The following is a 57671-nucleotide window of genomic DNA, read 5'->3' on the forward strand; positions in this document are numbered from 1 at the left end:
TTGTCAAAACGAGAACGGTTTTCAGCTTTATCAATTGCATCCGCTGTTGCACCGATCATTTCAACATTGAATTCTTCTAATACGCCATATTTTTCAAGATCTAACGCACAGTTAAGTGCGGTTTGACCACCCATGGTTGGTAGTACCGCATCAGGGCGCTCTTTAGCAATGATATTACGTACCACTTCCCAGTGAATTGGCTCTATGTAAGTTGCATCAGCCATTTCAGGATCAGTCATGATAGTCGCAGGGTTAGAGTTTACCAGAATAACGCGGTAACCCTCTTCACGAAGTGCTTTACAAGCTTGTGCACCAGAGTAATCGAACTCACAGGCCTGACCGATAACGATCGGTCCAGCACCTAGAATTAGTACACTTTTTATATCAGTACGTTTTGGCATTTCTTACTACTCCCGGCTTAGGCGCTGTGTTTCTTAATTAATTCGATAAAGTGATCAAATAATGGTGCTGCATCATGTGGACCAGGGCTCGCTTCTGGGTGGCCTTGGAAACTGAATGCAGGCTTGTCGGTACGATGAATACCTTGTAGCGAGCCATCAAACAGGGATTTGTGTGTCGCACGTAAATTTTCAGGTAACGTTGCTTCGTCAGCAGCAAAACCGTGGTTCTGGCTGGTGATCATCACAACATCACGATCTAAATCTTTAACAGGGTGGTTAGCACCATGGTGGCCAAACTTCATTTTTACTGTTTTTGCACCACTTGCTAAGGCAAGAATTTGGTGACCTAAACAAATACCAAAGATTGGAATATTTTTATCGAGGAATGTTTTGGTTGCTTCAATCGCGTAAGTACATGGCTCTGGGTCACCAGGACCATTTGATAAGAATACGCCATCTGGATTTAACGCAAGCACGTCTTCTGCTGACGTTTGTGCAGGCACAACTGTTAAGCGACAACCACGGTCAACCAACATACGTAAAATATTACGTTTAGCACCAAAATCATAAGCGACTACATGGTAAGGCAGTTCTTTATCTTCTTGTGCTTCTGGTAAACCATTCTCTAATGTCCAAGAACCTTGCTTCCAGCTGTAAGTTTCGCTTGTTGTCACTTCTTTCGCTAAATCCATGCCTTTCAGACCAGGAAACGCTTTCGCTTGTTCAAGTGCAAAACCTTCATCGATATTGTTACCTGCAACGATACAACCGTTCTGCGCACCTTTTTCACGAAGAATACGGGTTAGCTTGCGAGTATCGATATCAGCGATACCAACGATGTTTTGTGATTTTAGATAGTCAGAAAGAGATTGTTCAGAGCGGAAGTTTGAAGCGATAAGAGGAAGATCACGAATAACCAAACCTTGTGCATGAATTGCCGTGGATTCTTCGTCTTCGGTATTAGTACCGGTATTGCCAATGTGGGGATAAGTAAGGGTAACGATCTGTTGTGAGTAGGAAGGGTCAGTGAGAATTTCCTGATACCCCGTCATCGAAGTATTAAAAACGACTTCACCAACGGCCGAACCATCTGCTCCAATGGACACGCCGCGGAACACAGTCCCATCTTCAAGGACTAATAGCGCAGATTTGCTCAAGACAACCTCCAATTAAATAAAAATGCAATTAAAACAGATAAACTTGCAATTACCCATTCCTTTTCATATCAAAAACCACGTCTTACTGATTTTTGACAAATTGCGCAAATTCTATTGATCTGTTAGCAATCTGTCAACATAAGAGCAGAAATAAATTCAACAAATAACTATCTCAACACAATTAAGTATCCAAAATGCTAAAATAACATGTTTAGTCGTATTTTTTAGTATCAACATCAAATCAAATGAGAACGCAACCGTTTGCAATCAAAACCAAACCATTAACAAATACAAACACCCATCAAAAAAGCCAAAAATGACAACTAAGCAAACACAAATAACCATCTAACAAAAAAAACACGACCAACTATCTATTTTATACAGTAAATAAACCCAGCTCAGTGCGATATTTAACCACCTCAAAAATATACTGATATAACACGAATAAATTCATCTCTATTTGTATTTACAATATTTATTCTCACTTTATTCAGATATAAAAAAACCTGCTTATTAGCAGGTTTTTGTCTCGATTATAATGAATCAAGCCCTAAGACATCTTCCATAGTATAAAAACCAGGCGATTTATCATTGAGCCATACCGCCGCTCTCACCGCACCATTGGCAAATGTCATTCTGTCTGTTGCTTTATGAGTGATCTCCACACGCTCACCGATATCTGCAAACATGGCGGTGTGTTCACCTACTATGTCACCAGCACGAATCGTAGCAAAACCAATCTCATCACGAGTACGCTCACCCGTGATCCCCTCTCGAGCATAAACTGCAACATCACTTAATTTATTGCCCATCGCGCCCGCAATCGCTTCTCCCATCCCAATTGCTGTTCCTGATGGTGCATCCACTTTATGACGATGGTGCGCTTCGATAATTTCAATATCGCAGTAATCGCCCATCACTTTGGCAGCTTTTTCTAACAATTTGAAAACCAGATTAACCCCTACACTATAATTAGGCGCCATCACGATAGAAATATCATGAGCAGCAAGATCAATTAACTCTCGCTCTTGCTCTGTAAAACCGGTTGTACCAATTACAATTTTTTTATTATGTTGCTGACAAAACTCAATATTCGCCAATGTTGCGACAGGTGCAGTAAAGTCAATTAACACATCAAAATCATCAAGAGCCTGGTTAAGATCATCAACAATGATCACATTGGCAACACCCGTTCCTGCTAACTCACCAGCATCAGCACCTACTAATGTAGAACCTGCACGCTCAGTCGCGGCACCTAATTCTGCTTTTTCTGATAGTTGTGTTGCTTTTAATAGCTGACGCCCCATTCGGCCAGCAGCTCCGGCTATCGCAATTCTTACCATTGCGTGCTTCTCCCTTGATGAATATATAATTATCTCAATACTGTAGCGGTTTTACAGACGATAAAAAAGCCCCAGCTTTCACTGAGGCTTATTCTGTACAAATCAATATGCTATTAGATATTCTTTACTTGTAACTCTTTAGGTACTTCAAAGAACATGTTTTCTTCACGACCTGAAAGCTCTTCCACTTCAGAGCCTGTTAACTTTTTGATCTGCTCGATAATTTGATTAACGAGTTCTTCTGGCGCTGAAGCCCCCGCAGTCACTCCAACCTTGGTTTTATTTTCAAACCAGCTAGCTTGTATATCTTCAACACAGTCGGTTAAATACCCCGGTGTTCCAAGCTTTTCAGCTAACTCACGTAAACGGTTAGAATTGGAAGAATTTTTTGAGCCAACCACAATCATTACATCAACCGTTTCAGCCATTTCACGCACAGCATCTTGGCGGTTCTGAGTCGCGTAACAAATATCATCTTTACGTGGCCCTTGGATTTTTGGAAACACTTGGCGCAAGCGATCAATGACATCTGCCGTTTCATCCACAGATAATGTCGTCTGGCTAACATAGTGAAGATTAGTTGGATCTTTAACGATGGTGGTCAGCTTATCGACATCCTCCGGTTTTTCAACAAGGTACATACCACCATCTTGATTAGCATATTGCCCCATTGTACCTTCAACTTCGGGATGTCCTGCGTGTCCAATCAGCACCACTTCCATCGCTTTTCGACTAGCACGAGCCACTTCCATATGTACCTTTGTCACCAATGGACACGTTGCATCAAACACGGTTAATTGACGTTGCTTAGATTCATTACGCACCGCTTGAGAGACACCGTGAGCTGAAAATATAACGATATTGTCATCAGGCACTTCGCTAAGCTCTTCAACAAAAATCGCCCCTCGCTGCTTTAGCCCTTCAACAACAAAACGGTTATGTACGACTTCGTGGCGAACATAAATAGGCGGTTGGTACATTTCTAACGCACGCTCGACAATGCTGATCGCACGATCAACACCAGCACAAAAACCTCGTGGGTTTGCGAGTAAGATTTTCATCAACAATTGCTCTTAACTTTCAATGGAGACAACCTCCACCTCAAAGGTGACAGCTTGCCCTGCAAGTGGATGATTGAAATCAACAGTAACAGAGTCACCCACAACGGCTGTAATTATTCCGGGAATATCATGTCCATCGGGACCTGCAAAGGCGATAATGTTGCCCACTTCAGCAGGAGCATCAGCACCAAATTTAGCTAAATCAAGATGGTGGATATTATCGGGGTTAGGTAAACCAAATGCATCTTCTGGCGATAGTTCAAATGTACCTTTTTCACCAATAGTTAACCCTAATAAACACTTTTCAAAATTGTCAGTTAAACTGCCATCTCCCATCCGAAACATTGCAGGTTTACCTGCGGCATAAGTAGATTCAGCAACCGATCCATCATCAAGTTTAATGGCAAAATGCATCAGCACTTCGCTGTTATCTTTAATCACCGACATAGCACATCCTTTTGTATGATCGCTTATTGATCTAACAACAAGTCGCTCATTTTATTTTAATGTTCCCATTTAACAATAAACCATCGTGCGTATCAACGGACAGGCACTAAGGTTTTACATTTGTACCACTTGATTTGTTAAATCAAGAATAAGACGTCAATATGCACAGATAAAAAAACGCAGCTCATAAAATGAACTGCGTTTAATATTGACGTGTTATTAATACCAGTTAAAGGTAACTAATTACGACTTAGCTTGCTTGTCTGATTTAAAACCATCAAGTATCAACAAAGCCGCACCGACACATATTGCACTATCAGCAATATTAAATGCAGGCCAATGGTAGCTACCATAGTAAAGGTCTAGAAAATCAACCACAAAACCATGATAGATACGATCAAATAAGTTACCTAATGCGCCACCAATAATTAATGCATAAGCAATATTAGCGATTTTATTTGTCGCAGGTGTACGACGCATCCAGTACATTAATAAGCCACAAACACCAAAGGCAATAGCTGCAAATAACCAACGCTGCCAACCACTTGCGTCACTTAAAAAACTAAACGCTGCACCGGTATTGTGCACATAAAGTAAATTAAAAAACGGCAGTACTTCGATCCGGTTTGGCCAGCCATAGCCCATCGTGTCCATCACTAACAGTTTGGTACCATTATCGATGATAAATACCAGAACCGCTAACCATAGCCAACGGATGCCAGATTGTTTAACTGTTAGCGATTGCTTCAGTGCTGTACTTGTCATTATGCAAACTTTCTCTTTTCGCCTTCGCCATCGATGTTAGTTGCACAGCGACCACAAATTTCTTCATGACCTGCAATTGTGCCAACATCAGCAACATGGTGCCAACAACGCTCACACTTCGCTGCTTCAGATGCTTTAACCGTTACGAATAAACCTTCAATATCGGTTTCTTGCGCATTTTCAGGCTTACTATCAGCAACAACAACTTGAGCTTTAGATGTTAATAGAACAAAACGTAGTTCGTCTTCTAACTTATTCAGCTTCTCAGCCAATTTAGCATTAGCAGAAAGAATAACCTCAGCCTGTAGTGAGCCACCGATCACTTTTTCACTACGCGCCGTTTCAAGTAACTTGTTCACCGCGCCACGAACTTGTTGGATTTCAGCCCAGAATTCATTGCTTAGCTCTTCGTTATCAGCAAGACCAAATAGACCATCGAACCACTCACCAGTAAACACGAACTTGTCACGCTGACCTGGCATTTCGTTCCAAATTTCATCTGCTGTGAATGACATGATAGGTGCCATCCAACGAACTAATGCCTCTACAATGTAGTAAAGCGCAGTCTGACAGCTACGTTGAGCATGGCTTCCACGTTTTGCTGTGTATTGACGATCTTTGATTACATCTAAGTAGAATGAACCCATCTCAATAGAACAGAACTGCATTAAGCGTTGTGTTACTGCGTGTAGGTTGTAATCTTCGTAATCTTTGATAATTTCTTCTTGAGCTGCCATTGCACGACCAACAGCCCAACGATCAAGAGCTACCATTTCTTCAGCTGGAACACAGTCAGTTTCAGGGTTGAAACCGCTTAAATTAGCTAAGAAGAAACGTGCCGTGTTACGAATACGACGGTAAGCATCGGCAGAGCGCTTTAAGATCTCATCAGATACAGCCACTTCGCCAGTGTAATCAGTCGAAGCAACCCATAGACGTAAAATATCAGCACCAAGCTTATTCGTGACATCTTTTGGTGCAACGACATTACCGATAGATTTAGACATCTTACGGCCTTGACCATCAACCACGAAGCCGTGAGTTAACACTTGCTTGTACGGTGCTTTATCTTTCATCGCTACCGATGAAATCAATGAAGACTGGAACCAACCGCGGTGTTGGTCTGAACCTTCAAGGTAAAGATCCGCTGAATGACCGTTAAATTCTGGACGGCTATCAACCACTGAGAAATGCGTAACACCTGAGTCAAACCATACGTCTAGTGTATCGAGTACTTTTTCGTAATTTGCGGCATCTTCTGCGCTCATTACATCAGTCAATTCTAGATCCCACCAAGCTTGAATGCCTTTTTGCTCAACAAGCTGTGCTACTTTTTCAATTAGCTCAGAGGTTTGAGGGTGAAGTTCTTGCGTTTCTTTATGGATAAATAGTGCAATTGGCACGCCCCACGTACGCTGACGCGAGATACACCACTCAGGACGACCTTCGATCATACCTTCAATACGGCTTTGACCCCACTCAGGCATCCATTGAACATTTTTGATTTCGCCCAATGCTTTCGTACGTAGACCTGCTTTGTCCATAGAAATGAACCATTGCGGCGTAGCACGGAAGATAATAGGCGTTTTATGACGCCAGCAGTGTGGGTAGCTGTGTGTGATTTTTGAGAAATTCAATAGTGAGCCGTGCTCACGTAGTACTTCAACAACAGCTTCATTTGCTTTAAATACGTGTTGACCAGCAAAGATCTCAGTATCTGGTAGGTAAACACCATTACTGCCCACAGGGTTTGCAATTTCAAGATTGTATTTTTGACCTACCACGAAGTCTTCTTGGCCGTGACCAGGGGCGGTATGTACACAACCTGTACCTGATTCAGTCGTTACGTGATCACCTAAAATTACTGGCACATCAAAGCTGTAGAATGGGTGGTTAAAGCGAAGTAGCTCAAGCTCTTCACCTTTACAGAAACCCAGGATTTCTGATTCTTCAAAACCAACACGACCCATTACATCTTTTACAAGCTCTGCCGCTACGATTAAACGTTGCGGCTGAGGATGTGCTTCTGTAACTGGTGTTTGTACTAATGCGTAATCAAGATCAGCACTTACAGCTACTGCACGGTTAGCAGGCATTGTCCAAGGCGTTGTTGTCCAAATAACAATCGATACATCGCCTTGACCTTGATCAGCCACACAACCAAATTTAGCTAATACAGCCGCTTCATCTACCGCTTTAAATTTCACATCGATAGATAGAGATACTTTATCTTGGTATTCAACTTCAGCTTCAGCCAGTGCTGAACCACAGTCAGTACACCAGTGAACAGGTTTAAACCCCTTCAACAAGTGATCGTTATCTGCAATTTTACCTAATGCACGAATAATGTTGGCTTCGGTATCGAAGTCCATTGTGCGGTAAGGCTTGTCCCATTCACCTAGTACACCTAAACGAATGAAACTTTCTTTTTGACCATTAACTTGACCTGCAGCATATTCACGACACTTTTCACGGAATTCAGCTGCTGTCACTTTTTGACCCGGCTTACCCACTTTTTTCTCTACCATCAATTCGATAGGTAGACCGTGACAGTCCCAACCAGGGATATACGGTGAGTCAAAACCAGACAGAGTCTTTGACTTAATAATAATGTCTTTAAGAATCTTGTTTAGTGCGTGACCAATGTGAATATCACCGTTAGCGTATGGAGGGCCATCGTGTAATACGAAAGATTTTTTACCTTTCTTTGCTTTACGGATTTCACCGTAAAGATCTTCATCATACCAACGCTTAAGCATTGCAGGCTCACGCTGAGCTAGGTTGCCTCGCATCGGAAACCCTGTTTCAGGCAGGTTCAGGGTATCTTTATAGTCGCTCATTGATTCTAGATTCCGTTACTTGGGCGAAGTTGGACATTATTACGCTCAGACAGCCACACCCGTGCTGTTTGAGCATCTCGCTCGATTTGGCGTTTAAGCGCATCGAAGGATTCAAATTTCTTTTCGTCACGCAATTTATGGCGTAACACGACTTCTAGCTGATGTCCGTAGAGATCAGCATTAAAATCAAATAAGTGTACTTCAAGTTGTTGGCGTACACCTTTTACGGTTGGTCGATGACCAACATTAGCCACCCCCATCACAGGGCGACTATCTGCACCATACACTTCAACAGCATAAACACCAGCTACCGGCGCTACACGTCGCTTTAAAGGTATATTGGCGGTAGGGAAATTAATAGTTCGACCGAGCTTGCGTCCGTGTGAGACACGTCCGCGAATACTGTAAGGCCGACCAAGCATCATCTCCGCTTGTTCAAGTTCGTTATTTGCCAGTGCTTGACGAATGGCAGTGCTGCTTACACGCTGCTCCGAAACACAAAAGCTTTGGGTACTTACCACCTCAAAGCCATGTTTTAGACCAGCGGCAACTAACATATCAAAACTGCCACTACGACCTTGTCCAAAGCGAAAATCATCGCCAATAACAAGAAACTTAACACCCAATTGCTTAACCAACAAGCACTCAACGAAATCTTCAGCACTCATGGTAGCAAAATGATGATTAAAATTTACGCACAATAAACGATCGATACCGACCTTTTTTAGCTGTAAATATTTATCTCTAAAACGGGTTAAGCGTGCTGGCGCTTTATCTCCTGCGAACAATTCTAACGGCTGAGGCTCAAATGTCATTACCGTTGCGGAAAGTTGCATCGCATGGGCTTTAGCTACCACTTGACGTAGCAATGCTTGATGCCCTAAATGAACACCATCAAAGTTGCCGATAGTCAACACACAGCCATGATGCTGGGGTTGAATATTATGTATACCTCGAATTAATTCCATGTGCTCTGTTACTTACCACTCATCAATGTTTACACGCAAAAAGATGCAACCAATTAAAATCCGCCTTTAAGCTAATAACTCCGCCGCTATTGCTGCGAAAAATGTTCTCTTTCTACAATAAAGCTGGCGGATTATATACTACTCAACGCTTTCAATCAGCTATCTGTACGCAGATGTCGTGGGCGAATGCCTAAAATCATCGCAATTATTAGATAAACACCAATGCCTATTGCAATTAAACCAAACAACCAGCCGACACGTTCGAGCAAATGAAAACCCAACCACTGTTCAATTGTAGGGCTTAACCATAACAAGCTTGCCACCATTAAAACACCAGCCACAGCAAGTCGCAGAACAAAAAATAACGTTTGACGGCTAATGCGATAAATATTGCCAACATGCAGCCCACGGTATAGTAATGCAGCATTTAAAAATGCCGATAATACACTAGCGATAGATAAACCAACATAACCATAAAATGGTGCAAATATACCGTTAAACACCATATTGCTCACCATCGCAATAATGCCAATTTTCACCGGTGTTTTTGTATCTTGTCGTGCGTAATAACCTGGCGCGAAGATTTTTATTAGCATGTAATTTAATAAACCGGCAGATACAACCCATAGCGATGCTGCGGTTTGGTTTACATCATAAACGCTAAATTCCCCACGCATAAACATTACCATCAACATTGGTTTAGCCAGTGTGACCATCCCCAGCATGGCTGGAATACCAAGCAGTAGCACCATTCTTACGCCCCAGTCCATTGTCTGAGCAAATTGTTCTGGCGATTTATCAACGTGTTTACGTGAAAGCGCGGGTAATATTACCGTCGCTATTGCAATACCAAATAAACCCAGAGGAAATTCTAATAAACGATCAGAGTAATACAACCAACTGATTGAGCCCGTCATTAAGAAACTAGCAATGAAGGTATCAAGCAATAAGTTAATTTGGGTAACAGAAACACCAAACAGCGCTGGCAACATCAGTTTGCGAATTTTTGTCACACCCGGATCATTCCAACCCCATTTAGGGCGAACTAAATATCCTTCGCGATACAAAAATGGCAATTGGAAGCTAAACTGCACTAAGCCACCAACGAAAACACCGATAGCTAAACCAATCTCTGGTTGAGCCAGATGTGGAGAAACAAACCACGCACAACCAATAATAGAGATGTTTAAAAAAACAGGGGTAAATGACGATATCGCAAATTTACCTAACGTATTTAATATCGCGCCAGATAATGCAACAAAAGTAATAAACCACAAATACGGGAAAGTAATTTTTAGCAGTAAACTCGCTAGTTCAAATTTTTCCGCATCAGCCCCGCCATGTAGCCAATCCCAGAACCAACCAAATCCGAATAACGCCGTCACAGCGCCGGAGCCTAACACCCCAAACAATGTCACTATCGTTACAATGCCGCCTAGCGTTCCTGCCGCTTTTGCAATCAACTCTCGTGTTCGATCAACATCGCCTGCCGCATGATATTCAGTCAATACAGGTACAAATGCTTGCGAAAAAGCCCCTTCGGCAAAAAGGCGACGTAAAAAGTTGGGAATTTTATTTGCAAAGAAAAAAACATCGGCCGCAGCCCCTGCTCCCATAAGGTTAGCAACCACCACATCTCGGACTAAACCGAGTACGCGAGAGACCAAAGTCATGGCGCTAACTATCATTCCAGAGCGTAAAAGACGCTTACTCACAAAAAAACCTCATAAAAGATGACTCAGAAAGGTGACTTCTGATTCCAAATACTGGTAAAATCTGCCGCCATATTAACCGTGTTAATCCGCAAGTGCCAACTTGATTGGTCTGGCGGTTATTCGCACAAATCATTTGACAATTACAAAGAACCAAGGCATAGTCCTCGGCCTTAAATTGTCACCGTACCAAGATTTGGGAGTTACACCCTTGGCAAATATCAAATCTGCTAAGAAACGTGCACTAACTTCAGAAAAACGTCGCCAGCACAACGCTAGCCGTCGTTCTATGATGCGCACTTTCTTCAAGAAAGTAATTATCGCTATTGAAGCTGGTAATAAAGAAGCTGCAACACAAGCTTTCGCTGAAATGCAACCTGTTATGGATCGCATGGCTACTAAAGGCCTGATCCACAAAAACAAAGCTGCACGTCATAAAGCTCGTCTAGCTGCTAAAATCAAAGCTCTTTAATTTTTAATTTTTGAGTTTAGATTTAAAAAAACCGACCTCGAGTCGGTTTTTTTATACCTGAAATTTATATTCCTCTGACTCTCAGCTGCTATTTTTGTGGCACACTGTCTTCTCATTCTTATCTTCATTAAGAGCAAAACATGAAAAAAACGTTGTTACGAGGTTTGCTCAACGTCCTACCTTTAGTCTTGAGCATATGGCTATTTTGGTCATTATTTGAGTCATTAGACAAAGTCGGTAACTTTTTATTTGGTTTATTCCATATAACTGAGTTATTCAAAGGCGCAGGATTTTTATTGATCCTGACTTTATTATTTATTGCTGGTCTTCTTTTCTCTGTTAGCCCTATTGCTTGGCTGTATGATTTCATTATTCGACAATTAATGCGTTTTCCGTTCTTTAAAACGGTATACAGCAGCATCAATGACATTGCCTCACTCATCAGCAGCGATAATAAAAATAAAGGGCAGCAGACGGTTTTAGTGCATCAAGCCAATGATAGTTATGTAATCGGCTTTATTATGTCTGACGACATGCCAGAACCGCTCGCTAATGCGCTCCCTGAGGGGGATTGGGTTCCTGTATTATTCCCACTAAGCTATCAAATTGCTGGAGTGACAACCTTGGTTAAGCGTGAAGACTTGACACTTGTTGATTGGTCCTTCGAAGAAGCGATGCGCTACAATCTAACAGCAGGGATCTCTACACCCAAAGGAAAAAATGATAAAAACACCAAAGAAGAAACAGACACGCTTTCTGATAGCTGATAAATAAGCCCCTCATAAGCGCGCTATCCATCAGCCTGCAACTTTAGTAGCCTCATAAATGGGTATGAGGCTACTTAAACAAATAACCGACTAAAATCCGCCTCACAGATACGCGTGACCGATGGATGCATAATCATCCGTTCCGCAAAAATCACATAATACTCTTCTGAAATATCACTCACTCGTTTAACCTCATGCACTTGGCACGATTCCTTTAACTCATCAGCATAATTAGAGGGAGCAATAAACATAGATTGTTGATAAGATGAAAACGCTTTCATCAGAGCTGAATCATCAAATTCACCTAAAATATTAGGTGTGATCCCTTGTTGATCAAACCATTGGTGCAGTTTTCTCCCCATCGCAGAGCGGCGGCTTGGCACTAACAATTTATAATCTTCAATACATGCGGGAAACGTCGATTCTGATAGTTTATCTGAGCAGAAAAAGCTCATTCCAGACTCCCCTAATTTCTTGCTGTATAAACCAGGGCTTTGGGTTGAATCTACGGGGCAATCAGAAAGGATCATATCGAGCTTATGCTGGGATAATTGTTCTAACAACATCTCATGGGTTGATTCAAAACAGCTAAAATGAATTCGCTGATCATCAGGCATGCCTTCTAATAACACTTGGCTAACTAACCGTTTAGACAACGCATCAGCAACCCCTACTTCAAAAAGCTGATTATCTCGCTGGGTATAGTTGATCCGATCTAGCATTTGATAACTTAAATCAAACATTTTATCGGCATACTTAAACACCATTTGTCCTAATTCAGTTGGCTCAATCTGACGCCCTACGCGCTTAGTTAATCGCCCTTTTAAACGATCTTCTAAAGCACGGATCTGCCCAGTAACTGTCTGTGGTGCCAAAAATAAAGCATCCGCTGCTTTGGTCACAGATCCTTGTTTACACACCATCCAAAAATAATATAAGTGATTATAGTTTAAGTGAGACATACCCTTACCAACCCATAAAAAAACCCCAACGACAAAGCTTACGCAGTGCCACTGGGGTCTTCAATCTTTATCTTATTATTTCTAATAAGCGCGTAATAGAAACCTATTAACTCGCAGGTTGACGATTAAATCGTTCAAGATTGCGATATAGCTCACCGCTTCGCTGCTCAAGTGCTCGATCTTGGAAAGATGATTTAGAGGTGATTACTTTTTTTACCTCTTCTTTCCCATCATTTAAACCTTGCAAATAAGCCTGACAAACCTCAGTTCTATCAGCCGTTGTACATTGTTGATAGTTCATAGCTGCAACACTTGAGGTTGCGAAAGTTGAAAACAGTATAGCTAATAGGTATTTATACATATTACGCCTCTACTTTTTGTGCTTCCTTTGGAAGAGAGCGACTCAGTAACACGTAACCCACAACTGCCGCTACTGTTGAGCCTAACAATATTCCTAATCGTGAGTAAGTTGCAAAACTTTCACCTGCCCCAACAAATGCTAATGATGAGATGAAAATCGACATCGTAAAGCCGATACCACACAGTACCGATACCGCAAAAATATGCTTAAAGTTAATATCATCAGGTAATTTCGCAAAACCACATTTCACAGCGATAATACATGCAGTAAAGATACCTAATGGTTTACCAATAAACAGACCTGCTGCGATACCTGCAGGTAACATTGCTGACAAACTTTCTAAAGACACGCCATCTAATGAGATCCCTGCATTAGCGAAAGCAAAGATAGGCAGAATCAAGAAAGCAACATACGGGTGTAGTACATGCTCTAAATGCTTCAATGGTGAGTGTTTATCTGAACGACCATCTTTGCCCGTTAGTGGAATAGTAAAACCAAGGATAACACCAGCTAACGTAGCGTGAACGCCTGATTGCAATACACTGAACCACAAAATAGCACCGACAATTAAGTACCAAGAAAGCTTAGTAACATTCTTCGCATTCATGATGAACAAGGTCGCAGTAGCAACAAAAGCAACCGCAAGAGCAACCGTTGATAGATCAGAGCTATAGAACAGCGCGATAATGATAATCACACCTAAATCATCAATAATCGCAAGTGCAAGCAAGAATACTTTCAAGCTTACCGGTACACGATTACCCAGTAGTGCCATCACACCTAATGCAAATGCGATATCTGTCGCAGCAGGGATTGCCCAACCTTTAATAGCCATTGGATCATTATAGTTAAACGCAACATAAATTAATGCAGGTGCAACCATACCGCCCACTGCCGCAATAGCAGGGAAAATCGCTTTCTCTTTAGTATTTAGTGCTCCTTCAATTAGCTCACGCTTTACTTCTAAGCCAATAAGCAAAAAGAAAACAGCCATTAAACCATCATTGATCCAATGAGAAACAGATAAGCCAGCAACATAACTGTGCAATGTATCGGTATACACTGATGCTAGCGGTGAATTAGCAATGATCATCGCAATAAGCGCAGCAATAATCAGCACAATTCCACCAGCTGATTCTAATTTAAGAAACTTACGAATAGCATCGGTCATCGACCGTCACTCCTATAAAACAATATGAATTAATCAATTAAATGCAGTGTAAACGTCATTATCAGCACTTGTGAAATCGTTTGTTTAGATACAATAACTCGGAAATACCGAATAATTAGAGCTATAACAATATAATAACCGTGCTGTATTAACGAACCTTTGACATTAGCGCGCATTTCCCTGTCATGTGCTTCCCTATTAAATATAGGCAAACTGTCATAATTGACCGATTTTTACGACTTATCGTAAAAAAAGACAACCTTTCGATATACCATATAAAAAAAAAACTTAAATTTCCTTTTTCACCAAAAGCCTCTTAATAATCTATATATAACAGATAGTTAATCATATAAAAACAAAAATAAAATAGTGCCAGTTAATCGCTTGCCATCACAAAAAAGCGACAAATTATGTTTGTGACAATCAGTGTAATATTTCTGAAATAAAAGCCATCTACTATCCACACAGATTTCAACCAAATGACACCAAAACGACATACTATTGTCATGGAGAAATGATTATGACAACCCAAGCCACTACTGCTGTATCTAAGTTCAGCTCTATGCGTTGGGTCCGCTGGGCCAACCTAGCGTTCATGCTTTATCTTTTACTTGTTGCTGTATCCATGATCAGCAGCGGTTTTAAATGGTCTGTTGGCGAACAAGCTAAAACCTTATTCGAATTTGCCTCTCACCCTGTAGCAGGACTCATGATTGGCTTAATCGCAACAGCATTAATTCAGTCATCAAGTACGGTAACGTCAATCATTGTTGGTCTTGTTGCCGGTGGTTTGCCTGTTGAAACAGCAATCCCAATGGTAATGGGTGCAAATATTGGTACTACACTAACTAATACGTTAGTGAGCTTAGGACATGCGCGTTGTAAGGATGAATTCCGTCGTGCTTTTGCCAGTGCAACCGTCCATGATTTCTTCAACCTACTAGCTGTAGCAATTTTCTTGCCACTAGAGATGATGTTTGGTCTGCTAGATAAAATGTCTAGTTGGTTAGTGTCTCCATTCTTAAATGCTGGCGATATGAGCATGAAGGGAATGGACTTTATGAAGCCATTAACTAAACCTGCAGTAGAGCTAGTAAAAGGTCCTCTAGAAGCATTTGGTTCTATGGGTGGTGTCGCGCTTAGCTTCATTGGTATCGCATTAATCTTCTTCGCGATTACGGTTATGGGTAAGCTAATGCGTAGCCTAATGGTTGGTCGTGCTCGTGATATTCTAAAAAGTGCAATTGGTCGAGGCCCACTGCATGGTATTGCGTCAGGTACAGCAGTAACGATTTTAGTGCAATCGTCATCAACAACAACAAGTTTGATGGTACCGCTAGTAGGTACAGGTGTACTAAAAGTACGTGATGTATACCCATTCACACTTGGTGCAAACATCGGTACATGTATTACTGCGCTATTAGCAGCAACAGCAGTATCAGGTGATAACGCAGTATTTGCATTACAGATTGCACTGGTACACTTATGTTTCAATGTAATGGCAACAGTACTGATTTACGGTGTTCCATTCTTACGTGAAATTCCGTTAAAGTGCGCATTCTTCTTAAGTGACTTAGCAACTAAAAACAAAGTAGCTGTCGCAGGTTACCTTGTCTTAATATTCATTGCTATCCCAGGTACAATTTTAGCATTAACTGCTTAATTAATACTGCGCAACAAAAAAGCCCAGCTTATGCTGGGCTTTTTATTTATTTCTTATCACTTTGATTATATTTACTTTTTCATATATGTTTTTATGAGTTCAAACAGAGAATGGGTATTGAATCGGATCGTGATGCTCATAACCCACCACGTCAAAATCATCTAGCGTTACCCATGTTTCTAAATCTTCTAATGATTTGATCTTCGGGTTGATTTTAAGTTGTGGTGAAGAAAATGGAGTACGCTTTAATTGCACATCACGCATAAGCTCTAGTTGATCTTCGTAGATATGTGCGTTGATAATTTTATGGTAAGCCTGACCCGCTTTATTACCTGTTATTTGCGCCATTAACGCTAGCAAGGTAAACACTTGTACTTGGTTGAAGTTTAACCCTAGCGGTACATCACATGAGCGTTGATAGCTCGTTAAATATAACGTATCACCCAGTAGTGAAAATGTATGTGTATGCATACAAGGACGCAGACACCCCATATCAAACTCACCTGGGTTATAAAACGTTAATATTTCACCGCGATTATCAATACCTTTGGTTAAATCATCGACAATCATCTTTAATTGATCAATTGGCGTACCGTCTGATTTTTGCCAACGACGACCTTGAACACCATAAACACGCCCCATGTCATCTTCACCTTTACGATAAGGATTGTTCAGCCATGCTTGGTTATCATTGGCATTAGCATTCCAAGTGTTACAACCAATCGCACGAAATTGCGCGGCATTATCATAGCCACGTAAGTAGCCGAGAAGCTCTGCAATTGCTGCTTTCCAGAAACTTTTACGAGTAGTGATCAACGGAAACTGATTATTAGCAACATCATAAGTCAGATCAGCATTGATAACCGTTAAACAACGCTTACCTGTACGTTCATTTTCAATCCATACACCGTCATCAACAATGCGTTGGCATAAGGCTAAATATTGTTTCATAGTCCTACTCGTAAATTGAATACGCCCAGCAAAAGCTAGGCGCGAAAATTAGTAATCGTTATTCTATCAGAAGCCTGTTGGCCTTACTGTTAACTTAAAAACATTTTTATACTGATCAATAACAATAACACCGCAAATAGCTTTTTCAGTGTCGGGGTCGGTAGTCGACTCACTAACGCCGCGCCGTAACGAGTTGCGATCATCGATGTTGCAGCAATACCGAATAAAGCTGGTAGATATACATAACCTGCACTAAACGCTGGTAACGCTTCACTGCCAACACCTGCGTAAATAAAGCCAATCATTCCAGAAACAGCAATTAAGAAACCAACGAGCGAAGAGGTACCGATGGCACGTCGCATCTCAATACCATAATAACTTAAATACGGTACTGTTAATGATCCTCCACCAATGCCAGCAAGACTTGAGATCAAACCAATGATGCCACCACTTGCTATACATGCGAGTGAGTTTGGCAGAGGCTTCTTGTTTATCACTTTCATTGAGAGCAACATCTGAATTGCTAAGCATAATACGATGACAGCAAAAATTTTAGGTAAGTAATGTGAAGGGATGATCTCAGCAACAACACTCCCTCCCAATCCACCAACAATGATCCCTGGCGCTAATATTTTCACCACTGAAAAATCAATATTTCCAAGCTTAAAGTGATTACGGGCTGAGGCCATTGACGTCATAACAATACTGGCAAGTGAGGTCGCTAACGCAATATGCATCACAAGATGCGATGCAATGCCGGCTTTCGGTAATAACCAAACTAGAGCAGGTACAACCAATAAGCCTCCGCCAATGCCTAATAAACCAGCCAATAATCCGACGACAGATCCCAATAGCAAACACATGCTAAATAGCCAAAGTGTTGTTTCATACATAATACGTAACCAATATAAAAAAGTGTTCTACTTACCCGCGCGGATAAACCCACCTAAACCATGCTGCTCGACAAATAACGTTGTTCTCTCTCTTACTTCACAAGATAAATGTACCGCGAGAACATCATCCGCCAATTGCGTCATATCAAGTGCTGACACATGACGTAATATATATTTTATTTTGGCTACATTACGGGTATTCATACTCAATGATCGATACCCCATTCCGACTAATAAAATTGCACCTATCGGATCTCCTGCTAATTCACCACAAACGCAAACTGGAATTTGGTACCGCTCTGCACTATCGATAATATGTTTTAACGCATTTAAAACAGCAGGATGAAGCGCATCATAAACACTGGCGACCCGAGAGTTATTACGATCCACGGCAAGCAAATATTGAGTTAAATCATTACTACCCACTGAAATAAAATCAACTTTATCGGCTAACGCATGGAGCTGATAAAGCATTGACGGTACTTCAATCATGATACCTAAGCGAGGTTTTCTTAATTCACCATCATATTGAGCTGACACTTCCTGATAGGCGCGCTCAATTAATATTTTGGCTTCATCAAGCTCAGCTATCCCTGAGATCATAGGGAGCAAGATGTCCATATTATTCAAGCCAATACTGGCACGTAACATCGCTCTGACTTGAATTAAAAAAATTTCGGGATGATCTAAGGTAAAACGGATCCCACGCCAACCCAAAAAAGGATTGTCTTCTTCTATCGTTAAATACGGTAACGGCTTATCGCCTCCAATATCGAGCGTTCGCATCACAACGGTTTGCTCGGGATAGGTCTGCAAAATAGAACGATATTGGTTAATTTGTTCATCTTCTGAAGGGAAGCTACGTTGCAGTAAAAAAGGCACTTCAGTGCGATATAAGCCGACCCCGTCGACCCCTTTATTAATCGCAATACTGGTATCGGCACTTAAACCCGCATTTAAGTGCACCATGATCCGTTGATTATCTTTGGTATAGGCTTCTTTATCCTGATCACCTTCAACGGTTTTGGCTAGTTCATGCTCTTCCCGCAATAAACGACGATACTCAATTAATACATGACGATTAGGGTTAACAAGAAAGTCACCACGATAACCATCAACAATAACTAAATTGTTATGTACCATATGAGGAACAAAGTCGACCCCCATAATAGCAGGGATACCGAGTGCTCTAGACAAAATAGCAGCATGTGAGTTAGCGGCACCTTCTTGAGCAACAACCGCAGCTAACTTTCCTAAAGGGACTGTTGCAAGCATTGCTGCAGTTAACTCTCGAGTTAATAGCACCACAGGTTCATCCCACTGCAACTCATCGACTTCTTCATCACGTAAAAAGAACAATAAGCGCTGGCCTAACTCGCGAATATCTTGTGCACGCTCTTTAAGGTATTGATCTTTCATATTCGCAAAACGAGCGGAATAAGATTCGACCACTTGACGCACTGCCCATTCAGCCTGATCACCACAAGCAACCCGGGCTTTCAGATCTTTGCGCAGCATAGGATCATTGAGTAAATGACTGAATAAATCAAAAATGGCGAGGGTTTCTTTTTGCAGTTCACTATCAAAACGTTTGCGTAAACGTCGAAACTCTGTACTGGCCGCTTCTATCGCAATAGCTAAACGTTCTTGCTCAAAATTCACATCAAGGCAAGACGTGGGAGCAACATGCTCTAATAGCGGTTGGGTATCGTCCCACCATGCTTTAGCAACAGCAACACCAGCAGAAGCCGCAGATCCAGTAAGGTGTAATTTATTCCCTTGCTCAAACCACATTCCTTGTGCTTTCGCGTGAGCCAAAATACCTGATAATTGAGCGGCAAGGGTAACTAAGAAAGATTCTTCACTTTCATTAAATTCCCGCTTTTCTCGTTGCTGTATAACAAGAACACCAAGAACTTGGCGCTGATGAATGATAGGAGTCCCAAAAAAAGATCGAAAGGATTCTTCTCCGATCCCCGGGAGATGTTTGAAATGGGGGTGTACACGAGCATCAGCAACATTAACAAGCTCAGCACTACGCCCTACAAGGCCAACTAGACCTTGATTAAAGCGTAAACTTACACGCCGCTGCGATTTATGCAGCCCTTGCGTTGCCATCAATGTATAAAGCTGACGCTCATGATTAGCAATATAGACCGAACAACAGTCTGTTTTCATGACCTGACAAGTGCTCATCACTAATTGATCTAGCGCTTCAATCAAGGTCTGGGCGCTGACAACCTTGTCAACTATATCTCTAAGCTGTGTCAGCATAACGAGCCTTATTATCCTTCTATATTGCCAATAACCTCTATATTACTGTATTACCTTATTTACTTTTTATTATTACGCTTGAATTTTCGCTCTTTCCATTCTTTAAAAGGCATGGCTACAGGTGCAAATTCTTTCAGTGCGCGACGGTAAACATCACGCTTAAACGAAACGACCTGTCGGACTGGATACCAATAACTTACCCATCGCCACCCATCAAATTCAGGAGTAGCACCTCGCTGCATATTGACCTTGGACTCATCGCACTCCAAGCTCAACAAAAACCATTTCTGTTTCTGCCCGATACAAACAGGTTTCGAATCCCACCGCACTAAACGTTTAGGTAATTTATAACGTAGCCAATGACGGCTTGACGCAATTATCCTGACATCTTTTTTGGTTAATCCTACTTCTTCGTACAATTCACGGAACATGGCTTGCTCTGGTGTTTCACCATCATCAATACCACCTTGCGGAAACTGCCAAGAATGTTGTCCATATCGTCGAGCCCAAAATACCTGGCCATGGCTATTGCAGATAACGATCCCTACATTAGGGCGGTATCCATCGCCATCAATCACTGGACGACCTCAAGTATAAATATCTATTAATAGTGATTTTTTCATAGTAGACGTGATCGGTAAACAAAGATTCGATCAGATCGTGATATTTTCCTAACTAAACCTCAAATTAGGGATAACTCCTCTCTCTACTAGAGGTTATAAACATCTAAATGAGACATTCCCCACATTTATTCACTCTTTCTGTGGATAGATTTGTGCAGAAGATAAAAAAACCTCGGTTTTATATGTAATTATCATTTGATAAATAGCAATGAAACGTCAAAAGATAAAACGAAAAACACATAAAAATCAAAATATTAAAATCAATAAAGATACATAATAAATTTTAAAAAATAGAATATTCACATCTCAAAAAAACGATCGGTTAAAGATCAATCAATTCTGACTTTATCCACACCATACAATAAAAATGATCGAACACAAGATAATCAAGATGAATAAAACACCAACTCAAGCCTGTCTATTTAAACAGTTAGCATCAAAATAAATATTTAATAAAAATAATCTGTGGATATCTTTTAAAATGATCCTTTTCTCTAGATTTATCCATTCAAACAGGAAAAAGCTATGTTATGATCTTGACTCTTCTTATTTTAGATCATGATCATCGCGTAGCACTATGCCAAAGCCTGAGCAACCATCCCCCCCTCTCACTGAACACGAACTCCTCTATCGAGCCCAACAACTAGCAGGGTTAACGCTTGGAGAACTAGCCGATCTTGCTGGCATTATTCCACCTGCAGATCTAAAAAGAGATAAAGGATGGGTTGGGCAGCTGTTGGAGTGGCATTTAGGTGCAACAGCGGGAAGTAAGCCCGTTCCTGACTTTATCGATCTTGGGATTGAACTTAAAACGATCCCTATTGGCTATAATGGCAAACCATTAGAAACCACATTTGTCTGTGTCGCCCCTTTAATTGGAGTACAAGGATTACGATGGGAAACCAGTCATATTCGTCATAAGCTCTCACGGGTATTATGGATCCCTGTCGAAGGTGAACGTGATATTCCCTTAGCAGAACGCCATGTTGGATCACCGTTAATATGGAGTCCATCGATAGACGAAGATGCGCAGTTAAAACAAGACTGGGAAGAGTTAATGGATATGATCGTACTCGGCCAAGTCGAACACATCACAGCACGCCATGGCGAGGTACTGCAATTACGACCCAAAGCGGCAAATAGCAAAGTACTCACAGAAGCTTACGGCGCAAATGGACAGCCTATCAAAACCTTACCTCGTGGTTTTTATTTAAAAACACACTTCACGGCAGAAATTTTAGCTCGATACTTTATTTAAGCTATGTGCTGCGTTAAACCGCGGGACTAAAAATGCAACACCATATCTTCTTCACAAGCAGTCGTGAGCCCTTCCGGTAAGAATTCATCATAGGGATCAGTTAAACGTAACGTCATATTACTGATCCCAATAGATTTCAATAATACCTGCGCCTGCTCAATCGTCTTAAAATGCAGTAAGTTATCTTGCTCATCTTTAAGTGGCTGTAACTGATGCTTATATTCAATTTCCATCAGATAATCAGAATATCCCGCATAACAGGTTAATACACAATGTGGGATCTTATTCGGTGATGCTTTAAGCCACGGCTTTAATTGAGATAGCTTCATTGTTTATCTACACTAAAAAAATAAAAGATCTAACATTAACTATGTGTCAGTTTTCTCCTCCTATCAAGTTCGTAATATAATATTCATTTCATATTTAATGCACTTCTCAGTCCAAACGCTTCAAGCTATAGTCAAATAAAAGACATTAATGGCAAGGACAGCGAATGAAATACCATACGATCCCGCATTCTAGTTTAGAGATCAGTAAGATCTGCCTCGGTACCATGACCTTTGGTGAACAAAATAATCAGGATGAAGCCCATAGCCAATTAGATTTCGCCTTTGAGCATGGCGTCAACTTCATTGATACTGCGGAAATGTATCCCGTCCCGCCGAATGCTAATACCCAAGGTTTAACAGAAAGTTATATTGGTAATTGGCTAGAAAAAACACAATTACGAGATAGAGTTGTGATTGCAACAAAAGTGGCAGGCCCCCGTAATGTGCCTTATATTCGTGACAATATGTCGCTTAATCGACGTCATATTCATGATGCGGTGAATGATAGTTTAATACGCTTAAAAACCGATTATATCGATCTCTACCAGCTGCACTGGCCTCAACGGCAAACCAATTGTTTTGGTAAGTTAAACTACCATTATGAAGAAGATCATTGTGGTGTTACGTTAATTGAAACACTAGAGGCATTAAGTGAGTTAGTCACAGCAGGAAAAATCAGATATATCGGCGTCTCCAATGAAACCCCTTGGGGAGTCATGTCTTATCTGCAGCTCGCAGAAAAACACAATTTACCAAGAATCGTATCCATTCAAAATCCCTACAATTTACTTAACCGTAGTTTTGAAGTAGGACTTTCTGAAATTAGCCATCATGAAGGTGTAGAGCTACTCGCCTATTCCCCGTTAGCTTTTGGCGCATTAAGCGGTAAATATTTAAATAATGCCAAGCCTAAAGGGGCGCGATGCACTGAGTTTCCTCGCTTTTCACGCTATTTTAATCAGCAAGGAATTCAAGCCACACAAGCTTATATTGATGTCGCTAATAAGCACGGACTTGATCCCGTCCAAATGGCACTCGCGTTTGTTAACCAACGTCCTTTTGTTGCGGCAAATATCATCGGTGCCACTACACTAGAGCAGTTAGAAAACAATATAAACAGTATTGATCTCATGCTTTCTGAAGAAGTTATGACAGATTTAGAGCGAGTTGGTATTCAATACTCAAACCCTTGCCCTTAGTGTTTGAGTATTACGTAACGGTTGGCCAGCAAGTAAAAATACTTGCTGGCCTTACTCCTTACGTGTTGTGTCTAAATCTTAATGTTCGTCTGAGATGACGAACTTTACGCTCGGCATGAACAAGATGACTCAATGCAATACGTCCATCACTTTCAACCCCCACATCGCGCATTAAGTGAGGGGAAAGAACAGGTAAATAGACACTGACTCGGCGTTGCTGATGTCGCCATAACGCCTCTTCTCGTTTCACATCTTGTTGGATTAAAAAAATAGCAAATCGGATATACACAGACTGGCGCATAATGACATTCTCCTTGGCTTTAAATTAAGATTCACACTCTAACCATGTCGCTGTTCTTTGCTAAAGGATCGGACATTTTCAAATTGGAAAGATATGCTTAAAACCAATACTAACGAATCATTAACATATAACAAGTAAATTTATGCCATCAATGTAACTGCATGTTTTTATGCTATAAGACTCTACTTTTATTCGCTATAGACTAATTTAAAACCAATATTTTCATGAAATATCAGCAGAAACATTTATGTAGTATTGGTAGAGAGAATGATATTTAGATCTAAAAAAACAGCCACCTTGCAGTCGCTGTTGTATTAATCAATCAACGTTAAATGATATTAACCTTGGCGGAAACAACGAGGAGGTGGGATCAAATCATGTTTATTCAGCAATCGATACATAGTGGCGCGAGATACACCTAATTCTCTCGCTGCTGCAGAGATTTGACCTTTGTTATTTTCTAATACTGTTAATAATGCCGTTCGTTCCGATTCTTCACGAATTTTCTTTAAACTTTGCTTATCTTCAGTCACTCGGGGAATGTCTAAATGCTCCGCTTCTATACACTTAGTTTCAACCAGTAATACAGAACGCTTGATTTGACTAATTAATTCACGGACATTGCCAGGCCATTGATATTGAAGCAACATCGCTTTGGCTTGTTCAGAAAACGTCTTAACAACACTATTATATTGCCTAGCATATTTTAAGAGTAAAAACTCTGCTAGTAATACAATATCCCCGCCTCTTTCACGTAAAGCAGGTACCGTTAGTGACACCACATTTAATCTAAAATACAGATCACGGGTTAATGTATCTAACTCTGATAGATCTTCAAAATTGTGACTACTGGTGGCTATAAAACGGATATCTAACGTTAAAATACTGCCATCAGGATGATAATAGACACCATCACTGAGTATTTTCAGTACTTCTTTTTTTCGATCATCTGCAAGTAAAGTAAACTCATTAAGTACTAACACACCGTTATTGGCATAATCGAGATAAGAATTTTGTCCAACCTCATTTATCCACCCGGCTTGTAAATTTTCACAATTAACACGTACTAGCGGCTTTTTGGCTCGAACCGAAGCTTGATGTAAGGCTTCTGCTACTACTAATTTTCCAGTACCAATTTCACCACTGATTAAAACAGGTACATCACTTAATGCAACACGCTTAACTTGATCACGAAGTTTCTTCATCACTGGCGTATTGCCTTGCAAGCCTTGTTGCCCAAACTGGCCTAACTGAGGCCAAACTTGACGTTCTAATGCTAGCATTCCACTTTGGTGACCAATGGTTTGCTTTAGTCGCTCACAAGGAACAGGAGTAGAAAAATAATCTAAGCAAAAATTCACAATTAATTGACTTATTGCTTCATTATTTAATTGTTCATCACGCACAATCGCTATCCAGCGTACTTGCTTATTACGATTCACAAGTGCGGCTAAGCTATGTAAACTGAAATCATCATTACTTAGATCTACAACACCTACACAGGGGCCCATTTCTAACAATAAAGATTCTGCTGCGCGTAAATCATAACAACGGTGACATGACCACCCAGCCGCCTCCATTGATGGAAGCCACTTTTGATTTACTCCGCCAAAGACAACAATTGAATTCGCTGCCCCGATCTTATTTCGTTTATCCATCCCTAATCGCCCTTGATAACGTTATTACGTAGCACGACTGTTGTTTTAATGTGTATTAATAGTAACCGCACCAAATACTTAACAATACTATATGTACGCCACACCAGTGAGCAACATGTTTACTATTAAATTCAAAGTATGCATCTATTTTTTATCTTAAAAGTTACATTTTATCGAAATACATCACAATCTTAATGAATTATTCTAAAAATCACATTCATTTTTAATGCAACAAATTAAAAAATAGCACCATTAAATATAAGGAAATGGTTATTCAGTTTTGTTTTTAGCAAAAAAAACCACCGCTTAGCGGTGGTTTTTTATATCAGAGCTTAGAACTAGTTGCTTTGAGGACGCATTGCTGGGAATAGGATCACGTCACGGATTGTGTGTGTATTGGTAAATAACATCACTAGGCGATCGATACCAATACCTTGACCCGCTGTCGGTGGTAAGCCGTGCTCTAGCGCAGTAATGTAATCTGCATCGTAGTACATTGCTTCATCATCACCCGCATCTTTAGCATCAACCTGCGCTTTGAAGCGTTGATCTTGATCTTGTGCATCGTTAAGCTCAGAGAAACCATTCGCTACTTCACGACCACCGATAAAGAATTCAAAACGATCTGTAATGAATGGATTTTCATCGTTACGACGAGCAAGTGGAGAAATATCTGCTGGGTACTCAGTAATGAAGGTCGGTTGCATCAGTTGAGGTTCAGCGGTTTCACCGAAGATCTCTTCTAGCAACTGACCACAAGTCCAGAAATCTTCAACATCAACGTGTACAGACTTAGCAATCTTCACCATTAGCTCACGATCAGCAACGCCTTCGTAAGTTAATGCTTGGATCTCTGCGTGCTCTGGGTTGTACTGCTTGATAGCATCTAGCATGCTCATACGTGTGTATGGACCTGCAAATTCAACTTCAAACTCACCGTATGGCATTTTAGAAGAACCAAGAACGTCAATCGCAATGCTGCTTAGCATTTCTTCTGTCAGATCCATCAGATCGTTGTAATCTGCGTACGCCATGTAGAATTCCATCATGGTGAATTCAGGGTTATGACGAGGAGATAGACCTTCGTTACGGAAGTTACGGTTGATTTCGAATACACGCTCAAAACCACCAACCACTAGACGCTTAAGGTAAAGCTCTGGTGCAACGCGTAAGTACATATCGATATCGAGTGCGTTATGGTGTGTGATAAATGGGCGTGCTGTTGCACCACCTGGGATCACATGCATCATTGGTGTTTCAACTTCCATGAAGCCTTTCGTTACCATGAAGCTACGGATCGCAGATACCACTTTTGAACGAACCACAAAAGCATGACGTGAATCATCGTTAACGATAAGATCAACGTAACGCTGACGGTAACGCATTTCTTGGTCAGTTAAGCCATGGAATTTTTCAGGTAAAGGACGCAGTGCTTTTGTTAGCAGCTCGTACTCATCCATATTCACGTAAAGATCACCTTTACCTGACTTATGAAGAGCACCTTTAATACCGATAATGTCACCGATATCTAAGCCTGAATACTTCTCTTTTAGCTCTTTCTGCACATCTTTTGATGCGTAAGCTTGAATACGACCAGATACATCTTGAATAGCTAAGAAAGGACCACGCTTAGCCATAATACGACCCGCGATTGCAAATACATGACCCGCTTCTTCAAGCTCTTCTTTGGTCATTTCACCGTATTTTGCATTGAGATCTGCCGCTAAGCTATCGCGACGGAAATCATTGGGGTGGCCATTTGCTTTGCAGTTTTCGCGGATCATATCTAATTTAGCGCGACGCTCAGCAATCAGCTTATTCTCATCTTGTAATTGATCAGTCATGGGGTAACCCTTAAATTTTTACCGGAATTCGGTTAAAGACCTGATTTCAGGCTTGCTTCTATAAAACGGTCTAAATCACCGTCCAGTACTGCTTGGGTGTTACGATTTTCCACCCCAGTACGTAAATCTTTAATGCGGGAGTCATCTAATACGTATGAACGAATTTGACTACCCCAACCAATGTCGGATTTGGTATCTTCACTGGCTTGCTTTTCAGCATTTTGCTTCTGCATTTCATATTCAAACAATTTCGCTTTTAACTGCTTCATTGCCTGATCTTTGTTTTTATGCTGAGAGCGATCGTTCTGACACTGCACCACAATGTTAGTTGGAAGGTGGGTAATACGTACCGCAGATTCCGTGGTGTTAACGTGCTGACCACCCGCGCCTGATGCACGGTATACGTCAATACGTAGATCTGATGGGTTAATATCAATCACGATATTGTCATCAATTTCAGGATAAACGAATGCTGAAGCAAAAGAAGTATGACGACGACCACCTGAATCAAACGGTGACTTACGCACTAAACGGTGAACACCTGTTTCAGTACGTAACCAGCCATAAGCATACTCGCCACTGATTCGAACGGTAACCGATTTCAGACCGGCAACATCACCATCAGAGATTTCAATGATTTCGGTTTTAAAACCTTTGGCATCAGCCCAACGCAAATACATGCGTAGCATCATTGAAGTCCAATCTTGTGCTTCTGTACCACCTGAACCTGCTTGAAGGTCAAGGTAACAATCAGACGCATCGTGATCGCCTGCAAACATACGACGAAATTCCAACTTAGCTAACTTAGCTTCAAGCTCAGCTAACTCAGGTTCAATCTCATCAAATGTTTCTTGATCGTTTTCTTCCACCGCCAGCTCTAATAAACCTTCAACGTCTTCAACGCCTTGATCTAGTAAGTCAATGGTTTCAACTACCGCTTCCAGTGATGCACGCTCTTTACCTAACGCTTGTGCGCGATCAGGTTCATTCCATACATCTGGTTGCTCTAATTCTGCGTTTACCTCTTCTAGACGCTCTTTCTTAGCATCGTAGTCAAAGGTACCCCCTAAGGGTATCAGTACGTGCTGACACATCCTCAAGTCGGTTTTTAATAGGATTAATCTCGAACATTGCCACTCTTCATTGTCGAAATGGACATAACCGAAAGATTCTATCGAATTGTAGATAGAATATACAGAGGGAGAGAAAGGTTATAAGAAAATTAATAATAAAATGGCGAGATTCTAGGCTTAATCAGCCTTGAAAACCTCGCCACTAAGATATTCGTTATCAAAAAATGAAAATAATACTTATTTCGCGTTCAAATGTTCAATCATCAATTGCACACTGCGATTGCCTCGGTATTCATTAACATCTAAACGGTAAACCAATTCAACTTGTTGAACCGATGCATCAGGCCAACGTTTCACATCAACATTAAAAGCAATCGCATCAATTACGCTACCGCCACTTAGCGGCTCTACCATCATCTTAAGGTGTTTCCCGCCCACTAACTTTTGATGCAATAATCGGAAAGTACCATCAAAGGCTGGCTCAGGAAATTGTTGTCCCCAAGGACCACCAGCACGAAGAATTTCAGCCACATCTAGGTTTAATTCATGACTGCCTAACTCACCATCTGTCATCAATACCCCTTTTAGCGCTTCTTCATCAAGTACATTACGAACCACCGCATCAAAAGCTTTACTAAAAGTATCTAATTTATCTTCAGGGATAGTAAGTCCTGCCGCCATCGCGTGACCACCAAATTTCAAAATCATCCCAGGATTTTGGGTATCGACCAGATCTAGCGCATCACGCATATGTAATCCAGGAATTGAGCGACATGAGCCTTTAATTTCACCGTTCCCCGCATCGGCAAAAGCAATCACAGGACGATGATATTTATCTTTAATACGTGAGGCTAAAATACCAATCACACCTTGGTGCCAATCGCGCTGGAAGAGCACTAAACCATAAGGCATATCTTGCTGATTAAACTTCAAACGCTCACAAATCGCTAAGGCCTCATCTTTCATGCCCAGCTCTATTTCTTTTCGAGTCTGATTTAAGCCATCTAGCTCTGATGCCATACGACGCGCTGATTGAATGTTGTCACACAACAGGAGTTCAACCCCAAACGACATATCATCTAATCGTCCTGCGGCATTAATGCGAGGCCCTAAGGCAAACCCTAAATCACTGGTCACTAAACGCGCCGGATCGCGATTGGCAACCTCAATGAGCGCTTGAATACCAGGTCGACACTTACCCGCACGAATACGTTGTAAGCCTTGATGCACTAAAATACGATTATTGCCATCAAGTGCAACGACATCAGCAACAGTTCCCAGTGCGACTAAATCGAGTAATTCAGCCAGATTAGGCATGGCGATACCTTGCTGTTCAAACCAACCTCTCTGACGTAATTCAGCGCGCAGTGCCAGCATGAGGTAGAAAGCTACCCCGACACCACACAGCGCTTTAGATGGAAACCCACACTCATTAAGATTTGGGTTAACAATCGCATCAGCGATCGGTAAACAATCGCCTGGCAAATGGTGATCGGTAACTAATACGGTCAAGCCTTTTTCTTTCGCTACCGCAACGCCAGCAATCGAAGAAACTCCGTTATCCACGGTCATAATCAGCTCTGCGCCACGTTCAATGGCTTGTTCAACCACTTCAGGGCTCAGGCCATATCCATCGTCGAAACGGTTAGGTACTAAATAATCAACATTTTTACAGCCGAGCATACGAAGCGCTAGCACAGATAATGCTGAACTTGTTGCGCCATCAGCATCAAAATCACCAACAATGATAATTCGTGTGTTTTGCAAAAGCGCATCCACTAACAACTGAACTGCGCTAGTCATACCATGAAGCTGATTGTAATTAAGTAGCCCCTTGGCACTACGCTCTAACTCAGCATCATTTTTGATCCCACGGCTAGCATAAATACGTTGTAAGATCGGAGGGATTTGATCTGAGAACCCCTCAGTATCTGCTAAAGGGCGACGTTTAATTTCAATCATAATCAGGCTTCTTATCAGTATTATTATCTTTTCATAGTAACGAAATAGCCTATAACAAAAAAGCCTGAACATAATGCTCAGGCTTTCTATTATTCCATCATCTACGACGCTAAATTAGCTTTTTGGTTGGCTATCAAGTAGCTGACGTAATGCTGCAGGCGGCTGATAACCAGGGATCATCGTACCATCAGCGAGAATAATAGCAGGCGTACCGTTCACACCCATTGCAACACCAAGCTCGTATTGTGCACGCACTAAATCTGGACGAGGTGTGATCTTACTTGTATCAAAATTGCCACTCTTCGCATCATCCATCGCTTTTGCACGATCTTTAGCACCCCAGATCGCACTCATTTGATTAAAGTTGCCAGAACGCTCACCACCACGAGGGAAGGCTAAATAACGAACAGTAATGCCTTCATCATTATAACCTTTGATATCATTATGTAATTTACGACAATAGCCACAGCTTGTATCGGTGAACACGGTAACGACATATTTTTCGTTCTTTGCAGGATAGACAATCATGTCTTTTTCCATCGCTGCAATTTTATCCTTGTTCATTTTTGCCATTTTTTGCTCTGTTAAGTTAACAGGCTGCGCACCATTATTTTCGTATAAGTGACCAACGACAAAATACTTACCATCATCAGAAGCATAAACAATGCCACGCTCTGTCATAATTTCATTTAATCCTGAAATCGGAGACGCTTCAATCGATGAAGGGGTTAAGCCGACTTTCGCAAGTTGCTGACTAATCGCCGCTTCATCTGGCTTCGCTGCCGCTGAAAAAGCCGTTAAAGCAACCGCTGTTGCCACAATTGTTCGGCTGATAAAGTGCATTTAATTTATCCTTAATTAATGATGATACTCTCAATCTTTATGAGACCTAATTCATCGTAAAATAGTTTCAAACTTTCTACTCTCATTTGCTAGGCAAGAATAAGTCAACTCTAACGGAACGCAAATAGTATTCACGAATTTACCTAACACTCTCTCACAATTATGCGCGAGGATGGTGAGTTTGGTGTAATTGTTTTAACCTTTCCGTTGCAACATGGGTATAAATTTGTGTGGTTGATAGGTCACTATGTCCAAGCAACATTTGTACCACACGAAGATCAGCACCGTAATTTAATAAGTGCGTTGCAAAGGCGTGACGCATCACGTGAGGTGATAATGTTTCTGCATCAATTCCCGCTAAAACAGCATAGTGTTTAATCCGATGCCAAAACGTTTGACGGGTCATTTGTCTTGCTCGACGACTCGGAAATAACACATCAGAGCTTTTTTCTCCCAGCAGTTGCGGACGCCCCGTATCAATAAATTGTTCAATCCAATCGACAGCATTTTCTCCCATCGGGACTAATCGCTCTTTATCACCTTTACCAGTAATGCGAACGACACCTTGGCGCAAGCTAATATTTTCCATAGTTAATGTCACAAGCTCGGTTACACGCAAGCCTGTTGCATACAACAATTCAAGCATCGCTTTATCGCGCAGTTCAATCGGATCATTAACATCGGGTGCTTCTAATAACGCATCCACTTGTGCTTCACTTAAATCTTTGGGTAAGCGTTTGGGTAATTTAGGTGTCACTAGCATCGCACTCGGATCGTCATCACGCATCTTTTCACGATGTAAATATTGAAATAAACGGCGAATAGCAGAAACCATACGTGCACGTGAGGTTTGCTTATAATCTTTATCAAATAACCATTGTTGATAACGCTGTAAATCATCAACTGAAACACTGATGACATTACGTGATTCTTGTTTTAACCAGCGTAATAGCTTGGTTAAATCATTGCGGTAAGACGACAAGGTATTTTCAGATAATCCTCGCTCCATCCACATCGCATCCAGAAAACGTTCGATAATAACGTCATCGTTTTCCATTTTTCACTCCAAAATCTGTGTTAGCAAAGCTTCAACACATGGATAAAAACACAGTACTTTCATTCATCATAGGATATTTTAAAGCAAAAGTAACGAGGCTTATTACAACAGACAATAAGTGAAAAAATATCGGATGCTTTTATTCACTTTATTGAGCTTGTAAGGTCATTACAGGTACACTCAAACAATAAATAAAAATACTAGGATACTCAGCATGAAAATCGGTTTGTTTTATGGCTCAACCACCTGCTATACCGAAATGGCAGCAGAAAAGATCCGTGATTGTATTGGTCCCGAGCTGATTGAACTGCGTAATATTAAAGAAGCAGACATCAATGAGATGAACCAGTTTGATATGCTTATTTTAGGTATTTCAACCTGGGACTTTGGTGAACTGCAAGAAGATTGGGAAGCCGTGTGGCAGCAGCTTGATGGATTACGTTTAACCAATAAAACCATTGCATTGTTTGGCTTAGGCGATCAAGAAGGTTACACCGAGTGGTTCCTTGATGCGATGGGAATGCTGCATGACAAGCTATTAGAAGCAGGCGTTCAATTTATTGGCTACTGGCCCAATGATGATAGCTACCAATTTGAAGCATCAAAAGCCCTTACTGACGATAAACAATTCTTTGTCGGTCTTGCGCTGGATGAAGACTCACAATACGAACATTCCGATCAACGTATCACCCAGTGGTGTGAGCAAATTATGCTTGAGTACGCCGAAACCTTGTGAGCAATCACATTGCATATATCAACAAAAAGGGATGCACATGGCATCCCTTTTCTATGTCTATCTCAACAGTGAATTTACGCTAACTTATCTTGTGGCCCCATCGCTTTGCCACCGACAAAGCGCGTGATCGCAAGCGCAATCAAAGTCGGTAATACCCAAGCCATACCATAGTTAAATAGTGGTAAATCACTGAACATTGATACATCAAACTTCAAGTATTTCGCCACATCAATCATGCTAAAGATAAAAGAAACCAACAACACAACACGGTATGCTAAACGTGGATTCGGTAACCATTTACGTACTAAGGTTAATGCGACCAGTGCAATCGCAACTGGATACAAAGCAAATAACACAGGTACAGATAACGCGATCAACTGGTTCAAACCCACATTGGCTACCACCGCACAAATTACCGCCAAAATCACCGCCCACTTTTTGTAAGACAGTGACGTTAAAGAGCTGAAGTAATCTGCACATGCACTGATCAAACCGATCGCTGTCGTTAAACAGGCAAGTAAAACAATTGCAGATAGGATCACCTGACCCGGCGCACCAAATAACGCCATCACATAACCAGTTAAGATAACGCCACCATTAGCCGCATTAGGTGCAATCGCTGTACTGGTCGCGCCTAAGTAAAATAATGAGATATATACAAAGGCTAAGCCTGCTGCAGCAATAAGACCGGCGTAGATCAGGTAGGTACAGGTTGTTTTTTCATCACTAACACCTTTACTGCGGATCACATCAACAATCAGCATACCAAACATCAAGGCCGCGAAAGTATCCATGGTGTTATAGCCTTCAAGGAAACCTTTCGTAAACGCCTGTGTTACATACTCACCTTGCGCTGCAACAATCGAACCTTGTGGATTTACAAATACTGCAATAGCCAGTATAGCCAATACGATAAACAGTGCAGGTGTTAAGAACTTACCAATCATGTCGATCAGCTGGCCACGAGACCAAGCAAAAAAGAGGGCGACTGCAAAAAAGATCACAGAAAAAGTCGTTAAGCTTGCTTGACCAGCATCTGCCGCCATAAATGGTTTTACTGCCATTTCATAAGCGACTAAACCTGTTCGCGGCGCAGCAAAAGCAGGACCAATAATAATAAAAATCAGCACCGCCATTAACGTTGCTATTTTTGAGGGTAAATCACGGGTTAACCCCTGCCAGCCACCACCTGCCATTGCAACGGCAATAATGCCAATTAAAGGTAGACCAACGGCTGTAACTAAAAAGCCAAACATGGCCGAAAGCATATTTTCACCGGCAAGTTGACCTGCTAATGGTGGAAAAATAATATTCCCAGCACCAAGAAAGAAAGCGAAAGTCATAAAACCTAACGCTATAATGTCTGTTACTTTGAGTGTCTTTTTCAAACTGCACCTTCCACTCTTCTTATGGGTTACGTGTTGTGTTTTTATAATTATCCACGTTGATTACAAAATTAAACATATATAACCAACGAAAACATAATGGATAAAAACAGCATTCTTGGCAATAGTGTAGAAATAAACACCACATAATACATAAACAAAGCATTAAAACCAAAACATACAACCAACAAAGACAATAAAAATAGAATATAAAACCAACTAAACACAAAAGATTAAAATATAAACAAAAATCAAACATAGTAGTTAACTATGTCAAAACAATAAAAGCGCAATAACCAAGCCGTTGTGATGATTAGTGTTATAACCATTACGGTTAATCGTTTATTCCATATTTAGCTCAAACTACTTAGCTCAAAACACAAGAAAAGGGAAAATAGCCATGTCACGCGGCTTTAGCTTTAAACAATTTCACGTCAATGATTTAGGCTGCGGAATGCCTATCAGCACCGATGGTGTATTGCTAGGAGCATGGGCAGCTATGCCTCGACAAGGTAGAGTGGTGGATATTGGTACAGGCAGTGGTTTATTAGCACTCATGGCTGCACAGCGGACAAGCACGTTAGCTTTACCTATTACTATCGAAGCTATCGAAATCGATCCACAAGCCGCAGCGGCAGCACGCCAAAATTTCACAAATTCACCTTGGCATCCACGCTTACAGTGTATTGAACAAGATGTCACTGAATGGCGACATACACAGCCCCCTAATAGTATTAATGCGATTGTGTGTAACCCCCCTTATTTCAATTTTGGTCAGCAAGCAGAGCAATCACACCGTGCTACTGCTCGACATACCGATACATTTAGCCATCAACAGCTACTTAAAACGCTTCAATGGCTTCTTACAGAAGAAGGGATCGCCAGTATTATCTTGCCAAGTTACGAAGGACAGCGTTTAATTGAAGCCGCTGCTGAATATCATTTACATTGTATTGAACGTTGTGATGTCCAAAGCACCGAGAAAAAAGCACCGATTCGATTACTTCTACAATTGAGTAAAAAGAAACAAACCTGTTATTCATCTCACCTTTGCATTCATAACAATGGTGATTATTCAATTGAATTCAAAGCATTAACGAAAGATTTCTATCTGAAAATGTAACCGAATACGACATTTATATCCCCTGTAAACGTTGTAATAATCATCAATGATTAAAGTTTTTATGTTTTAATCGGTGTCACTTACGCCAAGAGTGGCTATAATGCCGCCCCTTAAATATTAATACCCTTGTTGTTATTCTTTGTAATTGGCATACGATAATGACACATAGCATTTGTCTTGGGAGAGATAACTGGTGAGAGACTTTTCCGAATTAGAGTTAGATAGCGAGCTGTTACGAGCGATTGAAGAAATCGGCTATAGCCGCCCAACAGTGGTTCAAGCGCAGGCTATCCCTCATGCCCTTGACGGTAAAGATGTAATGGCTTCTGCGCCAACAGGGACCGGAAAAACAGCAGCCTTTCTTCTACCGATGATCCAACACTTGCAAGATTTCCCACGCAAAAGACCGGGACCTGCACGTATTCTGATCTTAACGCCAACGCGTGAACTTGCCATTCAAGTTGCCGATCAAGCAAGAGCATTAGCAAAATATACAACACTAAAAGTATTTACCATCACAGGTGGTATCTCATATGACGAACATGCCGAAATGCTGGGTAAAACTCAGGATATCGTGGTAGCAACACCAGGTCGTCTTATGGAGTACATTGAAGCTGAGAAATTTGACTGTCGTGCTATCGAGTGTTTGATCCTTGATGAAGCCGATCGCATGTTAGACATGGGCTTTGGTAAAATTGTTGAGCGTCTTAACCATGAGTGTCGCTGGCGTCGTCAAAGCTTATTGTTCTCCGCTACCTTAGAAGGTAAAGGTGTACGTGAGTTTTCAGAAACAATTTTGAATGAGCCTGTTGAAGTAAATGCAGATCCTTCTCGCCGCGAACGTAAAAAGATCCACCAAATGTACCTTCGTTGTGACAATATGGATCACAAGCTTGCTCTGTTAGAAAACATCATTAAAGAGCAAGCTGAACGCACGATCATCTTTGTCAAAACACGTGAGCGCCTAGCTGTACTTCGTGGTCAACTAGAAGCCATGGGCATCCCTTGTAACTGGATCCAAGGTGAAATGGCACAGGCTGCACGTACAAACATGATCACTCGTTTTCGTGATGGTGTTGTGAACGTATTAATTGCGACAGACGTTGCTGCACGTGGTATTGATTTACCTGATGTTAGCCATGTGATCAACTTTGATCTACCTCGTACAGCTGAAGTTTATGTACACCGTATTGGTCGTACTGCACGAGCGGGTAAGAAAGGAACGGCAATCTCCTTGGTTGAAGCACATGATCAAAGCATGATCGAACGTATCAGCCGCTACATGAAAGAAGAAGTGCCAGAACGCTTTATTCATGGCCTACGTCCACAGACCAAAAAAGCAAGCACTGCCAAGAAAAAGAAAAAAGTGAGTAAAAAAGTAAAAGAAGCGAAAGCGAAAAAGAAAATCAAACAAGCGGCAAAAAAAGGCCAAGCTAAATCGTAATTTCTCTTTTACCACATAGATAAAACAACAAGGCCAACTTTCACGAGTTGGCCTTTTTCATTTAAAAACAATTACTTATCACTATTGTTCTTCACGCTTAAATACGAATTCTTTCGCTGTTGATTCTGCTTCAACAAAATAATAACCCGCGGTATCAAATTCTTTTAAAGCTTCAATCGATGTGATTTGATTATCAAGAATGTAACGCGCCATCATGCCACGGGCTTTTTTGGCGTAAAAGCTGATCACTTTATAATTACCGTTCTTACAATCTTTAAAAACTGGTGTGATAAGTTGAGCATTCAACTTCTTCGGTTTCACCGATTTAAAATATTCGTTAGATGCAAGGTTGATCAGAATATCATCGCCCTGCTCTACTAATGCTTGGTTCAATTTATCGGTAATGATATCACCCCAAAATTGATACAGATTAGTACCGCGAGGGTTCGCTAATTTCGTCCCCATCTCTAAGCGGTAAGGTTGCATCAAATCTAATGGACGCAATAAACCATATAAACCCGAAAGCATACGTAAATGCTGTTGAGCATAAGCAAACTGTTGTTCCGTCATGGTTTCAGCCGCAAGACCAGTATAAACATCACCTTTAAAAGCCAATATTGCCTGACGAGCATTGTCTTGCGTAAATTGTGGCTGCCACTCAGCAAAACGAGCTGCATTCAAACCTGCAATTTTATCGCTCACTTTCATTAAGCTCGCAATATCCATTGGCGTTAACTCACGACATACATCAATCAGTTCAGCAGAGTGATCCGTTAGCTCTGGCAAAGTATAGGTTGATGTTACCAATGGCGATTCATAATCAAGGGTTTTAGCGGGGGAAACCACAATTAACATAAGGCTTTTTCCTTTAAAGTCTGACTTGAAAAGATTATCACTAAACAACAAAAAAGCCACTTAGAAACTAAGTGGCTTTGGTTATTTCAGTAATAGGCGTTCACTATGATTTACTCTTATCCCAAATGCCTTCTTCTAACTGGGCATGAAGCTCTGGGTAATCATTACTATCAAACGTCGGCACCTTACCCAGCGATAACTGTTTATTGTAATCAGTAGCCAACTTCACCACAGTGCCTGACAGTAAAACAATCGCGACTAAGTTAATCAGTGCCATCATTCCCATTGAGACATCGGCCATTGCCCATACCGTTGGCAGATCAGCTAACGCCCCAAACATCACCATAAAGAGCACCACAACACGAAAAATATTCAAGCCAATTTTATGGTTATGCTCAAGAAAAATAAGGTTGGTTTCAGCATAGGAATAATTAGCAACGAGCGATGTAAACGCAAAGAAGAAAATTGCAACGGCAATAAACACAGAGCCCCAATCGCCGACTTGCGAGCTCAAGGCACGCTGAGTTAACTCAATCCCTGTCACTTCACTATGGGGAACATATTCGCCAGACATCAAAATAATCGCGACAGTGGATGAACAGATCACCATTGTATCCATAAATACCCCCAGCATTTGCACATATCCCTGCGAGGCAGGATGGGGCGGATAAGGTGTTGCAGAGGCTGCCGCATTCGGTGCCGATCCCATGCCGGCTTCATTTGAAAATAAGCCACGCTTTAACCCATTAATCATTCCTTGCGCGATGGTATATCCCAGTGCTCCCGATGCCGCTTCTTCTAGACCGAAAGCACTGCGAAAAATCATCATGATAATATCAGGCAGTTTTTCTATGTTGATCGCCATAATATAAAGGGCAAGCACCAGATAACATAATGCCATTGCAGGAACTAAAATTTCCGCGGTTCTTGCAATCGTACGCAAACCACCAAAGATGATCACTCCAGTCATGATCACAAGCCCAATACCAACATATATCGGTGACCAGCCAAAAGCGACATGAGCCGCCTGACTTATCGAGTTAGCTTGAACCGAGTTAAACACTAAGCCAAAAGCAATGATCAAAAAGACCGAGAACATAACGCCCATCCAGCGCATGCCTAATCCTTTTTCCATATAATACGCAGGACCACCACGATAATTACCATCATTATCGCGGGTTTTATAAAGCTGAGCTAATGCACTTTCTGCAAAAGCAGTCGCCATACCAAGCATAGCAATCAGCCACATCCAAAAAATCGCGCCGGGGCCACCCAAAGTTAAGGCCACGGCGACTCCCGCCATATTACCTGTGCCGACTCTAGCCGCTAAGCTCGTACATAATGCTTGGAAGGAAGAAATTCCGGCACTGTCTGATTTGCGACTGTTTTTCATCACCTTAAACATATGTCCAAAATGACGGAACTGGATAAAGCTCAAACGGTAGGTAAAGTAAATACCGACTCCTATCAGTAAATAAATTAATACCGAGCCCCAGAGTAAGTCATTTAAAAAGGTAATTTGGCTAGACAAGTGGGTTCCTTCTACAACACCGTACGTATCGAATAAATAATGGCAATGGATGTGGTATCCACCCAAGCTGCGCAAACTAAATCATTACAATTTAGTAACCAAACAGAGTGATTACACATGGATATTCCCTCTCTTATTTTTGTAAGTCTATTATGAGGGGATATATCAAAAAAATTTCATTCATTATCACATGAAATACACTAAGGGTATATTTTTTAAGTAAATATCTAAAAACTCCCCACTAAATCCAAACATAAATAAAGCCTAATCGCGAGTTGTTTTCTTACATTTTCGGTCATAAAAAGGATATATTTGACTTTTAGTACATAAAAATTTCATCTTTAAGCAACAAATGAGAAACAGTTCAATTTTACTCTACCCCATAGTGTGATAATTAATGACCTTGTAGCTTATATTTAGCTAGATCATAGGAAGAGGTGCTTTATGGATAGCTTTGCATTTGATGATATGTTCACCACAGAAACCGTCTCTCGTCGCTCTCGAGCAAAACCTGAAAAACGTAAATGGCGTGAAATCGAAGCCTTAAAAGATCGTCAACGACTTCGTCGTGAACTTCAAGATATGGATATGTGCGGTAGTTACAATGCCGATGAATTCGACTTTTAACAGACAGTTCCAGACTAAAAAAACAAAACGCCAGCATTTTGCTGGCGTTTTGTTTTTAGAAATAAATTCACTTATAGCTGCCAATTAATCACTGATTTCCCCATTTCAGCGAGTAACTGATTGGTTTTAGAAAAATGCTGACAACCAAAGAACCCCCGGTATGCAGATAACGGTGAAGGATGCGCTGAATGTAAAACATGATGACGCTCGGTATCTATCTTTTTACCTTTTTTCTGAGCATGGGCGCCCCACAGTAAAAAGATCACTCCCTCTGTATTATCATTAATGTACTCAATCGCACGATCGGTAAATGTTTCCCAACCAATCTTAGCGTGAGAATGCGCGCTCCCTTGCTCTACTGTTAGGACGGTATTAAGCAATAAAACACCTTGCTCTGCCCACGGCTGTAAATAACCATGTTCAGGTACTACAAAGCCTTCAATGTCAGTGGCTAATTCTTTATACATATTCGCCAATGACGGTGGCGTTTTAACCCCTGGAAGTACAGAGAAACTTAATCCATGAGCTTGCTTTGGCCCATGGTAAGGATCTTGTCCTAAAATCACGACCTTGGTGTTCTCTAATGGCGTAGAAGTGAATGCATTAAAGATATCTTGTTGAGGAGGAAATACCACTTTTCCTGATGCACGAGCAGCGTCAACCGCCTGTTCAATCCCAGAAAAATACGCTTGTGCTCGTTGTTGCTCGATAAATGTAGACCAGCTAGCGGTCATAAATACTTCCTCATCAATAGAATTTACTCAGTAAGAATATCAAAATCAGATCACAAGCGAGATAAATAATCGACGCCTTCATTTATAGCCACTTATTTTTGAGCGGCAAAATCTCGCAATGTCGCAATCTCTTGATGCCAAATATCAGGATTAATCGTTTCTAAAATAAGAGGCATATGATTAAAACGATCATCTTGCATGATATAACGAAAACAATCCCAACCGATCGCTCCTTCACCTAGACTATGGTGGCGATCTAAATGACTCCCTAAATCACCTTTGGAATCATTTAAGTGCATCCCTCGGAGATATTGCATTCCAACAACGTCATCAAATTCAGCAAAAGTTCGATCAGTTGCAGTTTCAGTGCGTAAATCATATCCCGCCGCAAAGGTATGACAGGTATCAATACAGACACCTACCCGTGTTTTATCTTCAACTTGATCAATAATTTCTGCCAAATGTTCAAACCGCCAACCTAAATTTGAACCTTGTCCCGCGGTATTTTCGATCACTGCAACCACATCACTGACTTCTTTATGCGCAAGATTTATGGACTCAGCAATCAATTTTAAACACTCTTTTTCAGAAATTTTTTTTAAATGACTCCCCGGATGGAAGTTCAAAAGGTGCAATCCAAGCTGTTTACAACGCGACATTTCATCAATAAAAGCAGCACGCGATTTTTCCAACTTTTCAGCCTCTGGTGCACCTAAATTAATCAAATAAGAGTCATGTGGCAAAATAGCATTGGCATTAAATTCTAATTGAGAACAACGCGCTTTAAATGCCGCTATCACATCGGCCTCTAACGGCTTAGCCACCCACTGACGCTGGTTTTTAGTAAACAGGGCAAAAGCATTCGCACCAATTTTGTCAGCATTTACTGGCGCATTAAATACACCACCAGCAGCAGAAACATGAGCACCAATCAGTTTCATAACAATTTTCACCTTATTCATGTCATTTGGCATTTCAAGCCAAAGAGAAACATTTAACAAACATTATAATTACAATTACACTTCAATAATGTTGTAAAAATACAACATTATTGAACTAAACTATTTTTTATCGCTTAAAATTTGTTGTTGATTAACCCTTAAAATGGCGTTAGATTGACTTAGCTCAATAAAACAGCCCTACTTTATTTAAGGTTTTTTGTTGTAATTTGATCTAGATCAATACACAAGTAGCCGTGCTGAGTTATAGCGTTAAAGACTCAGCAAAAAGATTAAATTAACACCACTTTCTCGGAGATAAGTTATGATTACTGGTATTCAAATTACTAAAGCTGCAAACGACGATCTACTAAACACTATTTGGATCCTAGACAGCGAAACAAACGAAGCTCGTTGTGTATGTGCACTATCTGGTTTTGAAGCTGACCAAGTTATTGCTCAATCAGATCTAGGTGACATCGAATACCGTGAGCTAGCTATCGAAGCACCAGCAAAAATCGAAGGCGGTCAGCACCTAAACGTAAACGTTCTTAAGCGTGAAACATTAGAAGATGCTGCTAAGCACCCAGAAAAATACCCACAGCTAACAATCCGTGTTTCTGGTTACGCTGTACGTTTCAACTCACTAACTCGTGAACAGCAACAAGACGTTATCGCACGTACTTTCACTAGCAGCCTATAATTTCCTGCTAGCTTGCCTTATTAAGTACGTAACAATAAAAAAACGGCACGATCAATGTGCCGTTTTTTATTATCTGTAATAACAGAGTAATAAAAAAAGGAGCCTCGGCTCCTTTTTAGCGCTAAATACTATTCGTTATTACTGTACTGAACGTAATACCGCCTTCACGGCTTCAAAATCATTATCACGTTCTAAAGATAATAATTCCATCGCATTATGCTTCGCTAAAGGTGCAGGTAATGGAATATCTTTATCTAAGATCTCATCCACGACTTCTTTAAATTTCGCTGGATGCGCAGTACAAAGGAACAAACCTGTTTCTCCATCATTTAATTGCTCGTTAAGAATACGATAAGCAATCGCGCCATGAGGCTCACATAAATAGCCTTCTTCATTCATTTGCTTTAAGGTTTCAGCTGTTTGCTCATCCGTAACAGCACCATAACCTAATTCATTTAAGCCCCAACCTTTTAGCTGACAAAGCTCTTCAATACGTGGCCAGTTATTCGGTTGGCTAACATCCATCGCATTTGAAATAGTTGGAACAGTGACTTTTGGAGACCACTCACCCGTTTGTAAATAACGTGGAACAGTGTCATTTTCATTCGTTGCTGCAATAAAGCGTTTAACAGGTAAACCTAACGATTTAGCTAATAAGCCTGCCGTTAAATTACCAAAATTACCACTTGGTACTGAAATAACTAATTGCTCACGTTCCGCTTTAGGCAGTTGAGCAACAGCTTCAAAGTAGTAACAGATCTGCGCCATTAATCGGCTAATATTGATGGAATTAGCAGAGTTTAAACCCACTTCTTTGCGCAACTCAGCGTCATCAAATGCTTGTTTCACTAATGCTTGGCAATCATCAAATGTGCCATTTACCGCAACTGTTGTTATGTTCTTACCTAATGTACAAAACATTTTTTCTTGTAGTGGGCTGATCTTGCCTTTCGGGTACAAAATAACAACCTTGATGTTATCCATACCATAGAAAGCATGAGCAACAGCGGCACCTGTATCGCCTGATGTCGCGGTTAAAATCGTGATATCACTTTCACTATCAGCCGTTACTGCTGCGAGTGATTGCGCCATAAAGCGACCACCAAAATCTTTGAATGCTAATGTTGGGCCATGGAACAACTCTAGCGCATACACGCCGTCTTTTACTTTATTAATAGGTGCTGGGAACTGAAATGCACTATCAACCATTTGGCTAACAGTTTCTTCACTTAGCTCATCACCGATAAACGCGGAAAGGATCTTGCTACTACGCGTGACAAAATCCATCTCTAGCAATGCATCAATATCGCTAAATTGAGGGAGTTCTGATGGAAAAAATAGACCTTGGTTACGTCCTAATCCTTGACGTACAGCCTGACCAAATGAAACCTGCTCTTGATGTTCTTTTAGATTATACAATTTCATTGTTATAGCTCACTTCCTGTTACTTTCGCGCCCAAGCTGTCTAATCGACAAACATGAACAAATCCTTCATCATTTTGAACATAATGTTCTTCGAGCCAACGTGCAAGTCGTTTAGCGACCTCTAAATCTGTGCAAACACTAAACATAGTGGGTCCAGAGCCTGAAATACCACTCGCAATCGCCCCTGCATCTAACGCATATTGACGTGCTTGCGCAAAGCCCGGTAACAGCTTTTCACGGTAAGGTTCAGCCACGACATCTTTGATCATCTTCGCAGCTAACAGCGGTTGATTTGAATGACAGGCATGAATAAAACCACCTAAGTGACGACCATGAGTGATCACATCTTGGCGACGATACTGTGCAGGTAAAATCGCACGCGCTTCAGCCGTTGGTACTTTTATTCCAGGGTAAGCCATCACCCAATACCAATCATCAAAACAAGGGACTTTCTGGCTTATGATCCCAAGCTCTTCCACCATGAACTGCAATCCACCAAGAAAGCACGGTGCAACGTTATCATAGTGAAGGCTACCTGAGATCTCACCTTCCATTTCCCCCATGAGCGCTAATAGCTCTGTTTCATTAAGCGGTTGATCATGGAAACGGTTAAGTGCATCTAATGCAGCAACAATCGAACAAGCACTTGAACCTAAGCCAGATCCAATCGGCATGTTTTTTTCTAATGTCACATCAACAGGGAGTAACGTGACCCCTTTTTTATCCAACTCTCGTGCAAATACTTGCCAGCAACGGTAGACAATATTCTCTTCAGCCTGCTGCGGCAGTTTATCAACAAACGCACCAACGCATTGCAAACTAAAAGATGTTTGCCCCGCCGCCACTTTTACTCGATCGCCCAATAAGGTGCCATCAATTGGCGATACTGCCGCGCCTAAAACATCAAAACCAACGCTCACATTACCAATCGATGCCGGAGCATAAACAACAACACTCATCTTATACCCCTCGCTTCCAGCCTAATGTACGCATTAAATCGGCAAAGACACCCGCGGCAGTTACTTCCGTACCCGCACCGTAACCACGTAATACCAGTGGGATCGGTTGGTAGTAACGGCTGTAGAAAGCTAAGGCATTCTCACCATCTTTAATTTTAAACATTGGATCATCAGGGTTCACCGCAACAATTTTCACCGAGCAATGGCCGTTATCGATTTCACCAACATAACGCAGTACTTTGTCCTCTTTTGCCGCTTCTTGAGCTAATTGAGTAAAATATGCATCCGCTTGTGATAAACGCGCCATGAAATCATCTACAGAGCCAGAAGCATCAAAACCTGGTGGTAGTGCTTGTTCAACATCCACGTCTGAAAGCTCTAGCTCCAAACCAGACTCACGAGCAAGGATCAACAGCTTACGTGCCACATCCATACCTGATAAATCATCACGAGGATCGGGCTCAGTAAAGCCATTATTACGCGCAACGGTTGTTGCTTCGCTAAAGCTCATGCCTTCATCCAATTTACCGAAGATATATGACATTGAGCCAGATAAAATGCCAGAGAAGCGCTGTAGTTCATCACCTGCGGCTAATAGGTTCTGCAAGTTTTCAATAACAGGTAAACCTGCACCCACCGTAGTGTCATACATAAACTTACGACGGCTTAAACGTGCCGCTTGGCGTAATTGTTGGTAATAAGCCATGCTAGCCGTGTTTGCTTTCTTATTCGGTGTAATAACATGGAAGCCAGCAGCAAGGTAATCAGTATATTGCTCAGCAATGGTTTGATCTGACGTACAATCAATGATCACAGGGTTGATAATGTGATTACGCTGAACTAGCTGGATCATACGAGCAAGATTGAGTGGCTCATTCACCGCTCCCATTTGATCACGCCAGTTATCTAGGTCAAAGCCATCACGGCTCAGGAGTAACCCTTTGCTGTTCGCCATTCCGCAGACGCGAATCACGATACCGTCATCGGCAAGTTTACTTTGTTGACGCTGGATCTGATCGATCAACTCACCACCAACACCGCCAACACCAATCACAAAAACATCTAGGAAATGCTGGCTATTAAACAAGTTCTCATGACACGCTTTAACAGCTTCTGGGACTTTATTTTGTGGAATAACCGCTGAAATAGCACGCTCAGATGATCCTTGCGCAATCGCAACAATATTGACATCCACTTCCGCTAAAGAAGTAAAGAAACGCGATGCGACGCCGTGAGATGTACGCATACCATCGCCAACTAAAGTTACGATCGATACGTTATCTGAAAATTCAACGGGCTCAAGCAGACCTTCTTTTAATTCCAGTTCAAAGCTTTCGTTTAACGCTTTTTCAGCTTGAACATGATCTGCCGTTTCAATACAGAAACTAATACTGTATTCAGATGATGATTGAGTGATCAATACAATCGATACGCCAGCAGATGACATCGCACCAAATACGCGAGCAGCCATACCGACCATCCCTTTCATACCCGGGCCAGACACGTTCACCATCGTAAGATCTTTTAGAGTTGTGATCCCTTTTATGGCTAATTGATCTTCACCAGTATCTTGACCAATTAGTGTCCCTGGCGCTTGTGGGCTAAAGCTATTTTTAATCAAGCATGGAATTTGAAATTGGGCGATAGGGGCGATAGTTTTAGGGTGAAGAACAGAAGCACCGAAATAAGATAATTCCATCGCTTCTTGATAACTTAAAGATTTCAGTAGGCGTGCATCAGGGACTAAACGAGGATCACAGCTATAGACACCATCAACATCTGTCCAAATTTCACAACAATCCGCACGTAGACATGCAGCAAGCACTGCAGCAGAATAATCAGAACCATTACGACCCAGTGTTACTAGCTCACCTTTGCTGTTACCTGCGGTAAAGCCAGGCATAATACAAACATGCCCGGCAGGTAATGGATCACGACGGAAATTCTGCGTTGAAATTTCAATATCGACATGCGCCTCAAGGTAATCACCTTCAGCATAGAGATATTTAACCGGATCGATAAGGCTTGCAGGCTGACCTTTCGCTTCAAGTAAAGCTTTCATCGCTGCAATAGAAAGACGTTCACCTTTACTGATGATCGTCGCATACACATTATCAGGACATAAACCTAATAGTTTAATACCATGAACATACTCTTTTAGTTGTCCTAGAGAGCTCGCCAGTTTTGCATCTAAAGCGGCTTTATCAAACTGAGGCTCTAAGGCTTTTAAGCCACTGAACAATTCAGTAAATACCTGTTCGAGATCGGCCAACTGTAGCGATGATTCACCCGTTTTCACGGTGTTATCAATCACTGAAACTAATTTATTTGTTACCTTCCCTGGTGCTGATAGCACAACAGAAACGTCACCTTGCTGAGCATTACTCGCAATAATATCTGCTGCTCTTAAAAATCGCTCTGCATCGGCTAATGATGAACCGCCAAATTTAAATACTCGCATTCCCTACTCCCGAGTGACTATCCTGATCTATCTAGTTATCGCATCTAGATATACTCAAATATGTGAATTTAAAATCGTTAAAAAAAAACCCGCAGCTCAATATGAGTTGCGGGCTTATTGTTAATCCTTGCGTATATCAGCCCGCACCAACACCGAAGATGTTAATGGTAATAATAATGCGTGTAATGGCGTGAGAGCTGAATACATTCTTCATTGGTCTACAAATTCTTTTTTGCTAATAGCTTACGTTTACAGCAATCATACATTAGAGTCAATAATATCTTTACAATTGCACAACACAATAGACAGCAAAATGAATCAATTATCAGCCATTTTAATTAACAAAAGCGACTATTCTATTTGCAGTCATGCGGACTACGTTGCATAGTTAGGCGTGAATATATTGCATCGGGAGGAGTACCAAATGAGCGCTGCCATGGAATCATTAATTGCCCATACCATCTTACAAGGCTTTGATGCCATGTACGGCCGCTTTCTCGATGTAACAGCTGAAGCACAAGAACGTTTTGAAAAACAGCATTGGGGACTTGTTCATAATGCTTTAAAGAAGCGCATCAGCTTTTATGATCATCATGTTGAATTAGTCACAAACCAAATTCAAATTATGCTAGGTGAACGTTACGCCAATCATGATTTTTTAATGGCTGTGAAAATGGCCTACCAAGATTTACTCTTAGACTATCCTCGTTACGATATTGCTGAGAGCTTCTTCAATTCGGTATATTGCCGTATATTCAAACACCGAAATATTAATCGCGATAAATTGTTTGTTCATACTTCACAAGAAGATCGTGTTCCCCCTTACCCAACATCACTAACGCGCCACTATCGTGTTAAAACAACACTGAGTGCGATGTTTGAAAGAATACTTGATGACACGCCCTTTACGTTAACTTGGCAAGATAAATCGAGAGATATCCAACTATTACTTAAACACTTACAACGGGATCTGGGTAATAAGTTCGATCAAGATACAACGCTTGAGCTTATTCGTGAGCCTTTTTATCGAAATAAAGCCGCCTATTTAATCGGAAAACTCACATTCTCTAATGGCGATTTCTGTCCCTTTGTCGTTCCGATTTTAAACGACAGTAGTCATGAAATTTATCTTGATGCGTGTATTTGTGACGCTAACGATGTCAGTATTATTTTTGGTTTTGCACGCTCATATTTTATGGTTTATGCCCCTGCGCCAGCTGCATTAGTTCGTTTCCTTTCACAGTTAATTCCCAATAAAACCCTTGCTGAACTTTATACTGCGATTGGCTGCCAAAAACATGGAAAAACAGAGCTTTACCGTGAATTCTTAGCCCATTTGGCGACAACTGATGACAAATTTGTCGTAGCGCCCGGCATAAAAGGCATGGTGATGTCGGTATTTACTCTGCCATCTTATGATTTTGTCTTTAAGATCATTAAAGACAAATTTGCACCTCAAAAAGATATAAGCCACAACACTGTCAAAGAAAAGTATCAGCTAGTAAAAGGACATGATCGTGTTGGTCGAATGGCGGATACCCAGGAGTATCGTAATTTCTGTTTTCCTCGAGAGCGTTTTAGCGAAGCATTAATCCAAGAGCTACAGTCTATCGCTCCCTCTATCATTACGCTAACTGATGATACGATTATGATTGAACATTTATATATGGAGCGACGCATGGTGCCGTTTAACCTCTATATAGAAAAAGCAGACGATGGTGATCTACGCTTTGCTATTAATGAATACGGCAACGCTATAAAGCAGTTAGCCGCAGCCAACATTTTTCCAGGTGATATGCTATTTAAAAACTTTGGTGTGACTCGACATAAGCGTGTAGTGTTTTACGATTATGACGAAATCACCTACATGACAGAGATGAATTTTCGTAAAATTCCACCACCTCGATACCCAGAAGATGAACTGGCGGCAGAGCCTTGGTATAGCGTAGGAATCAATGATGTCTTTCCTGAAGAGTTTCGTACCTTTTTATTAATAAACCCCAAAGTACGCGCATTATTTGACGAGCTACATAGTGATTTGTTTGAAGCGAGCTATTGGCAAAAGCTACAACAGAATATTACGGAGGAAAATTATCCCGATGTGTTCCCTTATCCATCTGAATATCGATTTCATCAGCATTAACAATCAACAAAAAACATCATCACATTGTAATAATTAAAACACTAGTTACATAAAATAAGCGTACTGGCTCATATAATGTAAAACAGGGTGTCTATTTCTTAAATCTGAAATGCATTTTATCTACCAATACCCTAAAGTTAGTAACATAAAATAATAATTAGAGATAATGGTATGACGAGATTATTATTAGGGATGATTGTATTATTAGGGATTCAGCCTGTATTTGCCTCTGAATTCGATGACTTCGAACCCACTTATAATCGCAATAAAGAACAATCATCAGGGTGGTTTCTCTCGTCACAATCACGTCATCAACAAGCATTTGATGTTTGGCAAATTGACAGCGGATACGCTTATACCATTACCAAAAATACTCAACTTTATTTAAGTACCCAATTAACATCAGGTACAGTAACCCAGCGAGGGTCTAGAGGTATTGCATCAGGTGTTAAATATAATCTCACGCCCAAAGTCAGCCTACAAAGTGAAATAAATACGGCAACGACTAAAGAGAATACAAAGTTAGGGATAGAGGTCAGTAGTCAATATGATGTATCAGATCAACTAAACCTTAGAGCGACTGTTGATTATGAAGAACTCGAACAAGTCATTGAGTTTGGATTAGGATTTAGCTTCTAAGTAAAAGTTAGCTATTAGTCACTTAAGACAGATAAATCCAACGCGTGCTTAGACAAGATAATTCCATTTAAATCGGCATAAATATAATCACCAGGGTAAACTAGGTTTTCACTGAGATTTAATGTCACATTGAGCTCTCCCATTTGACGCTTCACTGTCTTAATCGGACATCCCCCTAATGCTTTTACACCTAAATTTAATGTCGCTAATGTTGCTATATCACGAACCGCACCATTAACAATGATCCCTTGCCAATGATTCTTAATCGCCAACAATGCTAATTGATCACCAAGTAACGCTCGTCGACAACTACCATGACCGTCAATAAATAACACTTTACCAGTGCCGTCTTGAGATAATATGTCACGTACTAAGCTATTATCTTCAAAACATCGGAGCGTGACACATTGGCCGTAAAAAATGTTTTTCCCACCATAATCATGACATCCTATTGGCAAAAAATGGATATCTTGTTCATAGTGATCGCATAAATCCGGTAGTAAATCTTTCATCATTCACTCTTCTTAGTATCAGTTAACGTCATCAATACTCATCTTGTCTAACATCAAAAAGTAAATTAACAATGTTACCTACCCCTTAATGGTTAAACGCAGAAATCAACACGACTTGAAACAAGGTAATGTTATAAACAAAATAGCTATGTAGAAGACGTATTAACAACTTTTAGCGTCAATCTAATATCGAATCAGGTTTAGATTCATCACATATAAAACATGCAACATAACGACGTCAATGTTACAATTAAAAACATAACGTAAATAACATGTTGTAGTTAATGTAAGTTATAGCCTGAAAAACACACAATCGGTATGTTTTTCATGAATATTTAACTTGGAAGTAATCAACCCACTATAGCTTCGACGATATTGTTAAAACTAAGAGTGAATAATCTATCTTTGCTCATTCTGTTTGATATAAATCAACAAACATATAAATAGCTATACTAAACAAACGCACAACATTGTTAGAGAGCTGTTAAGTGAATACAATCGCTGCATCAATTAGGGAGAGTGTAGCCAACACCTCAATATATGAGGTATTCCGATAGTTTTAATTATCGGGAAAAGGATGGTGTACCAACATAGGCAGCGATTTCGTAACAAATAAGTATTCTTGTTAATACTTTGCCTATATGTGAATTTTTTTTATAGAATTTAACTTACTCTGTTCATGCAGATTTGTTTTTTGATATTAGGTACTGCCAATGCAAACCCCTCACATTCTTATCGTAGAAGACGAGCACGTAACACGTAACACCCTAAAAAGTATTTTTGAAGCGGAAGGTTACACAGTTTTTGAAGCTAACGATGGCGCAGAAATGCACCAAATGCTTTCTGACAATCCTGTTCACCTAGTGATCATGGATATTAATCTACCAGGTAAAAATGGTCTTCTACTTGCTCGTGAACTTCGTGAGCAAGGCGATATGGCACTAATGTTCTTAACAGGTCGTGACAACGAAGTTGATAAGATCCTAGGTCTTGAAATTGGTGCTGATGATTACATCACTAAACCTTTCAACCCTCGTGAACTTACTATCCGTGCACGTAACTTATTGACTCGTGCTATGAACCAAGGTCTTCCTACTGAAGATAAGAAATTGGTTGAGCGTTACGAGTTCAACGGTTGGTCTCTTGAAATCAACAGTCGCTCACTAGTAAGCCCAAGCGGTGATCAATTCAAGCTTCCACGTTCTGAATTCCGCGCCCTACTTCACTTCTGTGAAAACCCAGGCAAGATCCAAACTCGTGCAGATCTTCTTAAGAAGATGACAGGTCGTGAGCTTAAGCCACATGACCGTACCGTCGATGTAACTATTCGTCGTATCCGTAAACACTTCGAATCTGTTGCTGATACACCAGAGATCATTGCAACAATTCACGGTGAAGGTTACCGTTTCTGTGGTGATCTTGGCGAAGAGTAATTCGTGAAGTTCAGACCATAATAAAAAGGCTCCTAAGGAGCCTTTTTTATTTTAAATGCAATACCATCACTCTATTTCTCGTACTGTTTTAACCATGTTTTCAGCACATCAATATCGTTTTGGTAACCATTTTTAATTTCATCAACCCAGTCATTAATGTTTTCCCACCAAGCAGGAAGTTCAGGAGACTGTGCTTTTTGTGCGACTTGCTGAATGTGTTTTAAACCGATAGAACCTGCTGCACCTTTAATTTTATGCGCTTCAAACTTAATCCCATCTTGATCTTTCGCGACCATATTCGAATCTAAAATCGCAATGTAATCTGGCATCATTTTTTCAAACATTTCGATGCTCGCATAAACAGGTTTAGTCCCTACAATATCAACGTAAGAGGTCAACATCTCCAAGTCGAGCAACTTGTCGATCATTTTATCGCTAGGCCCTGTTCCATCACTGTTAGTATCGGTTAAATCGTTAATTTCATCTTCCTCATAACTACAACTTAGAACGAGGTTTTCAATCACGCTAGTGATAGCTTTCACGCTTAATGGCTTACTAATCGCTTCATCCATCCCTTTTTCAAGGTATTCGCTTTTATCACTGATAACATTAGCCGTTAGAGCAACCAATGCTGGCAAATCCTGGTATTTTTCTCGTAGTTTCTGCGCAATATCAAAGCCTGTCATGTCTGGTAATTGAATATCTAACAAGACCAAATCATAATCTTCTGGTTTAAACATCGCTAAGGCTTCATCACCTCGCATTGCAACAGTGACTTCATGACCTAAACTTTCAAGCAAGGATTTAGCGACCGTGATATTTAACTCAATATCTTCCACCATGAAGATACTTAAACCAGTAAGCTCTGGTTTTACTTCAGTCACGATATCTTCTTCAATAACATCTTCTACTAGCGGAACGCGAATTTTTACCGTAAAGGTACTACCTTCACCCACTTCAGAATGAACAGTGATATCTCCCCCCATTAGCTGAACGAGCTGGCGAGAAACGGCAAGTCCAATCCCTGTTCCTACAGCATGAATATTATCGTCACCTTGTTTCACTTGATAATACATGGCAAAAATATTATCGATTTCAGATTTAGGAATACCAACACCGCTATCTTCAACTTCAAAGATAACATCAGCATCGTGCTCATGAATTTCACTGCTAACCGATAAAATCACGCCACCTTGTTTAGTAAACTTGGTCGCATTACCGATAAGATTCCACAACACTTGACGCAATCGCGTACTGTCGACTTCAATATTTTTTGGCAGTTCAGTTAAGCACTCTAGGTCAAAACGCAATCCTTTCTGCTCAGCCATTAACTGAGAAATATTCCCCATTTCATCAATGAACTCGTTGAAATCCAATGGTTTTGGCATCAACTCTAAACGACGGCGATCGGATTTATCTAAATCAATAATATCATTAAATATATTTCCTAAGGTGATCGCACTAACATGTACGGTACGTAAGTAACCACGCTGCTCATCAGTAAGATCTGTATCGAGTAACATACGACTTAAGCCAACAATACCATTGAGTGGGGTGCGTAATTCATGGCTAATAGTTGAAATAAATGAGGTTTTGTCGCTACTGGCTTTTTCTAACGCATCTTCATATTTTTTACGTTCGGTAATATCACGGCCAAAGCCCATTAGACCAAGACGACGTCCATTGCGGTTATAGAATGGCACTTTACGAAGTTCAAATAGCGCACGTTTACCATTTGGATAAACTAACCACTGCTCATCTGTCATAGCACTATTTTCGTTAAACAACTCTTCGTCTGTTTTAATAATTCTTTTAGCGACTTCTTCAGGGTAAACATCCCAGGGTGTTAACCCCACTAGTTCTTTTTCTGTTTTACCCACTAACTCTGACATTGCACGATTACAACCTGAGAATTGGTTTTTTTCATTACGGTAGTAAATCAAATCAGGCGACGCATCTAAGAAAGACTTTAATAATGCACTTTGCTCTGCCACCGCTACTTGGGCATTTTCTCGCTGATAAACCTCATTTTCGAGATCATGCATCGCTTCTTCACGTGCTTCTTCCGCTTTTTCCCTTTCTTCTATTTCTAAATTTAACTGCGCAATATTGTTTTGAAGCTGTTTATTTAACTCCATGTCTCGCGAGCGCATCTCTTCTAGTTTAGTGACTAACTTCGATAAGCGTTGACGTGAGTCTTCTAACTGATCGACGACAACAGAGAGAAAATAAACAGCCCAAGGCGTTATTAATAAACCAAATGTCACCGATCGCACGATATCAATATCATTCACGGTGCCATGTAGTACTAACGTCACACTAACTTGAACAACAACGGCTAATGCAACCAATGCTAATGCAAGGAGTAGGCTAAAACGAACGATCCCTAATTTAACCAGAAGATCGACATAAAACTGAGCTAACATTTTGACTTGTTTCATCACTGAATACCAAAAGAAGAAAGATGCCGTCAAAGCGACGTGTAAGCTTGTTAATCATAAGCGCTGATATCAATTGCGCCAGAATAAAAAGCTGAAACTATAACCTTCACATACAAAAAAGCCCACATCACGTAGGCTTTGTTTTGTATTCTATTTTAATTGTGGGCGTTGATATACAAAAGCGTCATTAATTAGACTCCCTTGCCCACCATAAGTATCTAAGTTACGTCCAATTTCAGTCATCGCTAACCAGCGGTTTTCACACCACATTGGTGCCAGTAAGGTTGGCCTACGTGCCGCGGCTGAAACCCGATGATAAATCACATCAGCAGGAGTTAATCGGATCATTTCGCTCGCAATGTTGGTGTACTCTTCAAGGCTAATAGGGTCTAAACGTTCGGCTTTATATGCTTGCCCCATTTTACTGCCTTCAACTATGTGTAGTGGATGCAATTTTATCCCATCCACGCCTACCGCCACCACTTTACTGATCGTATCAAGGTTATCTTGTTTGGTGTCACCTGGCAGCCCAACAATTAAATGAGTGCAAACCTTGATCCCTAATGCCCGTGCACGTTGAGTGATAGCGGCATAACATGCAAAATCATGACCTCGGTTAATCCGCTTTAATGTCTTTTCATTTGCCGTTTGTAAACCTAATTCTAACCAAATCTCATAGCCTTGTTGTACATAATCAGACAGTAGTGCTAATACCGCATCAGGCACACAATCAGGTCGAGTTCCCACACATAACCCTACAATATCCGTCGTTTTTAACGCCTCTTCATACATTTTCTTTAGCGTTTGAACTTCAGCATAAGTACTGGTGTAAGCCTGAAAATAAGCTAAATAACGTTTTGCACGATGAATTTCATCGGCACGCTCTGCTAATTGCTGTTTAATAGGTAAAAACTGAGTCTTTTCATCTGCAAAAGAGGCCACATTACAAAATGTGCACCCTCCCCGACCAATCGTTCCATCACGATTAGGACAGCTAAAACCGCCATGCAAAGTTAACTTATGGACTTTTTCACCATAACGGCGCTGTAAGTCTTGACCAAATGTATTAACGAGTTCGTGCAGTTGCATTGCTTTACCTGATTGCAAATAAATAGCTGTAAACACCGCGATGAATAGCGAGCAATATTAAAAAGAGTCGCAAGATAGCATCAATTACAAGTAATAAATTTGTGCTACAACAAACAAAGCCCTTTCCTTTACTCAACAAAAAAGACACTTAATCGTAAATAAAATACAAAAAAGTTTCCCTAACTACGTATTGTTGCCTTTTTGTAAACAATCGATCACCAAACGTTTTTTGCATTTAAACGCAATTGCGAATAATTATCGTCGTTAAAAAGCCTTTTTCATGTTTAACAATGCAACAAAACAGCAATATTATGATAGCTAAATGTTAATTTTTATTGGTAATTAATGTATCAAAATTGTAGGATAGTTACACTTGTGTGCAATTTCTGAACAATAAAAGCGATGCCATCACCCTACTGTAAAGTGATTTGTGTCGCCCTTTCTCAAGAAATACAGTGTGTTCGTTCATAGCAAAACGAAACAACAAAATTAAGTTTGCCAATACAGGACGATTTTATCTTTGTGCAGACACTCAATCATGTTGGGTAGAACAGGATAGTTCATTTCAATACCGCAGGATTGTGACAATAAATTAGGGATAACCAAGCCTTAGGAATATGGCTTGATGCAACTGGAAGGATGTATCTATGACAGATCAAGAGCTGAACGATCAGGGACTTTATGTGCCTGAAATGGAGCACGATGCCTGTGGTATCGGCTTTGTCGCCCACCTAAAAAACCGTAAGTCTCACCAGATTGTTACTCAGGCTCTCGATATGCTAGCGCGTATGGAGCACCGTGGCGGTCAAGGTTGTGATCCATGCAGTGGTGATGGTGCAGGCATTTTGCTGCAAAAGCCCCACGAGTTCTTATTAGAAGAAACACTGACACTCGGTATTAAATTACCCGCCTTCGATAAATATGGCGTCGGTGTTGTGCTATTTCCAAAAGATGAGCATAAACGCCAGCAATGTCGTGAGATCTTAGAGCGTAACGCTAAACGCCTTGATCTTGAAGTGATCGGCTACCGTGTACTTCCAGTTGACAACTCAATGATCGGTGAAGATCCATTGAGCACAGAACCACAATTTGAGCATGTCTTCATCACTGGTGGCGCAAACTTAGATCCAGCCGTACTAGAGCGTAAACTTTATGTTTTACGTAACTATACTGTACGTGTTTGTCTGGAAAGTGTTTCGAACATTGGCGATGACTTCTATATCAACTCTCTGTCATACAAAACTTTGGTTTACAAAGGCCAATTAACTACAGAGCAAGTACCTCAGTACTTCCTTGATCTACAAAATCCAACGATGGTGACCGCACTTGCATTAGTTCACTCTCGTTTCTCAACCAACACCTTCCCACGTTGGCGCTTAGCACAACCTTTCCGTTACATTGCTCACAACGGTGAAATCAATACCGTTCGTGGTAACTTGAACTGGATGAAAGCCCGTGAAGCGATTCTTGAGTCTGATTTATTTAGTCAGCAAGAAATCGATATGCTACTGCCGATTTGTCAGGAAGGTAGCTCAGATTCATCTAACTTCGATATGGCACTAGAGTTACTTGTGCTTTCTGGTCGTAGTTTGCCACACGCTTTAATGATGCTTATCCCTGAAGCGTGGCAAGAAAACAAAAACATGGATCCTAAGCGTCGTGCTTTCTACCAGTACCACGCCAATATCATGGAACCATGGGATGGCCCAGCCTCTGTTTGTTTCACCGATGGTGTTCAAGTAGGTGCAACACTGGACCGTAACGGCCTACGTCCATCACGTTATACTGTGACTAAAGATGACTTCCTTGTGATGGCATCTGAATCAGGCGTGGTTGAAATTGAGCCTGAAAACGTCCAATTCCGTGGTCGTCTACAACCGGGTCGTATCTTCGTTGCTGATCTAGAGCAAGGTCGTATTATTTCTGATGAAGAAGTAAAAGACAGCATTGCGACAGCACAACCGTATGAGCAATGGGTTAAAGACAATCTATTAAGCCTAAAGACGCTTCCTGAAGCTGATAATATGCATCATCAGCCAACACCTGAGCGCTTACTGCATCATCAACAAGCGTTTGGTGTGAGCTCAGAAGAAGTGAATGACATTATTGTTCCACTGGCAAAAACAGGTTATGAGCCA

The 57671-nt window shown here is 40.9% G+C and carries 49 protein-coding genes (2 of these 49 cut by a window edge); 14 read left to right on the forward strand and 35 right to left on the reverse strand.

Going from position 1 to position 57671, the window contains the following annotated elements; all coding sequences use genetic code 11:
• From carB to murJ, 9 genes are all read right to left on the reverse strand, one after another.
• Positions 1–401, reverse strand: partial view of a carbamoyl-phosphate synthase large subunit gene (carB, locus tag C9J46_RS10510; protein WP_107207273.1) — the 5' end (the start) only. The gene continues 2818 nt to the left of window position 1, outside the view; the window shows 401 of its 3219 coding nt (coding positions 1–401); its start codon is at positions 399–401; its stop codon lies beyond the left edge, outside the window.
• A 17-nt stretch (positions 402–418) separates the two neighbouring features.
• Positions 419–1558: a glutamine-hydrolyzing carbamoyl-phosphate synthase small subunit gene (carA, locus tag C9J46_RS10515; RefSeq protein WP_006646195.1), complete on the reverse strand. Its 1140-nt coding sequence runs from the start codon at positions 1556–1558 to the stop codon at positions 419–421.
• Between the two features lie 533 nt (positions 1559–2091).
• Positions 2092–2901 carry a 4-hydroxy-tetrahydrodipicolinate reductase gene (gene dapB, locus C9J46_RS10520; RefSeq protein WP_107290870.1) on the reverse strand — a complete coding sequence of 270 codons (810 nt, stop codon included), beginning with the start codon at positions 2899–2901 and terminating at the stop codon, positions 2092–2094.
• Positions 2902–3014: 113 nt separating this feature from the next.
• Positions 3015–3962 carry a 4-hydroxy-3-methylbut-2-enyl diphosphate reductase gene (ispH, locus tag C9J46_RS10525; RefSeq protein WP_107290871.1) on the reverse strand — a complete coding sequence of 316 codons (948 nt, stop codon included), beginning with the start codon at positions 3960–3962 and terminating at the stop codon, positions 3015–3017.
• Between the two features lie 12 nt (positions 3963–3974).
• The gene (gene fkpB / locus C9J46_RS10530) at positions 3975–4409 is read right to left on the reverse strand and encodes an FKBP-type peptidyl-prolyl cis-trans isomerase (protein WP_045083744.1); all 435 of its coding nucleotides are present in this window, start codon (positions 4407–4409) and stop codon (positions 3975–3977) included.
• A 243-nt stretch (positions 4410–4652) separates the two neighbouring features.
• The gene (gene lspA, locus C9J46_RS10535) at positions 4653–5174 is read right to left on the reverse strand and encodes a signal peptidase II (protein WP_107207270.1); all 522 of its coding nucleotides are present in this window, start codon (positions 5172–5174) and stop codon (positions 4653–4655) included.
• Positions 5174–8014, reverse strand: coding sequence for an isoleucine--tRNA ligase (ileS, locus tag C9J46_RS10540; RefSeq protein WP_107290872.1), 2841 nt, complete (start codon positions 8012–8014; stop codon positions 5174–5176). Before ileS ends, lspA begins: the two co-directional genes overlap by 1 nt.
• A gap of 5 nt (positions 8015–8019) precedes the next feature.
• Positions 8020–8982 (reverse strand): bifunctional riboflavin kinase/FAD synthetase, encoded by a 963-nt coding sequence (gene ribF, locus C9J46_RS10545; RefSeq protein ID WP_105059524.1) that lies wholly within the window; start codon positions 8980–8982, stop codon positions 8020–8022.
• A gap of 155 nt (positions 8983–9137) precedes the next feature.
• Positions 9138–10697: a murein biosynthesis integral membrane protein MurJ gene (gene murJ / locus C9J46_RS10550; RefSeq protein ID WP_107207268.1), complete on the reverse strand. Its 1560-nt coding sequence runs from the start codon at positions 10695–10697 to the stop codon at positions 9138–9140.
• Positions 10698–10905: 208 nt separating this feature from the next.
• Here murJ and rpsT point away from each other — a divergent pair, with 208 nt between their 5' ends.
• Positions 10906–11166, forward strand: a complete 261-nt coding sequence (gene rpsT / locus C9J46_RS10555; RefSeq protein ID WP_087845855.1) for a 30S ribosomal protein S20 — start codon at positions 10906–10908, stop codon at positions 11164–11166.
• Between the two features lie 140 nt (positions 11167–11306).
• Positions 11307–11933: a DUF502 domain-containing protein gene (locus C9J46_RS10560; RefSeq protein ID WP_107207267.1), complete on the forward strand. Its 627-nt coding sequence runs from the start codon at positions 11307–11309 to the stop codon at positions 11931–11933.
• Between the two features lie 74 nt (positions 11934–12007).
• On the opposite strand, the gene nhaR is transcribed toward C9J46_RS10560, so the two are convergent.
• The 3 genes from nhaR to nhaA form a co-directional block, all read right to left on the reverse strand.
• On the reverse strand, positions 12008–12895 hold the full coding sequence (nhaR, locus tag C9J46_RS10565) for a transcriptional activator NhaR (RefSeq protein ID WP_107207266.1): 888 nt from the start codon (positions 12893–12895) through the stop codon (positions 12008–12010).
• Positions 12896–13001: 106 nt separating this feature from the next.
• Positions 13002–13256 (reverse strand): hypothetical protein, encoded by a 255-nt coding sequence (locus tag C9J46_RS10570; RefSeq protein ID WP_107207265.1) that lies wholly within the window; start codon positions 13254–13256, stop codon positions 13002–13004.
• A 1-nt stretch (position 13257) separates the two neighbouring features.
• Entirely contained in the window at positions 13258–14427 is a 1170-nt protein-coding gene (nhaA, locus tag C9J46_RS10575) for a Na+/H+ antiporter NhaA (protein WP_107207264.1), read from the reverse strand.
• A gap of 520 nt (positions 14428–14947) precedes the next feature.
• On the opposite strand from nhaA, the gene C9J46_RS10580 reads away from it, so the two are divergent.
• A complete protein-coding gene (locus tag C9J46_RS10580) occupies positions 14948–16090 on the forward strand; it encodes a Na/Pi symporter (RefSeq protein ID WP_107207263.1) in 1143 nt (380 codons plus the stop codon).
• A 99-nt stretch (positions 16091–16189) separates the two neighbouring features.
• Here C9J46_RS10580 and C9J46_RS10585 read toward each other — a convergent pair whose 3' ends face one another.
• The 4 genes from C9J46_RS10585 to rppH all read right to left on the reverse strand — a co-directional run bounded on the left by C9J46_RS10585 (position 16190) and on the right by rppH (position 20786).
• Positions 16190–17041: a thymidylate synthase gene (locus tag C9J46_RS10585; RefSeq protein ID WP_107260515.1), complete on the reverse strand. Its 852-nt coding sequence runs from the start codon at positions 17039–17041 to the stop codon at positions 16190–16192.
• 89 nt (positions 17042–17130) lie between these two features.
• The gene (locus C9J46_RS10590) at positions 17131–17934 is read right to left on the reverse strand and encodes a sulfite exporter TauE/SafE family protein (protein ID WP_107207261.1); all 804 of its coding nucleotides are present in this window, start codon (positions 17932–17934) and stop codon (positions 17131–17133) included.
• A 27-nt stretch (positions 17935–17961) separates the two neighbouring features.
• Positions 17962–20208, reverse strand: a complete 2247-nt coding sequence (gene ptsP / locus C9J46_RS10595) for a phosphoenolpyruvate--protein phosphotransferase (protein ID WP_107207260.1) — start codon at positions 20206–20208, stop codon at positions 17962–17964.
• A gap of 59 nt (positions 20209–20267) precedes the next feature.
• On the reverse strand, positions 20268–20786 hold the full coding sequence (gene rppH / locus C9J46_RS10600) for an RNA pyrophosphohydrolase (protein ID WP_005369648.1): 519 nt from the start codon (positions 20784–20786) through the stop codon (positions 20268–20270).
• Between the two features lie 622 nt (positions 20787–21408).
• Between rppH and mutH the strand changes: the two genes are divergently transcribed.
• Entirely contained in the window at positions 21409–22089 is a 681-nt protein-coding gene (mutH, locus tag C9J46_RS10605; RefSeq protein WP_107207259.1) for a DNA mismatch repair endonuclease MutH, read from the forward strand.
• 26 nt (positions 22090–22115) lie between these two features.
• Here mutH and C9J46_RS10610 read toward each other — a convergent pair whose 3' ends face one another.
• A complete protein-coding gene (locus tag C9J46_RS10610; protein ID WP_107287480.1) occupies positions 22116–22418 on the reverse strand; it encodes a DUF6482 family protein in 303 nt (100 codons plus the stop codon).
• A 164-nt stretch (positions 22419–22582) separates the two neighbouring features.
• Here C9J46_RS10610 and C9J46_RS10615 point away from each other — a divergent pair, with 164 nt between their 5' ends.
• Positions 22583–23617, forward strand: a complete 1035-nt coding sequence (locus C9J46_RS10615; protein WP_107207257.1) for an NADP(H)-dependent aldo-keto reductase — start codon at positions 22583–22585, stop codon at positions 23615–23617.
• Positions 23618–23675: 58 nt separating this feature from the next.
• Here C9J46_RS10615 and C9J46_RS10620 read toward each other — a convergent pair whose 3' ends face one another.
• The 7 genes from C9J46_RS10620 to xerD form a co-directional block, all read right to left on the reverse strand.
• Entirely contained in the window at positions 23676–23918 is a 243-nt protein-coding gene (locus C9J46_RS10620; RefSeq protein ID WP_107207256.1) for a hypothetical protein, read from the reverse strand.
• Between the two features lie 338 nt (positions 23919–24256).
• A complete protein-coding gene (locus C9J46_RS10625) occupies positions 24257–25576 on the reverse strand; it encodes a sigma-54 dependent transcriptional regulator (protein ID WP_107207255.1) in 1320 nt (439 codons plus the stop codon).
• A gap of 338 nt (positions 25577–25914) precedes the next feature.
• Positions 25915–27420 carry a lysine--tRNA ligase gene (lysS, locus tag C9J46_RS10630; protein ID WP_005369658.1) on the reverse strand — a complete coding sequence of 502 codons (1506 nt, stop codon included), beginning with the start codon at positions 27418–27420 and terminating at the stop codon, positions 25915–25917.
• A 32-nt stretch (positions 27421–27452) separates the two neighbouring features.
• Positions 27453–28551 (reverse strand): peptide chain release factor 2 gene (prfB, locus tag C9J46_RS10635; protein ID WP_105059510.1). Its coding sequence is split into 2 segments (ribosomal slippage): positions 27453–28475 and positions 28477–28551, totalling 1098 coding nucleotides; the frame shifts between segments, so codons are not numbered across the junction.
• A gap of 179 nt (positions 28552–28730) precedes the next feature.
• Positions 28731–30455: a single-stranded-DNA-specific exonuclease RecJ gene (recJ, locus tag C9J46_RS10640; protein ID WP_107207254.1), complete on the reverse strand. Its 1725-nt coding sequence runs from the start codon at positions 30453–30455 to the stop codon at positions 28731–28733.
• Between the two features lie 114 nt (positions 30456–30569).
• Entirely contained in the window at positions 30570–31298 is a 729-nt protein-coding gene (dsbC, locus tag C9J46_RS10645; protein ID WP_107207253.1) for a bifunctional protein-disulfide isomerase/oxidoreductase DsbC, read from the reverse strand.
• Between the two features lie 160 nt (positions 31299–31458).
• Positions 31459–32355: a site-specific tyrosine recombinase XerD gene (xerD, locus tag C9J46_RS10650; protein ID WP_107207252.1), complete on the reverse strand. Its 897-nt coding sequence runs from the start codon at positions 32353–32355 to the stop codon at positions 31459–31461.
• 214 nt (positions 32356–32569) lie between these two features.
• Between xerD and fldB the strand changes: the two genes are divergently transcribed.
• The gene (gene fldB / locus C9J46_RS10655) at positions 32570–33091 is read left to right on the forward strand and encodes a flavodoxin FldB (RefSeq protein ID WP_107207251.1); all 522 of its coding nucleotides are present in this window, start codon (positions 32570–32572) and stop codon (positions 33089–33091) included.
• 74 nt (positions 33092–33165) lie between these two features.
• Here fldB and brnQ read toward each other — a convergent pair whose 3' ends face one another.
• On the reverse strand, positions 33166–34479 hold the full coding sequence (gene brnQ, locus C9J46_RS10660) for a branched-chain amino acid transport system II carrier protein (protein WP_107207250.1): 1314 nt from the start codon (positions 34477–34479) through the stop codon (positions 33166–33168).
• 397 nt (positions 34480–34876) lie between these two features.
• Here brnQ and C9J46_RS10665 point away from each other — a divergent pair, with 397 nt between their 5' ends.
• Both C9J46_RS10665 and srmB read left to right on the forward strand, forming a co-directional pair.
• Entirely contained in the window at positions 34877–35599 is a 723-nt protein-coding gene (locus C9J46_RS10665; RefSeq protein WP_107260524.1) for a tRNA1(Val) (adenine(37)-N6)-methyltransferase, read from the forward strand.
• 193 nt (positions 35600–35792) lie between these two features.
• Positions 35793–37043, forward strand: a complete 1251-nt coding sequence (srmB, locus tag C9J46_RS10670) for an ATP-dependent RNA helicase SrmB (protein ID WP_107207248.1) — start codon at positions 35793–35795, stop codon at positions 37041–37043.
• A gap of 81 nt (positions 37044–37124) precedes the next feature.
• Here the strand turns inward: srmB and yaaA are convergent, their stop codons facing one another.
• Both yaaA and C9J46_RS10680 read right to left on the reverse strand, forming a co-directional pair.
• Positions 37125–37898 carry a peroxide stress protein YaaA gene (gene yaaA / locus C9J46_RS10675; protein ID WP_107207247.1) on the reverse strand — a complete coding sequence of 258 codons (774 nt, stop codon included), beginning with the start codon at positions 37896–37898 and terminating at the stop codon, positions 37125–37127.
• Between the two features lie 103 nt (positions 37899–38001).
• On the reverse strand, positions 38002–39429 hold the full coding sequence (locus C9J46_RS10680; protein ID WP_107207246.1) for a sodium:alanine symporter family protein: 1428 nt from the start codon (positions 39427–39429) through the stop codon (positions 38002–38004).
• A 444-nt stretch (positions 39430–39873) separates the two neighbouring features.
• On the opposite strand from C9J46_RS10680, the gene C9J46_RS10685 reads away from it, so the two are divergent.
• On the forward strand, positions 39874–40056 hold the full coding sequence (locus tag C9J46_RS10685; protein WP_005369686.1) for a DUF3545 family protein: 183 nt from the start codon (positions 39874–39876) through the stop codon (positions 40054–40056).
• Between the two features lie 71 nt (positions 40057–40127).
• Here C9J46_RS10685 and ung read toward each other — a convergent pair whose 3' ends face one another.
• Both ung and nfo read right to left on the reverse strand, forming a co-directional pair.
• Entirely contained in the window at positions 40128–40790 is a 663-nt protein-coding gene (gene ung / locus C9J46_RS10690; protein WP_107207245.1) for a uracil-DNA glycosylase, read from the reverse strand.
• Positions 40791–40882: 92 nt separating this feature from the next.
• Entirely contained in the window at positions 40883–41737 is an 855-nt protein-coding gene (gene nfo / locus C9J46_RS10695; RefSeq protein ID WP_199187070.1) for a deoxyribonuclease IV, read from the reverse strand.
• A 316-nt stretch (positions 41738–42053) separates the two neighbouring features.
• Between nfo and grcA the strand changes: the two genes are divergently transcribed.
• On the forward strand, positions 42054–42431 hold the full coding sequence (grcA, locus tag C9J46_RS10700) for an autonomous glycyl radical cofactor GrcA (RefSeq protein WP_107207244.1): 378 nt from the start codon (positions 42054–42056) through the stop codon (positions 42429–42431).
• A 138-nt stretch (positions 42432–42569) separates the two neighbouring features.
• On the opposite strand, the gene thrC is transcribed toward grcA, so the two are convergent.
• From thrC to thrA, 3 genes are read right to left on the reverse strand one after another with little or no spacing between them, the layout of a single operon-like run.
• A complete protein-coding gene (gene thrC / locus C9J46_RS10705; RefSeq protein WP_107207243.1) occupies positions 42570–43856 on the reverse strand; it encodes a threonine synthase in 1287 nt (428 codons plus the stop codon).
• Between the two features lie 2 nt (positions 43857–43858).
• On the reverse strand, positions 43859–44815 hold the full coding sequence (thrB, locus tag C9J46_RS10710; protein WP_107290873.1) for a homoserine kinase: 957 nt from the start codon (positions 44813–44815) through the stop codon (positions 43859–43861).
• A 1-nt stretch (position 44816) separates the two neighbouring features.
• A complete protein-coding gene (gene thrA / locus C9J46_RS10715) occupies positions 44817–47276 on the reverse strand; it encodes a bifunctional aspartate kinase/homoserine dehydrogenase I (protein ID WP_107207241.1) in 2460 nt (819 codons plus the stop codon).
• A gap of 424 nt (positions 47277–47700) precedes the next feature.
• Between thrA and aceK the strand changes: the two genes are divergently transcribed.
• Together aceK and C9J46_RS10725 are read left to right on the forward strand one after the other, a co-directional pair.
• A complete protein-coding gene (aceK, locus tag C9J46_RS10720) occupies positions 47701–49419 on the forward strand; it encodes a bifunctional isocitrate dehydrogenase kinase/phosphatase (RefSeq protein ID WP_107207240.1) in 1719 nt (572 codons plus the stop codon).
• A 171-nt stretch (positions 49420–49590) separates the two neighbouring features.
• The gene (locus C9J46_RS10725; RefSeq protein ID WP_107260534.1) at positions 49591–50058 is read left to right on the forward strand and encodes a hypothetical protein; all 468 of its coding nucleotides are present in this window, start codon (positions 49591–49593) and stop codon (positions 50056–50058) included.
• A gap of 14 nt (positions 50059–50072) precedes the next feature.
• Here C9J46_RS10725 and C9J46_RS10730 read toward each other — a convergent pair whose 3' ends face one another.
• Positions 50073–50570, reverse strand: coding sequence for a putative 4-hydroxy-4-methyl-2-oxoglutarate aldolase (locus C9J46_RS10730; RefSeq protein ID WP_107207324.1), 498 nt, complete (start codon positions 50568–50570; stop codon positions 50073–50075).
• Positions 50571–51283: 713 nt separating this feature from the next.
• Here C9J46_RS10730 and arcA point away from each other — a divergent pair.
• Complete coding sequence (gene arcA, locus C9J46_RS10735; protein WP_107208579.1) at positions 51284–52003, forward strand: two-component system response regulator ArcA; 720 nt, start codon at positions 51284–51286, stop codon at positions 52001–52003.
• Positions 52004–52074: 71 nt separating this feature from the next.
• Here arcA and arcB read toward each other — a convergent pair whose 3' ends face one another.
• On the reverse strand, positions 52075–54444 hold the full coding sequence (gene arcB / locus C9J46_RS10740; protein WP_107290874.1) for an aerobic respiration two-component sensor histidine kinase ArcB: 2370 nt from the start codon (positions 54442–54444) through the stop codon (positions 52075–52077).
• 150 nt (positions 54445–54594) lie between these two features.
• Positions 54595–55533: a TIGR01212 family radical SAM protein gene (locus tag C9J46_RS10745; RefSeq protein WP_107290875.1), complete on the reverse strand. Its 939-nt coding sequence runs from the start codon at positions 55531–55533 to the stop codon at positions 54595–54597.
• Between the two features lie 647 nt (positions 55534–56180).
• Here C9J46_RS10745 and gltB point away from each other — a divergent pair.
• Positions 56181–57671: the beginning of a glutamate synthase large subunit gene (gene gltB, locus C9J46_RS10750; RefSeq protein ID WP_107290876.1), read on the forward strand. The gene runs 3063 nt beyond the window's last position; the window shows 1491 of its 4554 coding nt (coding positions 1–1491); it begins with the start codon at positions 56181–56183; its stop codon lies beyond the right edge, outside the window.

The sequence above is a fragment of the Photobacterium sp. GB-36 genome (assembly GCF_003026135.1).
GTDB lineage: Bacteria > Pseudomonadota > Gammaproteobacteria > Enterobacterales > Vibrionaceae > Photobacterium.

Coding starts and splice junctions, on each gene's coding strand:
- C9J46_RS10580 (WP_107207263.1), top strand. CDS start 14,948: ATGACAACCCAAGCCACTACTGCTGTATCTAAGTTCAGCTCTATGCGT.
- dsbC (WP_107207253.1), bottom strand. CDS start 31,298: ATGCACTTTATCAGCCGAACAATTGTGGCAACAGCGGTTGCTTTAACG.
- ileS (WP_107290872.1), bottom strand. CDS start 8,014: ATGAGCGACTATAAAGATACCCTGAACCTGCCTGAAACAGGGTTTCCG.
- C9J46_RS10620 (WP_107207256.1), bottom strand. CDS start 23,918: ATGCGCCAGTCTGTGTATATCCGATTTGCTATTTTTTTAATCCAACAA.
- C9J46_RS10615 (WP_107207257.1), top strand. CDS start 22,583: ATGAAATACCATACGATCCCGCATTCTAGTTTAGAGATCAGTAAGATC.
- ptsP (WP_107207260.1), bottom strand. CDS start 20,208: ATGCTGACACAGCTTAGAGATATAGTTGACAAGGTTGTCAGCGCCCAG.
- dapB (WP_107290870.1), bottom strand. CDS start 2,901: ATGGTAAGAATTGCGATAGCCGGAGCTGCTGGCCGAATGGGGCGTCAG.
- C9J46_RS10745 (WP_107290875.1), bottom strand. CDS start 55,533: ATGCAACTGCACGAACTCGTTAATACATTTGGTCAAGACTTACAGCGC.
- nhaA (WP_107207264.1), bottom strand. CDS start 14,427: ATGACCGATGCTATTCGTAAGTTTCTTAAATTAGAATCAGCTGGTGGA.
- nhaR (WP_107207266.1), bottom strand. CDS start 12,895: ATGTCTCACTTAAACTATAATCACTTATATTATTTTTGGATGGTGTGT.
- fkpB (WP_045083744.1), bottom strand. CDS start 4,409: ATGTCGGTGATTAAAGATAACAGCGAAGTGCTGATGCATTTTGCCATT.
- fldB (WP_107207251.1), top strand. CDS start 32,570: ATGAAAATCGGTTTGTTTTATGGCTCAACCACCTGCTATACCGAAATG.
- ung (WP_107207245.1), bottom strand. CDS start 40,790: ATGACCGCTAGCTGGTCTACATTTATCGAGCAACAACGAGCACAAGCG.
- yaaA (WP_107207247.1), bottom strand. CDS start 37,898: ATGTTAATTGTGGTTTCCCCCGCTAAAACCCTTGATTATGAATCGCCA.
- C9J46_RS10585 (WP_107260515.1), bottom strand. CDS start 17,041: ATGAAACAATATTTAGCCTTATGCCAACGCATTGTTGATGACGGTGTA.
- C9J46_RS10560 (WP_107207267.1), top strand. CDS start 11,307: ATGAAAAAAACGTTGTTACGAGGTTTGCTCAACGTCCTACCTTTAGTC.
- C9J46_RS10590 (WP_107207261.1), bottom strand. CDS start 17,934: ATGTATGAAACAACACTTTGGCTATTTAGCATGTGTTTGCTATTGGGA.
- C9J46_RS10730 (WP_107207324.1), bottom strand. CDS start 50,570: ATGAAAGATTTACTACCGGATTTATGCGATCACTATGAACAAGATATC.
- arcB (WP_107290874.1), bottom strand. CDS start 54,444: ATGAAACAAGTCAAAATGTTAGCTCAGTTTTATGTCGATCTTCTGGTT.
- lspA (WP_107207270.1), bottom strand. CDS start 5,174: ATGACAAGTACAGCACTGAAGCAATCGCTAACAGTTAAACAATCTGGC.
- ribF (WP_105059524.1), bottom strand. CDS start 8,982: ATGGAATTAATTCGAGGTATACATAATATTCAACCCCAGCATCATGGC.
- thrC (WP_107207243.1), bottom strand. CDS start 43,856: ATGAAATTGTATAATCTAAAAGAACATCAAGAGCAGGTTTCATTTGGT.
- arcA (WP_107208579.1), top strand. CDS start 51,284: ATGCAAACCCCTCACATTCTTATCGTAGAAGACGAGCACGTAACACGT.
- xerD (WP_107207252.1), bottom strand. CDS start 32,355: ATGGAAAACGATGACGTTATTATCGAACGTTTTCTGGATGCGATGTGG.
- C9J46_RS10665 (WP_107260524.1), top strand. CDS start 34,877: ATGTCACGCGGCTTTAGCTTTAAACAATTTCACGTCAATGATTTAGGC.
- aceK (WP_107207240.1), top strand. CDS start 47,701: ATGAGCGCTGCCATGGAATCATTAATTGCCCATACCATCTTACAAGGC.
- ispH (WP_107290871.1), bottom strand. CDS start 3,962: ATGAAAATCTTACTCGCAAACCCACGAGGTTTTTGTGCTGGTGTTGAT.
- thrA (WP_107207241.1), bottom strand. CDS start 47,276: ATGCGAGTATTTAAATTTGGCGGTTCATCATTAGCCGATGCAGAGCGA.
- grcA (WP_107207244.1), top strand. CDS start 42,054: ATGATTACTGGTATTCAAATTACTAAAGCTGCAAACGACGATCTACTA.
- C9J46_RS10625 (WP_107207255.1), bottom strand. CDS start 25,576: ATGGATAAACGAAATAAGATCGGGGCAGCGAATTCAATTGTTGTCTTT.
- thrB (WP_107290873.1), bottom strand. CDS start 44,815: ATGAGTGTTGTTGTTTATGCTCCGGCATCGATTGGTAATGTGAGCGTT.
- lysS (WP_005369658.1), bottom strand. CDS start 27,420: ATGACTGATCAATTACAAGATGAGAATAAGCTGATTGCTGAGCGTCGC.
- C9J46_RS10725 (WP_107260534.1), top strand. CDS start 49,591: ATGACGAGATTATTATTAGGGATGATTGTATTATTAGGGATTCAGCCT.
- C9J46_RS10685 (WP_005369686.1), top strand. CDS start 39,874: ATGGATAGCTTTGCATTTGATGATATGTTCACCACAGAAACCGTCTCT.
- C9J46_RS10570 (WP_107207265.1), bottom strand. CDS start 13,256: ATGTATAAATACCTATTAGCTATACTGTTTTCAACTTTCGCAACCTCA.
- recJ (WP_107207254.1), bottom strand. CDS start 30,455: ATGATTGAAATTAAACGTCGCCCTTTAGCAGATACTGAGGGGTTCTCA.
- C9J46_RS10610 (WP_107287480.1), bottom strand. CDS start 22,418: ATGAAGCTATCTCAATTAAAGCCGTGGCTTAAAGCATCACCGAATAAG.
- mutH (WP_107207259.1), top strand. CDS start 21,409: ATGCCAAAGCCTGAGCAACCATCCCCCCCTCTCACTGAACACGAACTC.